The following is a 56,592-nucleotide window of genomic DNA, read 5'->3' as shown; positions in this document are numbered from 1 at the left end:
ACCTGGCACAACGCACTCCTCGGGTCCGGTCCTCGGGCCACGGTCGGTGCCGCGGTCGAGCGTCTACAGATCGCCGGTGCGCAGTTGGTCACCGGGGCGAGCAGTGACCTGGTGGAGCGTGCGCGCTCACTCGGTGCAGACGCTCGGCTCAGCGAGGTCGCGGCGCCGGATCTGACCCCGTGGCAGGGCGACCCGGCGATGGTCAAGGCGGACCTCGCGCAGATGTACGGCCTTCCGGACGATCGGGCGTGGGTGCTCACCGTCAGCCGTATCGCACCGCAGAAGGACCTGCCGGTACTGCTCGACGCCGCCGCCCGGATGAAGGATGACAACGTCTCGTTCGTCATCGTCGGTGATGGTGACACGCAGCTGACCGAGTATCTCTCGCAACGGATTTCGGCGGAGCGTCTGCCGGTACACCTCATCGGCGCAAGCCGCGAGGTGCCGCGCTTCATCGCCGCCTCGTCGGTGCTCGCGTTGCCGAGCCGGTGGGAGGCTCGCTCGCTGGTCGTCCAGGAGGCACTTGCCGGCGGGTTGCCGTGCGTCGTGACCGACACCGGTGGCCTTCCCGACCTGGTCGGTTCCGCCGGCGTCCTGGTGCCTGTGGGTGACGCGGCTGCGCTCGCGGAGGCTCTCGAGCGGGTGCTCGCCGATGATGCTCTCGCAGATTCGCTGCGCGCCAGTGGAATTCGTAGAGCGGCTGAACTTCCCGATGCGGCCGATGTCGCTCGAGCGTGGATGCTGCGTTACCGGCAACTGGCCGGCTGAGCGGTCAGCTGCACTTCCTGTTGCCCTGCGGGATCTGCTTCGCCGCCGCAGCGAAGGCGCCGATCGCGTCCCCGGCGTAGTCGGACGGCACCAGCACCTGGATCGCCGGTTCACGTCCGAACGTGACGAAGCCCGCACCGTCCGACAGTTCGCTGTACACCCAGTCGACGCCGTTCGCGTCGACACAGTGCTCGTCGGCCCCCGGCGAGGTGACGCCACAGCGGGCGATGATCGCGGGGTCACCCCAAGCGGCCTCGGTACCGCCGGAGGTCGAGACGTCGCGTTGTTCCTGACCGGCCACCTTCTGGGGCCAGTGCTGGGCCACCTTGGCGCACAACGGATTCGCAGCCTTCTCGGCTTTGGTGACCGACACTTCGGACGAACCGCAGGCGGTGAGCAGGAACGTCGCCGCGCTCGACGCGGCGAGGAGCCTCAGACCTTGACGACGGTGCACGTGAGGGTGCGGGTGATGCCGGCTACTTCCTGGATGCGGGCGATGACGAGCTTGCCGAGTTCGTCGACGTTCTCGGCCTCGAGCCGGGCGATGACGTCATAGGGACCGGTGACGTCCTCGGCCATCGTGACGCCATTGATCTGCGCGACCGCGGTGGCGACCGCGTGCGCCTTGCCGACCTCGCACTGGATCAAGATGTACGCCTGGACCATGGTTCTCCCGCTCGATCGATGCCCTGCCGGGCAGCCTGGGTCTGTCGCCATGACGCTACCGTGCGACCTGAGCCGACGACGGAGAGGGCCGAAATGATCCCGGCAGGTGGACGCACGCTCGCTGAGACGAATGAGGAGGAACTGCTCGCCACCATCTTTGCGACCCTGCCCACCCGGGACGAGGTGATGATCGGCGTCGGGGATGACGCAGCGTTGCTTCGGGTACCGACCGGGTCGGTACTCGTCACCACCGATTCCATGGTGCTCGGACGTGACTGGCTGGACGCCTGGAGCAGCGGGCACGAGGTGGGTCACAAGGTCGTCGTCCAGAATCTCGCCGACATCGCCGCGATGGGCGGTACCTCCACTGGTGTCGTGGTCTCCCTCATCGCGGGACGTGACACGACGATCGAGTGGTGCCGCGCGCTCAACGAAGGAATCGCGGACGCCTGCCGCGCCGAGAATGTCGCTGTTCTGGGCGGCGATCTGAGCTCGGCTCCCGACGGTGTCCGCATGGTCAGCATCACGGCGCTGGGGGAGTTGCGGGACGTGCCGGCTGTCCGCCGCGACGGGGCACGGGTGGGTGATGTGGTCGCGGTGAGCGACTTGCTCGGCCGGTCCGACGCCGGACTGCGACTGTTGCAGCGTGGCGATGTGGACCATGCCCCCGAACTCGTCGACTTCCACCGTCGCCCGGTCGCTCGCCTGGCCGCAGGTCCCCAGGCTGCGCGAGCCGGGGCGACCTCGATGATGGATGTCAGCGACGGCTTGGTCCGTGACGGCCGACGAATCGCCACGGCGTCCGGCGTCCGGCTCGATCTCGACAGCGCACTGCTGCGTCCGTTGGTCAATCACCTGATCGCGCTCGGCGAGGACGCGTTGTCGTGCGTGCTGACCGGGGGAGAGGAGCACACCCTCCTGGCGACCTTCCCGCGGGGAAAGGTGCCGGACGACTGGTACCCGATCGGCGAGGTGGTCGAAGGTGGCGACGTCACGCTCGACGGGCGCGCCCAGCAGGGCGGCGGTTGGGACCACTTCGCCGGTTAGCCGTCACGACACGTGGTTGAGTTGCCGGGCACGAAAAAGCCGACCCCGAGGGGTCGGCTGATTCAGTGCGAGAAGGCGGAGGTCAGCGGGTGACCTTGCCGGCCTTCAGGCAGGAAGTGCAGACATTGAGACGCTTCGGGGTCACGCCGGCGTCGCCCACGAGCGCGCGAACGCGCTGGATGTTCGGGTTCCAGCGGCGCTTGGTCTTGCGCTGCGAGTGCGAGACGTTGTGACCGAAGCCGGGTCCCTTGCCGCAGACGTCGCAAGTGGCAGCCACGGTGATCTCCTGAAGTTGGTCGATAAGAATCTTCTTGTTCCCGGGATGCGGGCGCACGGCAATGACCGGAACTCGCGTGGGAACTTCACAAGGATAGCGGCGCGACCGGACATGACCAAACCGGCCGTCGGCCGGGGCGGATTCGGGCGAGTCGGGTGGCTTGCGTCACGTGCTGTCGCCGGCGACGGATAACCTTCCTTGCGTTGCACGCTCGGTCGGCCGACGCACGAAGGATGACAGACAGATGGCGCTGGAAACGCTCGACCTCGACGCACTGCGTCGCTGGGTCGTCACCGCGCGCGCCGATCTCGCCACCTACGCCGAGCGGATCAACCGGCTCAACGTCTTCCCGGTACCCGACGGCGACACCGGCACCAACCTGCTGATGACAGTCGACGGTGCGATGGGGTCGCTCGCCTTCACCCAGCCTGCTGACCTGGTGCAGGCGGCGCGCGATCTCGCGCAGGCCACCTTGATGGCCGCACGCGGCAATTCCGGCGTGATCATCAGTCAGGTCGCTCGCGGTGTGGCCGAGGTGCTGACCGAATCTCCTGACCAGCGCGTGACCGGAAGGCAACTCGCCGATGCGCTGCGACGGGCAGCGGACTACGCCTGGCGCAGCGTCAGCATCCCGGTCGAGGGGACGATCCTCACGGTGGCGAGCGCCGCCGCCGACGGTGCCGCGATGCAGGCCTCCGGCTCGCTCGAGGACGTCGTGACCGGCGCTGTTCGCGCCGCGGAGATCGCGCTGGTCAACACCACGCACGAACTCCCCACGCTCAAGGAGGCCGGCGTCGTCGATGCCGGGGGCGCAGGATTCGTCGTACTCCTCGACTCGTTGCGTCGGGTCGTCGAGGCCGACGCAGGTCCGATCAAGGGCCTCGGCGAACCGCCGTCCTGGCTCGCCGGCGAAGGGGCGATTCGCGACTCCGATTGCGAGAGCATCGAGGGGCCCGGCTACGAAGTGATGTTCATGCTCGCCGAGACCGACGAGTCCCGCGTTTCGCGCTTGCGAGGTGTCCTCGACCGGCTCGGCGACTCCCTCGTCGTGGCGGGGGGACCCGACGTGTGGTCGGTCCACGTGCATGTCGACGATGTCGCTGCAGCCCTCAACGCGGGTGCTGACGCCGGGCGTCCGCACCGGTTCGAGGTGACCCGCTTCCAGGACGAGATCACTGCGCGACACCCGGTACCTGTTTCCACCGAGACGAAGACGCTCGTCGTCGCCGTCGCGGATTCACCCGGTCTGGCCGAATTGGCCCGCCAGGACGAGCGCATGGTCGTAACCGGTGACGCCGGGCGCATCGCCCGGGCTTCCGCCGTCCGAGCTGTCCGCGAGACCGGACTGTCCGAGGTGTTGCTCGTGGCTGACGGACGACGTAGCGGTCGCACCGCCGACGCTCTCGAAAAAGCGCTGCGCGACAAGGACATCCGCGTCATGCGTCCCGGCTCGACCGGACCGACCGAGTTTCTGGCGACCCTCACCGTCGCACATCCCGAGCAGGCTGGTGCGGAGGTGATCGCAGCAGTCGACGATGCGCTCGTGAGCCTGTCGACCGGCATCCTGACGATCGCGTCGGAGGAGTTCGAGACCCCGTCCGGCACCTGCCCGAAGGGCGCGGTCGTGGGACGCATCGACGGCGAGGTGATCGAGTACGGCCACGAGGCTCTGCCCGTGGCGGCGAGCGTGGTGCAGACGTTGGTCACCGAACACGACTGCGAGATCGTCACGCTGGTGGTGGGGGAGAAGGTGCCGGACGCGCTTGCCGACACGCTGCGCGCCGGCCTGCGCCGCACCCACCCGCACATCGAGGTGACGATCGTGCAGGGCGGCGGCCCGTATGTTCTGGCCGTCGGGGTGGAGTGAGCGTGCAGGTCACACGGGGTACCGACCTGGCGAAGGTGATCGACAAACGTGTCGCCGGGCGTCTGGCCGAGGCGCGCGACGTCCACACCGTGGGGGACTTCCTCGATTTCCTGCCGCGTCGATATATCGATGCGAACACAGCCGGACGCCTGGCGGAGTTCCAGGTCGGCGAGATGGCGGTGCTCGTCGCGACCGTGGTCAGCGCGAACGCCCGCTCGATGCGTAACCGCAAGGGCCGGATGCTGGAGGCGGTCATCGAGGACGCCGACGGCACGACGGCGCGGCTTGTCTTCTTCCGTGCCTACGGCCACGAACAGAAGCTCGTTCCGGGGGCCACCGCCTTGTTCCGCGGCAAGCTGGAGGCGTACCGCGGGTCGTTCCAGTTGTCCCATCCGGAGTACACCTTCACCACCGACGACTCAGCGAGCGTGTACGCCTCGGGCATCGTCCCCACCTATCTCGCAGTGCCCAAGACGACCGATCTGTCGCTCACGATTGCGATGCAGCAGGTGCTGGGCTCCTGGGAGGGTGAGGACCCGCTGCCTGCCGATCTCCTTGCCAGACATCGACTTCCGTCGATGCACGAGGCATATCGGTTGCTGCACCTGCCCACCTCGCAGGCCGACGTCGGCCGTGGCCGCCGCAGGCTGCGTTACGACGAGGCATTGGTCGTGCAGACGGCGCTGGCCGCACGGCGGGCGCAGTACGACGCCCAGACCGCGACACCGCGCGTGCCCCAGGCGGACGGCCTCCTTGCCCGTTTCGACGAGCGACTGCCGTTCGAACTCACCGCCGGACAGCAGGAAGTGGGTGCTCAGATCGCCGCCGATCTCGCGGCCGAGCGGCCGATGCACCGTCTGCTCCAGGGCGAGGTCGGCTCCGGCAAGACGATCGTCGCGCTCCGAGCGATGTTGGCCATCGTCGACGCCGGCGCGCAGGCCGCGTTGCTCGCTCCCACCGAGGTACTCGCGCAACAACACGAACGTTCCGTCCGCAAGATGCTCGGCGACCTCGCCGAGGGGGGCATGCTCGGCGGCGCCGACGGCGGTACCCGGGTGGCGCTGCTCACCGGCTCGATGAGCAAGTCGGCCAGGGAGCGTGTTCTGCTCGACATCGTCTCCGGCGAGGTCGGCATCGTGATCGGCACGCACGCGCTGATCCAGGACAACGTCAACTTCTTCGATCTGGGGCTGGTGGTCGTCGACGAGCAGCACAGATTCGGGGTGGAGCAACGAGATACCCTGCGCGGCAAGGCAGCTCGTCCACCGCACGTCCTGGTGATGACCGCCACCCCCATCCCGCGGACGGTCGCGATCACGGTGTTCGGCGACATGGAGACGTCCGAGTTGCGCCAACTCCCGTCCGGGCGCGCGCCGATCGTGTCCCACGTCGTCCCGGCCGCCAGACCCGGTTGGCTCCAGCGCAGTTGGCAGCGCGTGGCCGAGGAGGTCGGGCGCGGCCACCAGGCGTACGTCGTGTGCCCGCGGATCGGCGCGGAGGACCCGGACGCGTTCCTGGACGACTACGGCATCGCGAACCCCTGGGCCGATGAGTCCGACCTGCCTGACCCGACGAAACAACAGACTGCATCAGTGCTGGAGACCCTCGACACGCTGCGGGCCGAACCTGCCTTGGCGGGCCTACGGATCGAGTTGCTGCACGGCCGGATGAGCGCGCAGGAGAAGGAGCTCGCGATGAGAGAGTTCTCGGCGGGCCGCATCCACGTGTTGGTGTCGACCACCGTCATCGAGGTCGGCGTCGACGTGCCCAACTCCACGATGATGGTGATCATGGACGCCGAACGCTTCGGCATCAGTCAGTTGCACCAGTTGCGCGGACGCGTCGGTCGAGGCAGTGCCGGTGGGCTGTGCCTGTTGGTCACCGGCTCGGAGAACCCGGTGACACTCGAGCGGCTCGAGGCCGTCGCTGCGACCAACAACGGATTCGAGCTCGCAGACCTCGACCTGAGCCTGCGGCGTGAGGGCGACGTCCTCGGCGGGCGGCAGTCCGGTGGCAAGAGCGGCCTGAAGCACCTACGGATCACCCACCCCAAGGACGTCGAACTCATCGAACTCGCCCGTGCCGACGCAACGCAGCTCATCGCCGACGACCCGACGCTCGCCGACCACCCGGGCCTGGCCGAACTCCTGTGGGAACGCCTGGACGCCGAGCAGGTCGCCTTCCTGGAGAGGGGCTGACATGACCCGCATCATCGCCGGTGTCGCGGGCGGACGCCGTTTGGCAACGCCCCCCGGTGACTCCACGCGTCCGACCAGTGAGCGGGTCCGGGAGGCGTTGTTCGCCCGACTCGAACACCTTGATGCGTTGCAGGACGCACGTGTGCTCGACCTCTACGCAGGATCCGGAGCGCTCGGCCTCGAAGCCGCCAGTCGGGGCGCCTGCGCGGTGGTGCTGGTCGAGAAGGACCGCCGCGCGGCGGCGGTGGTGCAGCGCAATGTGCGTGAACTCGGGCTACCGGACGTGCAGGTGCGTACCGAGTCGGTGGAGAAGGTGGTGGCCGGCGCGACGGGGGAGCCCTTCGATCTGGTCCTCATCGACCCCCCGTACGACATCGACGACGCCAATCTCGCCACCGTCCTGCAGCGTCTGGCAACGGGTTGGCTCAATCAGGACGCGGTGCTGGTGGTGGAGCGCTCGTCGCGCTCACCCGAGCCGGTGTGGCCGGCCGATGTGGAGTTGATCGGGCCGCGCCGTTACGGCGAGACGACCGTGTGGTTCGCTGAGTTCGTGCCTGAAGGAGATGCCGCGTGAATGATGTGAGCGCCGACGTGCGTCGGGCTGTGAGCCCCGGTTCGTTCGACCCGATCACCGTCGGCCACCTCGACGTGATCATCCGCGCCGCCGAGCTGTTCGACGAGGTCGTCGTCGCGGTCGTCTACAACCCCGACAAGAACGGCACCTTCACGCCCGAGGAACGCGTCCGGCTGATCGAGGAGTCCGTCGCACACCTGCCCAACGTGCGCGCGCAGGCGTTCGGCAACCGGTTGGTCGTCGATGTGTGCCGCGAACTCGACGCGGGCGTGATGATCAAGGGCCTGCGCAACGGCACCGACTTCGCGTACGAGATGCCGATGGCTCAGATGAACACCGAGATGACCGGCGTCGAGACGCTGTTCGTCGCGGCTGATCCGAGCGTCTCGCACTACTCCTCCTCGCTGGTGCGGGTGTGTGCGCAGCACGGCGCGGACGTGTCGGCGATGGTGCCGCCCCCGGTACTCGTGCCACTCATGCAGCGATTGCGCGGTGACTGAGCGCGCCGGTGGCTGAGTGCCGACCGCGAGTTTGGGGAATCGGTGATCGCACCGGTAACCTTGTGTGTCGGTCTGCGTCGTCCTTGACGTGGTCCGAACCGAGCAGTACCACCACCCATGACTCACCACGAAGATCGCCGAGCCGACATGCACCTCGACCCGCGTAACCCGCTCGTCCTTGACACCAAGGAACTGGGGCGGCGTCCGGGGCACATGGCTCAGATCGAACGTGATGTGCCGGCGCCCGATCTCTTCGGCAACGAGGTGATCGAGATCGCGCAGGGCGAGCCGATCGAGCTCGACCTGCGCATTGAGTCGGTGATGGAAGGGGTGCTGATCTCCGGTTCGGCCCGTGCCACGGCGACCGGTGCTTGCGTGCGGTGCTTGGAACCGGTCCACGAACCTGTGGATGTCGAATTCCAGGAGCTGTTCGCTTACGCCGACCGCGCGGCCCACCACAACGAGGTGGCCGGCGACGACGAGGACATGCACGTTCTGGACGGCGATCTCGCCGATCTGGAGCCGATGTTGCGGGATGTGGTGGTGCCTTTGCTGCCCTTCCAGCCGGTGTGCCAGGAAGACTGTCCGGGTCTGTGCTCCGAGTGCGGAGCGCGCCTGGCGGACGACCCGGACCATCATCATGAAGTGATCGATCCCCGATGGTCGGCGCTGGCCGCTATGGCCGACGCCGAGAACGACGAGAAGAGGAACTGACGTGGCTGTCCCGAAGCGGAAGATGTCGCGCTCCAACACCCGTTCGCGCCGTGCGAACTGGAAGACGACGCCGGTCGTGACCACGACGTGCCCGAACTGCAGCGCCCTGGCCCAGCCGCACATGGCTTGCCCGGCGTGCGGCACCTACAAGGGTCGTCACTACAGCGCCGCGGAGCAGACCGCTCACCAGGCCTGAGACACCCGGTCGACGTGGCTTCGTCGAAACGGGCTGCCTCTGCGAAGGCTTCGCAGCGGCCCGTCGGTGACCTCTCCGCCCTGCTCGCGCAGATCAGCGGAACGGACATCGACGAGCCGCTGCTTCTGCGTGCCCTGACGCATCGGTCGTACGCGTACGAGAACGGGAACTTGCCGCACAACGAGCGCCAGGAGTTCCTCGGCGACGCCGTGCTGGGGTTGGTGGTCACCGAAGCGCTGTATGTGACCCACCCTGACTTGCCCGAGGGGCAACTGGCGAAGTTCCGCGCCTCGGTCGTCAACGCGCGTGCGCTCGCCGGCGTCGGCCGCGCTCTGGAGTTGGGCGAGTACATCCTGCTCGGACGCGGCGAGGACACCAGCGGCGGACGCGACAAGGACTCGATCCTGGCCGACACCGTCGAGGCAGTCATCGGTGCTGTCTACCTGTGCGGAGGCATCGAGCCGGCACACCGCCTGGTGCACCACATGGTCGACGACCTGATCGAGCAGGCTGCGGATCTCGGCGCCGGTCTGGACTGGAAGACCTCCCTGCAGGAACTCGCCGCCGGCCACGAACTGGGCTCTCCGTCCTACCAGGTCACCGATCAGGGCCCCGACCACGACAAGGTGTTCACCGCATCCGTCCTGGTGGCCGGTGAGGTGCTCGGCACCGGAGTGGGTCGCAACAAGAAGTCCGCGGAGCAGGTCGCTGCCGAGGCAGCGTGGAAGACGCTCAAGGCCCGCACCTCCACGAAACCCGCCACCGAGCTCGAGCGGGGCGTCGAGCTTGCCTGAACTGCCTGAGGTGGAGGTCGTCCGCCGCGGGGTCGCCGATCACGTGGTCGGGCGACGCATCGAAACGGCCGAGGTGCTCGGCTCGCGGGTGGCGCGCCGCCACGAGGCCGGACCGGCTGCGCTCGCTGCTGCGCTCACCGGCGTGCGGGTGGGCTCCGCCCGCCGACGCGGCAAGTACCTGTGGATGGATCTGGACGACGGGCAGGCGCTCGTCGTCCACCTCGGCATGAGCGGCCAGTTGCTCGTAGAGGATCCCGATGCGCCGCGGGAGAAGCACTGTCACGCGCTCTTCGGACTCGACGACGGCAAGCAGTTACGGTTCGTCGACCAGCGCACCTTCGGTGGGCTCCAACTCGTCGAGATGCTGCCGGACGATCACTCGAATGCGTTGATCCCCAGCGTCATTCGGCATATCGCGCCCGACCCACTGGAGTCCGCGTTCGACCTACGGCAGACCGTCACTCGGATGCGGCGCAAGCACACCCAGATCAAACGAGCCCTGCTCGATCAGACTCTGGTGTCCGGCATCGGCAACATCTACGCCGATGAGGCGCTGTGGCGCGCGAGGCTGCACGGTGAGCGGCTGACCGACAAGGTGAGTGCGAAGGCGGCCGGCGAGGTGCTCGCGCACGCGGCGACCGTGATGTCCGAAGCGCTCGGCCAGGGCGGCACCAGTTTCGACGCGCTCTACGTGAACGTGAACGGCGCCAGCGGCTACTTCGACCGTTCTCTCAACGCCTACGGCCGCGCGGGCAAGGAGTGCCGCCGCTGCGGTGCGCTCATGGTGCGCGAGCAGTTCATGAACCGCGGGTCGTTCTCCTGCCCTGTCTGCCAGCCGAGACCGCGGCGGTCACGCTGATCTGTGCCGACCTGATCTGCCGTCCATGGCTTCAGGATTCGTCGGCGAGCTTCAGGAGGGCGCATGGCCAAGACGATCGGGACGAAGGCCGACGGCTCAGCGGGACCGGTGCCGGCCGCGCCGAAGGTGACGTCGGTGCGGGTGAACCGCTTCATGGCGACTCTTGCTCGAACGACGGCTATGAACGGCGCCCCTGGTGGCAAGAACTGCAACGCGGTGCGCTCGGATGTGTTCGCCGTTGCGGTGCCGGTCGGGACCAAATCGACCGTATGGATGTTGGTGCGGGACCAAGGCGGCAAGCAGGTGCCTGGCGATGCCGAGGTCATGAAGATGATCTCGACCCTCACTCCGCGCCCTGAGGTCCGGCAGTCGCTTGCCACCGCGCCGGCGCGGTTAGGCTGGCGGACGTGACTTCGACTCCGCTTGCCCTGCCCACCGACGACGCTCTCGACTGGCTGACCGACCGCTGCGACGGTGCTCTGGATGACGCCAAGACCCTCGTCGAGCGACTGAAGGACGGCTCGGTCAAGGACGTGCTCGCGACCTGGAACGCGGTGCAGATCGAGCTCGGTAACGCTGCGGCCGCATCGTCCTTGTTCTCCGAGGTGCACCCGGATGCGGGCGTACGTGACGCCGCCGACGAGGCGATGCAACGCGTCGACGCATACTCCACGGAGCTCGGTCTCGACAGCGAACTGTTCGCGGTGCTCGACGCGGCTGATCCGGGCGGCGACCCCGACGCCCAGCGCCTGCTCGAACTCACCCGGCGCGACTTCCGCCGCGCAGGCGTCGACAAGTCCGAGGCCGACCGTGAGCGCCTGCGTCAGCTTGCGCAGGAGGAACTGAAGGCCGGGCAGGAGTTCGGCAAGAACATCCGCGACGGCGTCCGCTCCATCACCGTCGCACCGGAGCAGCTCGCCGGTATGCCGCAGGACTGGCTCGATGCCCACCCGGCAGGTCCGGACGGCACGGTCACGGTCACCACCGACTACCCCGACTCCGTCCCGCTGATGACCTTCTGCGCCGACCGCACCGTTCGTCAGGCAATGACGCACGAGCGCAGCAACATCGCGTGGCCGGCCAATGACGCTGTGCTGCAACGGCTTTTCGCCCTTCGCCAGGAGCACGCCGAACTTCTCGGGTACGCCAACTGGGCCGACTTCGATGCCGAGGTGAAGATGATCGGTGAGGGCAAGGAGATCCGTACCTTCATCGACAAGATCACCGACGCCGCGAACGACCGAGCGCTCGCCGACAAGCAGACCCTGCTCGATCGACTGCACCAGGACCACCCGGACGTCGAGGACGTCACTGCCGTCGACACGGCGTACTACTCGGAAATGGTGCGCAAGGAGCAGCACGACGTCGACGCGCAGCTGACCCGCACCTACTTCCGGTTCGATCGCGTCCGGCAGGGTCTGCTCGACGTGACCGGTCGGTTGTTCGGTCTGGAATGGAAAGCCGTCCCGGAGGCCACCGTGTGGCACGCGGACGTCACCGGCTACGACGTCCTCAAGGACGGCGAACGCATCGGCCGCATCTACCTCGACCTGCACCCGCGCGAGGGCAAGTTCAAGCACGCTGCACAGTTCACGCTGGTGAGTGGTGTCGACGGTGTGCAACTGCCCGAGGGAGTGCTGGTCTGCAACTTCAGCCGCGGGCTCATGGAGCACGACGAGGTCGTCACGCTCTTCCACGAGTTCGGTCACCTCGTTCACCATGTGTTGGGCGGTCAGGCGCAGCAGTGGAACCGCTTCTCCGGCGTCGCCACCGAGTGGGACTTCGTCGAAGCACCGAGCCAGATGCTCGAGGAATGGGCTTGGGACGCAAGCGTTCTCGCGACGTTCGCCACCAACGACGAGGGCGAGCCGATCCCGGCCGACCTGGTCGCACGCATGAAGGAAGCCGACGAGTTCGGCAAGGGCTTCATGGCGCGGACGCAGATGTTCTACGCGGCGGTGTCCCTTGGGCTGCACGTCGACCGGCCCGAGGACATGACGTCCTATCTGCAGCAGACGCAGCGCAAGTACTCCGTCTTCCCGCCGTTGCCGGACAACCACTTCCACTGCTCGTTCGGCCACCTCGACGGATATGGCTCGGGTTACTACACCTACATGTGGTCGCTGGTCATCGCCAAGGACATGTTCAGCGCCTTCGATGCCGGCGACCTGTTCGACCAGGACGTCGCGACCCGCTACCGGGAGACGGTGCTCGGCATGGGCGGACGCAAGGACGCTGCTGAACTGGTGCGCGACTTCCTCGGACGCGACTACACCTTCGACGCCTACGCCGACTGGCTCGAAAAGTGATAGAACTCCGCTCCGCCAAGGAGCTCGAACAGATGCGTCCGGCCGGTCGGCTCGTCGCTGAGGTGCTCACCGCGCTGCGGGAGAAGGCGGACGTCGGCGTCAACCTGCTTGAACTGGATGCGTTGGCGCACAAGATGATTCGGGACGCCGGGGGAGAGTCGTGCTATATCGACTACCACCCGAGCTTCGGGGCGAGCCCGTTCGGCAAGGTGCTGTGCACCAGCGTCAACGACGCGGTGCTGCACGGTCTGCCGCACGACTACGTCCTGGCCGACGGTGACCTGCTCAGCGTCGACTTCGCGGTGTCGGTCGACGGGTGGGTGTCGGACTCGGCGCTGTCGCTGGTCGTCGGCACGCCCCGAGCACAGGACCTTCGTCTGATCGAGACCACCGAGAAGGCGCTCGAAGCCGGCATTGCAGCGGCGACTGTGGGTAACAAGCTCGGCGACATCTCTGCGTCCATCGCGGAGGTCTGCAAGGCAGCCGGCTACCGGGTGAACACTCAGTTCGGTGGACACGGTGTCGGCCGCACGATGCACGGCGAACCGCACGTGCCCAACGACGGTCGGCCCGGTCGCGGGCTCAAGCTGCAGCCGGGGCTGGTGATCGCGATCGAACCATGGCTGATGGAGTCGACCGACGAGATCTATACCGATGAGGACGGCTGGACGTTGCGCAGTGCCGATGGTTCGCGGGGCGCGCACAGCGAGCACACCGTTGCGGTCACGCAGGACGGCCCACTGGTGCTGACCGCCCGGGGCTGAGTACCCGCACCGGACTGCGGACGTCAGCTGTCGCGCCGGCTCTCGATGGTGTTGAACGCCTTGCGCAGCAGTGCGTTCAGTTCCCGCAGTTCCTCGACCGACAGGCCGTCGAGCATCCGGACATCTTCACCGGACCAGCGGTTGGCGATGCGCTCCCAGGCCTCGCGACCCTTGGCGGTGATCTCGACGATGACACTGCGGCGATCATCGGTGTCGGGGGTGCGGGTGACCAGACCGGAACGCTCCAGCTTGTCCAGACGCCCGGTCATGCCCGCGCGGCTCACGCCGGCCAGGTCGGCCAGTTGGGCTGGGGTGGAGCGCGGACGCCCCTTGGTCTGGCCGCCGACCAGGACGTGCAGCGTCATGTACTCATCCAGTGAGAGCGGGTCGTTCTGGAGCACCTCGCGCAACCGGCGATCCGACTCGTTCTTCAGGCGCACGACTCGGTTGAGGACCCCTTCCGTCTCTCGATCACGCCCGTCGTCGTCGCTGAACATGGCGGACCAGACGTCCAGGTGGGCGTCGGTCGAGTCGGCGATTCGTTCTTGGTGCACGAGCGCACAGTACCCGGCGCCCCACCCGTACGGACCAGTCACCGAACCGATGTTCGAGGGGTGGACGCCTGGTGACCGCATGGTCACCGCGCCCGGTGATCGAATCCCATGGACGATGAACGCTCGTACCGAACCGTCCTTGAACCGCTGGTTGAGCCAGGTGTCCGACGAAGGCTTGTGCTGAGCTGTCGTTTCACCGCTGGTTGAGCCAGGTGTCCGACGAAGGCTTGTACTGAGGTGTCGCTTCACGGCTGGTTGAGCTGGGTGTCCGACGATGGCTTGTGCTGGGCTGTCGCTTCACCGCTGGTTGAGCCATGCGCCCGACGAAGGAGGGCGCATGCGCCGAAACCCGGTGACCATGATCGGATTCCTGACCGCACGGGCTGAGTTCATGAAGTGTCGTGCACGGAGTCGGGGTAGGTGACGTAGGTGCGTCCGGTGCGGGAGGTCCAGGTGCAGACTCCGTCGTCGCTCATGTCGTAGCCCCAGTGCTTCTTCGTCTTCGCGTCATGATGGTGACGACAGAGCGCGGCGAGGTTGTGCACGGCAGTCGGTCCCTGCGGCCATTCGACGACATGATCGATGTCGCACCTGATGGCGGCGCGGGTGCACATGGGGAACCGGCAGGTGTGGTCGCGTTGCTGGACGAACTCCCTGATCCGCGGCGTAGGTTCATAGGCGGTTGTCGAGGTTTCACACGTGACTCCGGTGTCGGCGTCGACCAGTGCTCGGGTCAGGCGGCAACCGAACTGGTCGATCAACGCGTCGAGGACTTCGGGCCGGATGAACCCGATCCCTGCGATCCGTGCCCACCCCGTTGTGTAGCAGTGGTCCGATTCGGTTGTCGTTGAGCCGGATTCGGTGCCATCAGTATCGGCGGGCGCTCCGGAATGGTCAGGACCTCGCGGGGATGAGGTGGATTGTCCGGGTGGTGGTGACCCGTCGTCCGGGGACGCGTCGGGCTCGTGTTCCGCGTCGTCGGTGGCGCGCTTGGCCGCGGTCGCAGCCTGTTCCTCGCGTTCCTCGCGAACGACAGGGACCTGGATGACGACCTGGTAGCTGACGTCGGCGCCTTGGGTGACGAGGTCGTGCAACGCGCCGAGGCGGAGTTGTCCGAGCGTCGGCTTCGACTCACCGGTCTCGCCGCCCTCACTTGCGGTCGGGTTCTTGGCGCGTTGGTCAGCGAGTTGGTCCACGGCTCCGTAGATGCGGGCGATCTGGTCGGCCGGCCCGACGGCACACAGCTCGGCCATCCCGGCAATGTCGGAGGGGCGTACCCAGACACCGGTCGCGTCCTTGGCTTCCTTCTGGCGGGTCTTCTTCGCGGCTTCTTCTTCCCACTGCGTCACCAAAGCGCGCGCGGCGGTCTTCACCTTCAGGTAACCCCAGCTGTCGAAACCTTTTGTGCCGAGCAGGTGCTGCTCGACCCGGTGAGAGGTTTCGGGTGAGGCGCTCACCAGTTCCGACGCAACGAGGGACACCTTCCAGAACGGGATCTCCCCTTCCACCGCAGCGGCGAGCAACCCGGGAGTTTTGGTGCATGCATCGATGGAGTTGCTCATCTTGCTCGACGCAGTGCGGGGAGCCATCTGACACGCAACCGCCACGTCGGTGTCGGCAAACGACGCCTGATGACCCAGCGCGTGCTCGACCTTCGCCGTGACCCCGGCGTCGGAATCGACCAACTCCTCGTCGATCGCGGCGTACCGAGCCATAGCCATGGCCTGCACGGCTTGCGAGGTGGATGCCAACTGGGTGGAGCCTTTGATGGCTTCCTCCAACAGCCGCATGTCATCGACATCGACAGGCCGAGCGGTGGCGATGGACCCGGTGTTGCGCACGGCGTCTGATTCGAGCCGGTGAAACGCTTCCCGGGAGATCCGGTTTGCGAACGTCAGCATCTCCGCAGGTGACCCCAAAGCGTTCAGAAGCTGGTTCAACAAGCGCTGTTTCTGGTCTGAAAGCGATTGCAGCAGAACGAATTCCACCGGTGAGACCGGTTCGTAGAACTCGTAGCTGATGGCCATGAAGAAACTCTAGGCGGGACCACCGACAACCTCCGTCGGTGAGCCGACGGCATGGTCGTGCAGGTTTGATTTGTGTCTCGACACACCTACTCGGACGGCAGGATCTCCGGTCGCAACAGACGCCGTGCGTTGAGTACCTCAAGGCCCAGGAGGCGTCCCTGAGCGTCAACGTCCAGATTGACGATTCCGTCGATGCTGACGCCACCGACGGGCACCGTCAGGACGGCCTCTCCAGGATTGATCACGTCGGCGAAACAGAAGTAGGCAGCGTCGGCGTCGGCGTCGTACCTGACGCGAATCGGAGTCATCAGAGGAGTCTGTCCGAAGCCGATGGCCTCGGGGAAGATCATGTCGCGATCGTTCCTGTCCGCGGCATCGCCGCTGATCGCCGCGGTGACGAACCCTCGTGCCGGTAGGCTGACCGAACCCGTAGCCCGGCCGGAGGATCCTTAACTCGTGTACGTCAAGAGCCTGACCCTGAAGGGCTTCAAGTCCTTCGCCTCGGCCACCACGATGAAGCTCGAACCGGGCATCACCTGCATCGTCGGCCCCAACGGGTCCGGCAAGTCCAATGTCGTCGACGCACTCGCGTGGGTGATGGGCGAGCAGGGCGCCAAGAGCCTTCGCGGCGGCAAGATGGAAGACGTCATCTTCGCCGGCACCCCCAACCGGCCGGCGCTCGGTCGGGCAGAGGTGTCGCTGACCATCGACAACTCCGACGGTGCGCTGCCGATCGACTACACCGAGGTGACGATCACCCGGACGATGTTCAAGGGCGGCGGCTCCGACTACTCGATCAATGGCACGAGCTGCAGACTGCTCGACATTCAGGAACTGTTGTCCGACAGCGGTATCGGCCGCGAGATGCACGTGATCGTCGGACAGGGCCAGCTCGACACCGTCCTTCGTGCGACCCCCGAGGAGCGCCGTGGGTTCATCGAGGAGGCCGCCGGCGTCCTGAAGCACCGCAAGCGCAAGGAGAAGGCGCTGCGCAAGCTGGAGCAGATGGAGGGCAACCTCACCCGCGTCAGTGACCTCACGACCGAGATCCGCAGGCAACTCGGACCGCTCGGTCGTCAGGCGGAGACGGCGCGCAAGGCGGCGATGATCCAGGCCGATGTGCGTGACTCCCGGCTGCGTCTGCTCGCGGACGACCTCGTCCAGCTGACGACGACCCTGGAGCAGGAGGTCGCCGACGAGACCGCGCTGCTGGAGCAGCAGAAGCGAGTCCAAGAACGTCTCGCTGCCGCTCAGCGGATGCTCGGCGAGTTGGAGGCCGAGGCCGAAGCCGCTGCCCCTTTGCAGTCGAAGATCCAGGACCAGTGGTTCGCGCTGTCCTCGCTGAAGGAGCGGGTCGACGCCACCGCGAGCCTCGCCGCCGAACGAGTGCGACTGCTCGCCGACGACGATGCTCATGAACAGCAGCAGGGCTCGGGTCGGGACCCGGAGAAGCTGAAGGCTCAGGCCGCGGCCGCCCGCGAGGAACTCGCGCGGCTCAACGATCAGATCGAGCAGGGCCGTCGAGCGCTGGACGAGGCCGTGCACCGGCGTGGCGATCTGGAGAATGCCCACACCGCGGAGCAGCAGCGGCTGACCAAGCTTGCCCGCGCAGCCGCCGACCGCCGCGAGGGGTTGGCCAAGCTGGAGGGCCAGGTGTCGGCCCGTCGCAGCCGGATCGAGGCGGGGGAGGCCGAGCTCGGACGAATGGCCTCCAGTGCCCAGGAGATCGCGGATCGCATCGCCGGTATCGAACGCGATCACCGCGAACTCGAGTCCACGGTCGCGCAGGACGAAGAGGGCGAAGAAGGGCTCGACGCCGCGTACGAGGACGCCGAGACGCGTCTGGCTGCGGCCGAGGAGGAACTCGCCGGCGCGAAGCAGCGGCTCGCCGATGCCGAGAAGGAACGCAGCACCTACCAGGCCCGTGTCGATGCGCTCGAGATGAGCCTGACCCGCAAGGACGGCGCCGCACATCTCATTGAGAACGGTGTGGTGCGCGGTTCGCTGACCGAACTGCTGCAGGTCGAGTCCGGCTACGAAGCGGCGATCGCCGCCGCGCTCGGGTGGGCCGCGGACGCGGTCGTCGTCGACGACCTCGAAGCCGCGGCGTCTGCCGTCGATCGGCTGCGGCAGGACGACGCGGGCCGGGCAACGCTGTTGCTCGCGTGCGGATCGAAAACCGTTGACGTGCAGTCGATCTCGTTGTCGGACGGCGCGCGGTGGGCCATCGATGTGGTGTCCGCGGACGACGGCCTGCGTACGTCCGTCGCCCATCTGCTCGCCGGTGTTGCCGTCGTCCCCGACGCTTCCTCGGCCAAAAAACTTGCGGCTCAGGATGTTTCGTTGATCGCGGTGACTCAGGAGGGCGACGTCTTTGCGGCCGGGTACGTGCGTGGCGGGTCGACTGCTGCACCGTCGCTGCTCGAGATCCAGGCCGCCGTCGACGAGAGTCGCGAGAAGGTCGAGACCGCCAAGCGCAACGGTGAGCAGGCCCAGTTCGCCGTCGAGAAGTCGCGCACCGCCGTGCAAGAGATCCAGGCTGAGCTGGACGCCGCGCTCGACCGGTTGAACGCGTCCGATGCCCGTCTGTCCTCCGTGGCCGAGCAACTCAGTCGTCTGGGACAGGCGCTGCGCAACGCCCGTTCGGAACAGGAGCGTCTGGTGAACGGGCGGGCCGGCGTCGAACAGAACCTCGCCACCGCCCGCACCGAGCTCGAAGAACTGCAGCAGCGGCTGACCGCTGCGCAAGAAGCGCCGCAGGAGCAGGAACCCACCACCGACGAGCGCGATCGGCTCGCCGCAGAAGCCGCCGCTGCTCGCAGCCGCGAGACCGACGTCCGGCTCGGTCTGCGCACCAAGGAGGAGCAGGCCCGCTCGGTCTCCGGTCGTGCCGACGGACTGGAAGCCGCTGCGCGATCGGAGCTCGAAGCTCGCGAGAAGGCGCGCGTTCGCCGCGAACGCCGTGCCCGTGAGGCGGCGACCGCACGCACCGTGCAGACTGCCGCCGTCGAACTGGCCGGGCACGTCGCCGCAGCTCTGTCGATCGCCACCGGACGCCGCGCCGAGGCTGACCGGGCCCGCACTCAGCGTGACCAGGCGCTCGCCACGCAGCGCAAGGACGTCACCGCGATCAACGACGAACTGCGCGTACTGACCGACACGGTCCACCGTGACGAGGTCGCTCGCGCGCAGCAGCGCCTGCGCATCGAAGCCCTGCAGACCAAGGCCGTGGAGGAACACGGGATCGATCCGGAGGTGCTGGTCGAGGAGTTCGGGCCGCACCAGTTGATCCCGCACGTGCCCGGTCCGGACGACGATCCGAACGATCTGCCGGAACCGAAGCCCTTCGTCCGCGAGGCGCAGGAGAAGCGGCTGCGCTCCGCCGAACGCAAACTCGGACAGCTCGGACGGGTGAACCCGCTCGCGCTCGAGGAGTTCGCGGCGCTGGAGGAGCGGCACAAGTTCCTGGTCGAGCAACTCGAGGACCTGCGAACCTCCAAGCGCGACCTGCTCGACATCGTCGACGAGGTCGATCGCCGGGTCGAGGAGGCGTTCGCGAGTGCCTTCCACGACACCGCCGCGCAGTTCGAGGGAGTGTTCTCCCGACTCTTCCCCGGCGGCGAAGGCCGACTCATCCTGACCGACCCGGACAACATGCTGACCACCGGACTCGAGGTGGAGGCGCGCCCGCCGGGCAAGAAGATCAAGCGGTTGTCACTGCTGTCGGGCGGCGAGCGGTCGCTGGTCGCCGTCGCGCTGCTGGTGTCGATCTTCAAGGCGCGCCCCAGCCCGTTCTACATCATGGACGAGGTCGAGGCCGCCCTCGACGACGCCAACCTCGGACGCCTGATCACGCTGTTCGAGGAACTGCGTGACTCCAGCCAGCTGATCGTCATCACCCACCAGAAACGCACCATGGAAGTGGCCGATGCGCTGTACGGCGTGTCCATGCGTGGGGACGGTGTGACCAATGTGGTGAGTCAGCGGATGAGTGACGTGCGGCCGGCCGACGAGGCCGCCGCGGTGTGAGATCCGGCACAAAACACGTCGTTCACCGGAATTTCGCCGAGAAACGGTGTTTCGGATTCGGGTTTGTGCGGGTCGTTCGGTCACCATGGAGACATGCTCTGGTTGATCCTCGCGCTGGTCGTCTGCGTAGCCCTCGCCTCCGCCGTTCTCGGCATGGTTGCCGTGCCTGCCCGTCGTGAGGGTCGGCCTGTCCTGACCCAGCGTGGCGAACACCTGGTGACCACCGTCTCGCAGACCACTGACAAGGTCGGCACCAAGGCCAAGGGAGCCACCGACGGCGTCGTCAAGACCGTCAAACGGGAGCGCTCGCAAGCCTGACCTGCACATCTTGCGAGTTCGTCTCGCACGATGACCCGGGGGCGACACGCTGTCGGCCCCGTTTGTCATGATGGGCGCGTGGATCAGCTCTGGGAAATCCTTGTCGTTCTGACCGTCGTCCTCCTCGGAGCCGTCGGTCTCGCCGTCGCCTTCCTTCGCGGCAAGGGAGGCAAGACCAAGGAACTGCCGCCGCAGGAGCCGCCGCCCGCAGCGAAGGATGCTCCGCAACGCAAAGCGAACACCTACACGCCGAGCAGCACCGCCAAGATCGACACCAGCAAGGGGTCGACCGCCACCGCGCCGCCGCCGGCGGACACCGACGAGCGCGACGAAGCGCCGGTCCGCTCGGCCGAACCGAAGGAGAAGGTAGCCAACCGCGGCGGCACGGCCGTCGAGGAAGCGCCCGCTCCGGTCGAGCCCGCGCCTGCGCCTCCCACCGAACCGTCGATCGAGGAGCCGGAATCCGCCCGTGGTCGCATGACCCGGTTGAGCTCCCGGATGGCCGCGTCCAACAGCGCCATGGGCAAGGGACTGCTCGGCGCCTTCTCCGGCGGCGGCAAGCTCGACGAGAGCGTGTGGGAAGAGGTCGAGGACATCCTGCTGGGCGCCGACCTCGGAGTCGAAGCCACCACCGAACTCGTCGACAACCTCAAGAAGCGGGTCAAGACCGAAGGGTCCGCAAGCCCAGAGCAGTTGGAGATGTGGCTGCACGAGGAACTGTTGAAGCTCGTCGACCCGACGATGGACCGTCGCATCGCGGCCAGCCGGGTCGGTGACCGTCCCGCCGTCGTGATGGTGGTCGGCGTCAACGGCACCGGCAAGACCACCACGGTCGGCAAGCTCGCGCGCGTCCTGGTTGCCGAGGACAAGGAGGTGCTGCTCGGCGCCGCCGACACCTTCCGCGCCGCAGCGGCCGACCAGCTCGAGACCTGGGGTGCCCGCGTGGGCGTGGCCACCGTCCGCTCCGAGAAGGAGGGCGCCGACCCGGCTGCAGTCGCCTTCGACGCGGTCAAGGCAGGTAAGGACGAGGAGGTCGACGTCGTCATCATCGACACCGCCGGTCGCCTGCACAACAAGGTCGGCCTGATGGACGAGCTGTCGAAGGTGAAGCGAGTCATCGAGAAGCAGAGCCCGATCGATGAGTGCCTGCTGGTGCTCGACGCGACGACGGGTCAGAACGGCATGCGTCAGGCGCAGGTGTTCGCGCAGGCGGTCAACATCACCGGCGTCGTGCTCACCAAGCTCGACGGCACCGCGAAGGGCGGCATCGTGGTGCTCGTACAGCGCGAACTCGGGGTGCCCGTCAAGCTCGTCGGCCTGGGCGAAGGTGCCGACGATCTCGCCCCGTTCGACCCGAAGGCGTTCGTCGACGCCGTCCTCGACTGAGCAGGCGCACGCTGGGTAAGGATGGGCGGGTCTGCCGCAGACCCCGGTCTCGTCGCGACCGGTAAGCCGGTCGAGCAGGTAGACCGACCGCAGGTTCAGTCGTCGTTCCAACTCGTCGCGGGAGTCAGGAGGGCGTGATGATGCGTCCGGGCGCGGAAGGCGCCGCTGCAGTTCGTACGCGGTGTGCGTCTTCCAGGCGCTGAATGCACCGGACGATCCAGACGATCACGGCGCCGGCTGCCTCAACTGCTCGAAGGTGCGCCGGTCACCGGCGACGAGCGGATCGCTCGGCATTCATTCCACAGCGCGGACCCCGAGGGAGCCCGACTGCAACGCCGCCACGCGCCGCGCCGGAGCCCACCGCACCTCGAAAAGGTCCCGGGCGTAGTCGGGCAGCGAAGCGTCGCCCCGCGGTACGGCGCGCAGTAGCCCAGTCTCCCGGACGGGTCGAGGCCGGTCGGACGCGCCAGATAGGCGAACACGTCCCGCGCGTGCGGGCCAGCCTTGAGCACCGGACGGTAGGACGCCCGCACCTCGGCGAGTTCGTCGACGGCGTGTGCGGGGAGACGGGACACCCATGCCAAGTGCGGCCCACGTCGTCTGTGCGACAGAGGTATCGGCCTCGTCGCTCGCCAGCGGCGACCCGCGCTATGATCGCGGCGCAGGACCCATCGGTAACATCAGGTGGGGAACCAATGCCGCCCGTGACACCTCCACAGAGAGACTGCCAATGAGCAACCCGCCTTCGACCATCACCCGGCGCACAATCACCCGCGGCGTCGCTTGGACCGTCCCTGCTGTGACCATCGCAGCGACTGCCCCCAGCCTCGCCGCATCCCCCCGACCCGACTGCTACGTCTTCGACATGTGGTCGTCCAACGGCCGCCAGCCGATCAGCAACAACCTCGACCAGATCAGCGGCTCGGTTCGGTACTCGCCGGAGGGATACCAAGACTGCATCGTCCCCAAGAACAAGCCCTACCCCCCCTACGACATCGTCATCACGGTGACCCTCGACACGTCGGTGTACACGGGGGCGTTCACGTACAGCGGCACGGGCAAAGCGGAGGGGAGCGGCAACGTCGTGACCATCACCCTCCCCTTCGCGGGGAAGAGCCCGGGCTTCAGCCGCCAGTGGACCCTCTCCGCCACGACCCGGCCCGGTGTCACCGCGGAGCAGGCGCAGTTCAAGGCGACGATCCAGGCGGTCACCTACCCCGAGGCGAGGTGGGTCATCATCGAGAAGGTCGACGCCGGGTGGATGACGAACCGCACGCCCAGCTCTTACGTCTACTGAGCATCCCACCGGAGAGTGCCCGACCCTCCCCGGTCGGGCGCTCTTCGGTCTGTTGTGCCCACCCAAGAAGAGGTCGTCCGGGGAACCGGCGCGGGCCGGGCGCGCCTCAATCGTGCGTGCCTGACCGGTCGCATCAGCGCTGCGCGACAGGGGGGGTTCGCGTCAGTCCCGAGGTGCCGCACACCAATGCGTTCCGGGTCTTTCTGGAAGGTTCACCGGCGACCTGCGTGAACGGGTTGTCGGGGCGTTGCAGGAGGACCACTTCGCGCTCGCGTTCGGCTGGCAGGCCACAAATGTCCCCGGCTGGTGTTTCGCCGAGGTGACCGTGGCCCCGCAGATCCTGGACGAGGAACCGGCCTCCCTGGCCGAAGCCCTGGCGGAGCTCGGTCGTGGTTGACCGCTCGCACATCCGGGTCAAGGCGATGCTCATTGCACCCAACGGCGACTTCACTGCACATGCGGTGTCGCTGATGCCGCCCACGACGGAGAACCCCAACGGATACCACCGGCTGATCGGGGGCGGCATCGAGCTCGGCGAGACCCACCACGAAGCAGTGGTCCGAGAGGTGCGGGAGGAACTCGGTGCCGAGGTGCGCGACCTGGTCCTGCTCGGCAGCGTCGAGAGCATCTTCCACATCGATGGCGACCTCGGCCACGAGATCGACTTCGTGTATTCCGGTCGTCTCGACCCGCAGCCGTTATCGGACGGTGCGACGCTGAAGGAGGCGAACGGCGTCGAGTACCCGATCGTGTGGCAGTCGTTCGACGAAGCCGCTGAACAGTTGCCGCTGTACCCGGTGGAAGCAGTCTCACTCGCGCACCGGCTGAAGGCCGTTCGTCGCCCGTGACGAGGGAAGGAAGATCACGATCGGCTCGTCCGACGCGTACGCCGCTGCGTACGCCGCCGGCGTGCGGGCCATGCCTGAAGCGATCGGGCAGGAGGCTGAGCAGTTCGTTACGCGGGTCGGTGGGAGAGCGCACGTCCTGTAGATCGGGTCGGGTGCTGGCCGGGACGCCGATCCGCTCGAAAGTTGGGGCGTTCTCGTCGGGCGAACGGACATCACGCCGGTATTCGTTCACGCCATGTGGGAGGGCGGCCACACCGCGCGTGTGGTCGACCCACTCACGGTGAATGTGGTTGTGCCCCAGCTCGTCTTACCGTGGTTTCGGCGCGCACGCCTTCGTTCCTCAGGCGTTCGGCTCAACCAGCGGTGAGTGCGGCTCTGTCGTGGCGCTCGGCTGGTGGTCACAACCTGATGTGCCTGGCGGCCACCGCGATTCGTCGTGTCTGGTGGCGAAGCGGACTCAGCCGCGGCCGTTGCAGGGTCACCCCGAGATCGGCGGCGATCCATTCGACGACCTCGTCGAGCGACCGCGAGGTGTTGTCGACATGTACACCGAACTCATCACGAGTCAGCGCGGTCAGGCAGCGGTCGAGCTGCTGCAGTCCCCAGGTCTCATCACGGCCGAGGATTCGTCCAAGCACGTACCCGGAGCGCAGCTTCAATCGGCGTTCCAGTTCGGCTCGTGACGTGAGCAGCGCATAGTGCCGCACGCCGACTCCCGCCGACCGAAGACCGTCGACGATCTCCTCGAAGTAGTCGTTTCGTACCAGCGTCATCGGCACGAAGACCGGACCGGCCGTGCGACGAGATCCCTCGATCAGGCTGTCGCGCACCATGATTCGCCACAAAGGAAGGTCCTGGAAGTCGCCGTCCGAGGCGGGCAGTGTCTTGCGCAGCGCGAACCCCAGCAACTCCGGGTCGGCGACGTGCGACCCGGGGAGCCGGCGCTGAAGCTCGTGCGCGGTGTGGGTCTTACCGGCGCCGAAGGCACCGTTGATCCAGACGATCATCGCGCCGTGCCTGCTGGGGAAAGTTGCTCGTGCGTCAGCCGGTCGTCTGCGACGAGGGGATCGTTCAACATCCAGCGGACGGCAGTGACACCCGCGTCTCCGACACGCAGCGCGGTCGCTGATCTGGCTGAGCCCCAATCGATTCCGAACAGGGCGCGGGCATAAGGCGGGAGCGACGCGAGTGCGCCGTTGAACAGCGCCGCATATCCGAGGAGTCCGGTGCGATCCAGGCCGGCGGGTCGGCGTAGGTAGGTCAGTACGTCCAGAGCGTCAGGGCCCGCCTCCAGCAGCGGACGGTAGGAGGCGAGGACGTCGGTGAGTTCGGCTTCCGAGCGCGGGGCAGCAGGCACACCGATGCCCTCGGCGGCGCGGGCGGTCTGCGCGACGTAACGGTCGGCGTCCAGCGGATCCGCGTGGCCGAAGCGGCGGTAGGCGTCCAAGAAGCTGTCGATCTCGGCGCAGTGCACCCACAGCAGCAGATCGGGATCGCTCGCGGTGTAGTGCCGACCGTTCGGTGCGACCCCGGTGATCATCGAGTGCACCTTCGTCACCCGTGCCATCAGCCGCTCGGCATCCGGCACCGGTCCGTAGGTGGTCATCGAGATGAAGGTGCTGATCTGCTGCAACCGACCCCATGGATCCTCGCGGTAGGTGGAGTTCTGGGCGACTCCCGCCATCGCGACCGGGTGCAGGGCCTGGAGCAGCAGGGCACGCAGGCCGCCGAGGAACATCGAAGCGTTCGCATGAACCTGCCAGATCGGGTCGTCCGGGGTGAACCAGCGCGGCCCAGGCGCTCCCCAGATCGTGCGAGCCCGGGCGGTCGCGTCCGCGCCGCCGGTACGCGAGCGCAGGTCGAGTGCCGCCTTGTGGCGCACCTCGTCGTGCACCCTGATGACGGCCTGCCACGGGGGACCCATGGGTCCCAGTATCGGTACTGAGCCGTGAAACGAGGTGTTTACGGGGCCGCGGAACATGTCACATGGACGAAACATGACGACGCATCGGGCGAAACCGCAGCCGCACAAGGTAGTTCGTCATGAACACCTACACCGCCCTGACGCAGGTCGCGGCGACGACACCACTCGACACGGGCAACACGGCCTGGATGTTGATGGCGGCGTCACTCGTCCTGTTCATGACCATCCCAGGCTTGGCGCTCTTCTACGGCGGTCTCGGCCGTTCCAAGGGCGTCCTCAACATGATGATGATGTCGTTCGGTTCCTTCGGGCTCATCGGCATCCTGTACGTGCTGTACGGCTACTCGATGTCGTTCGGCACCAAGGACATCGGCGGCCTGTTCGCCGGGCCCTTCGAGTTCTTCGGCCTCAAAGGCTTGATCCCCGGTGAGCCGGGCGCCGAGACGATCACCAGCGCCGGCATCCCGGCCCTCGTCTTCGTCGGCTTCCAGTTCACCTTCGCCGCCATCACCGTCGCCCTGATCAGTGGTGCGATCGCCGACCGCGTGAAGTTCAGCACCTGGATGGTGTTCAGCGCCCTCTGGGTCACGCTTGCCTACTTCCCGCTCGCCCACATGGTGTGGGGTGGGGGATTGCTGTCTGGTTCGGAGAGCGGCATTGCGGCCAAGCTGTTCGGCACCACCGACGGTGCGGCCACGGTCGTGCCGATCGACTTCGCCGGCGGCACCGTCGTCCACATCAACGCCGGTATGGCCGGCCTGGTGCTCGCCGTACTCGTCGGCAAGCGCATCGGGTTCGGACGCCAGCCGATGCGTCCGCACAACGTTCCGTTGGTCATGCTCGGTGCCGGAATCCTGTGGTTCGGCTGGTTCGGTTTCAACGCAGGCTCCGCGCTCGGCGCGAACGAGTCCGCCGGTCTCGCATGGATCAACACGACCGTCGCCACCTGCGCTGCGGTGCTCGGCTGGCTCCTGATCGAGAAGGTCCGTGAGGGCCACATGACCTCCGTCGGTGGTGCGTCCGGTGTCGTGGCCGGTCTGGTCGCCATCACCCCGGCCTGCGGCAACGTGACCCCGCTCGGCGCCATCGGCATCGGCCTGATCGCCGGAGCACTCGCGGCACTCGCGGTCGGCCTGAAGTACAAGTTCGGGTACGACGACTCGCTCGACGTCGTCGGCGTCCACCTGGTCGCCGGTCTGTGGGGCACGGTCGCCCTGGGCATCTTCGCCCGCGGCACTGGCCTTGCCTACGGGGAGTGGAAGCAGCTCGTCGTCCAGATCGTCATCGCGCTGGTCGCCCTCGTCTACACCGCCGTCATCACCTTCGTCATCGGCTTCGCACTGAAGAAGACGATGGGTTGGAGGATCGACGAGGACGACGAGATCGCCGGAATCGACACTGCCGAACACGCTGAATCTGCTTACGATCTGGTCGGATTCGGCAGCGGCAACCGCATCGGGCAGAGCCGTCCGGACAAGGACGCTCGCCACCACAACGAAACGCAGAAGGCAGGAGCGCAGGCATGAAGCTCGTCACCGCCATCATCAAACCCTTCAAGCTCGATGAGGTGAAGGAAGCCCTCGAGGCGTACGGCGTCGCCGGGATGACGATCAGTGAGTCCAGCGGTTACGGCCGCCAGCGCGGGCACAGTGAGGTCTACCGTGGCGCGGAGTACACCGTCGACTTCGTCTCCAAGCTGCGCATCGAGGTGCTCGTGGAGGACATGGATGCCCACAGCGTTGTCGAGGTGATCGTGAAGTCCGCCCAAACCGGACGGATCGGTGACGGCAAGGTGTGGATCATGCCGGTCGAGGACATCGTCCGCGTGCGCACCGGCGAACGCGGCGAAGCAGCCTTGTGAGACCTCCGGGTGGCCCGCGTCCCCCAGCGCGGGCCACCCGGTGAACACTTGCTTCAGGGAGGGAAGGCACATGAGCAACGACCACGCGGCCAAGCGCCTCGATCTGGCCGACACCCGGTCGTTCCATCAGGCCGGCTCCGGACCGGTCCGAAGGCAGCGGCTCGGCGCCTACACCCAGACCGTGCTCGCGGACCTGTGGGACGCCGCCACCCAGCCCTACGGCAACCGCACCGCGGACGGCATCGCGCTCGCCGCAGTCGGCAGCCTCGGCCGCGGCGACGCCGGACCACTGAGCGACTACGACTTGATCCTGGTCCACGACGGGCGGACGGTCGGCGCGGGTGACGTGGCAGCGATCGCCGAATCCATCTGGTATCCGTTGTGGGACAACGGGATCCGTCTCGATCACAGCGTCCGGACCTTGAGGGAGTGCCGGACGGTCGCCTCCGGTGACCTCAGCGCTGCGATCGGCATGCTCGACATCGAATGGATCGCAGGGGACCCGGTGCTGGTGGCCGGTGTCCGGCACGGCATCGCTCACGACTGGCGCTCCAACGCCCGCACCAGACTGCCCGAGGTCATCGAATCGCTGCGTGCACGACACGACCGTCAAGGCAACCTCGCCAGTTCGCTCGAGCCGGACATCAAGGAAGGTCGCGGTGGTCTACGCGACATGACCGTGCTCCGTGCGCTCGCCGGAGCCTGGCTCGCCGACCGTCCCCACGGCGACGTCGACGAGGCGTACGCGCGACTGCTCGACGTGCGGGACGCGTTGCATGTCGCGACCGGGCGCGGGCGCGAGAAGCTGCACCTCGAGGACCAGGACGCCGTCGCAGCCCTGCTCGGACGCCCCGACAGCGACTCGCTCCTGGTGACCGTCGCCGATTCCGGCCGCCGGATCAGCCACTCACTGGAGGAGACGCTGCGCCGCGCCGGTCAGAGCCAACGGGCGCGCGTGCTGCGTGTCGGCCCGCGGCGCCCGATCCTCAACCCACTCGGATACGGACTCTACGAGCACGACGGTGAGGTCGTGCTCGGCCCGAATCACCGCTCGACCCAACCGGATCACCTGCTGCTGATGCGCGCCGCACGAGCAGCGGCACGATCTCGAATCCCGTTGTCGCCCACGACGATCGACAACCTGTCGCGTGACCTCGCGCCCTTGCCGACTCCGTGGCCGACGGAGGTCCGGGACGCCTTCCTCGACCTGCTCGCGACGGGCCCCGGTCTGGTGCAGGTGTGGGAGACGCTCGACCTCGCCGGCATCATCGACCAGTGGATCCCCGAGTGGAAAGCCGTGCGCAGCAGACCGCAGCGCAACTCCGTCCATCGCTTCACCGTCGACCGGCACCTCATCGAGACGGTCGTGCAGGCCTACGAACGTCGCGCCGATGTCGCCCGTCCAGATGTCCTGCTGCTGTCGGCTCTGCTGCACGACATCGGCAAGATCGCCGGAGTGCTCGACCACGCTGCGGAAGGTGCACCGGTCGCAGCGACGATCGCCCGCCGCATCGGTCTGGGAGATCGTGAGGTGGCCGACCTCGAACTGCTGGTGCGTGAGCACCTCACGCTCATCGATCTCGCCACCCGCCGTGACCCGCGTGACCCCGCGACCGTCGCCGCTCTCACGAAGGCGGTGGACGACCGGCTCGATCTGTTCGAGCAACTGCGCGCGCTCACCGAGGCGGACGCCCTCGCGGCCGGACCCAAGGCATGGACGGGTTGGCGTTCGGGGCTGGTGATCGAACTGTCCGACCAGGTGCGTGGCGCCCTCACCGCGCGTCCGACCCTGGAGCCGGAGGAGGACCCGGCGACCGAGATCGTCACCGATGCGATGCCGTCGCTGCAGATGGGGGAGCCGTATGTCCGTGTCGAATCGACGCCGGGCGGTGCGCAGATCCTGATCGCCGACCGCGACCGGCTCGGCCTGTTCGCGGACTCGGCCGGCCTCCTGGCGGCGACCGGGGTTGTGGTGCGCGCTGCCCGCGTCCGCACGATCGACGACGTGGCGGTGAACACCTGGCAGATCGAGTCCCCCTTCGGTGATCTCCCGGCCGAACATGACCTGGTCCGTGGTTTGAGTCAGCTCGCATCCGGCGACTCGTCACCGCTGCGGGCTCTCGAGCGACGGCGGCGGGCGCCGTTCCCGCTGGGTTCGCCACCGCCGCGCGCAACGGTCATTCCGGGCGCGTCCGACACGGCGACCGTGGTGGAGGTCCGGTGCCCCGACCGTCCAGGCCTGCTGCGCGACATCGGTCTGGCCTTCACGAAGGCCGGAATGGCGGTGCGTTCGGCCCATGTGGCGACCTACGCCGGCCAGACCCTCGACACGTTCTATGTGACGGCTGCCGACGGACGACCGCTCGAACCACCAGCTGCGGCAGCACTGATCGGATCCGTCATCGACGCGATGCAGGCCTGACCAGGGCTCGGCCGCCGAAGCCACCTATGCGGACGGTGATGCGCGGATTCGACCAAGGCGCTCGACCGATTACCCTTGTGCGGTGTTCAACAGCCTGAGTGACCGCCTCACAGCCACCTTCAAGAACATCCGTGGCAAGGGTCGACTGACCGAGTCCGACATCAACGCCACCATCCGTGACATCCGGATGGCGTTGATCGACGCCGACGTCGCGACCGCCGTGGTGCGCGAGTTCACCGGACGCGTCCGCGAGCGTGCGCTCGGAGCCGAGGTCAGCGCGGCGCTGAACCCGGGTCAGCAGGTCGTGAAGATCGTCAATGAGGAACTCATCGCGATCCTCGGCGGCGAGACCCGCAATCTCAACATGGCCAAGACCGGCCCGACCGTCATCATGCTGGCCGGTCTGCAGGGTTCGGGTAAGACGACCTTCGCCGGCAAACTCGCCCGTCACCTGCGCGACAAGGGCCACTTCCCGCTGCTGGTCGCCGCCGACCTGCAGCGTCCGAACGCCGTCCGTCAGCTCGAGGTCGTTGCCGAACGCGCCGGAGTGCCGTGCTTCGCTCCCGAGCGCGGCAACGAGGGCGGCCACGACGCGACCACCGAATCCGGTGAAGGCACGCGCAGCTTCGGCGACCCGGTCTGGGTGGCACGCGCCGGCATCGGCCAGGCGAAGGTGCGCCAGTACGACGTCGTGATCGTCGACACCGCCGGACGCCTTGCCGTCGACGAGAGTCTGATGCAGCAGGCCCGTGACATCCGTGACGCGATCGAGCCGGACGAGGTGCTGTTCGTCATCGACGCGATGATCGGTCAGGCCGCGATCGAGACGGCGCTCGCGTTCAGCAAGGGTGTCGACTTCACCGGTGTCGTGCTGTCGAAGCTGGACGGTGACGCCCGCGGTGGTGCGGCGCTGTCGGTCGCGACCGTCACCGGTAAGCCGATCCTGTACTCCTCCATCGGCGAGGGTGTGAAGGACATTGAGGTCTTCCACCCCGACCGCATGGCCTCGCGCATCCTCGACATGGGGGACGTGCTCACCCTCATCGAGCAGGCCGAGCGGGCGTTCGACCGTGGTCAGGCCGCGGCGATGGCCAAGAAGTTCATGGACGAGGAGGACTTCACCTTCGACGACTTCCTGCAGCAGATGCAGGCGGTCAAGAAGATGGGCAACCTCAAGTCGATCCTGGGCATGATGCCGGGCATGGCGCAGATGCGCGACCAACTGAACTCGCTCGACGAGCGTGAGTTCGACCGGGTCGAGGCGATGGTGCGCTCGATGACCCCCTTCGAGCGCACTCACCCCAAGCAGATCAACGGTTCGCGGCGCGCGCGTATCGCCAAGGGTTCGGGCGTCACGGTGTCCGAGGTCAACCAGCTGCTGGAACGCTTCGGTCAGGCGCAGAAGATGATGCGCCAGATGCGCAAGGGCGGTGGGATGCCAGGGATGCCGGGCATGCCAGGGATGCCCGGCATGGCCGGTGGTGGCGGCAAGCGGGCCAAGCAGCAACCGAAGAAGAAGGGTAAGTCGGGCAACCCGGCCAAGCGTGCCCAGGAAGAAGCAGCACTCGCGCAACGGCAATCGGAGGCTCGCGAGAAGGCCTTCGGCGGCGCGTTCGGGCAGCAGGACGAACCGGACATGAGCAACCTCAAGCTCCCCAAGGGCTTCGAAAAGTTCCTCGGCCCGGGTGCCGACAAGGACTGAGCGCGTCCTAGGTCGGGCCACCGGCCCGGCGCCTGTTGCGCGGCAAAGGCGCGAGCGCAGGGACGGACGGCAACGGCGGGTGGGTCGGCACGGTCCAACGGCGTGATCTGCCGTCCGAACCGATCCAGTCGATGCGTTCGATCACACTGATCACTGCGCCGTCCTTGGAGTAGTCCAGCGGATCGACGGCAGAGTCCGCGGTCAGCACCGTGTAGCCGCTCTCCTGAAGCACGTTGATCTCGATCACGGCATCGCGGAACAGGTGGGTCGGGGCGGCTTTCACCGTGTGCGCCCCGCGTGGCAGCATCGCGATGAATCCCCACCCGCGATGGCCGAACTGGACGTCCATGGTCTCGGGTTGGTCGCCACCCACGATCGACATACTCATCATGTGGTCCTCGTCCAGGAATCCCCACATTCCCGCGCGAGTGAACACGTACACCGTTTGATTTTGTTGCGTGACAACGAAGCTCGCGTTCTCTCCGTCGGACAGAGTGATCCTTTGACTGGCGGTGCGCCACATGAGGCCCTGCACCCCTTCGAGCGGACCGAGGTGCCGCCCGGCAGCGAAGGTCGCGTGGTCACGAAGTTCCAGCCCTACCATTTCGGATTCGCCGCTGACGCTTCCGGACGCAACGACCCAGGCCAGGTCGGTGTCTGCCGGTACCTTGCCGACGACGAGAGTCTGAGGCTGTGTCGGTTGGTCGTCGCCTAACCGATAGGGCGGAAGTGCTGAGGCGTAGCACCCCCACGGGGTGCGAACGAAGGGCGCGCGACGCCCGTCCAACTGCGCGACAGGTCGGTCGTCGGACATCGCCAGCCGGAGCTCGACGTCCTTGGTCCCCTGCATCCAGCCCGACGCGAGAAACGGCGCCACGCCGTCCGGTGGGTTCTTCATGGTGCGAAGCCAGACGAAAAGCAGTCCACTGCTGCGCGGCTTGAACGGCACGGCCGACTCGTCAAGGCGGGCAAGGCCCTCGTACGGTCGGCCCATCCACCACGCACCGACTCCGACGGCGACTGCCGCGCTCGCACCCAGCAGTGAGATGAGCACGCGTCGTCTGCTCGTGCTGGTCTCCCGGTTTGCCAGCCCGGCAATCCGCTCGTGATCAGCGGCTTGTGCGGGACAGGGAACGTCGTCGAACGGCAGACCGGCGAGATCTGTCGTCCGGCTCCGCAACGCGGTCAGCCCTCTGTCGCTGTGCTGCTCGGCGGAGTCGGGGGTGCCGCCCACGATGCCGGCGACCTGCCAGGTCGAGAGGTTCGCATATCGGTGCAGGACGAGGCGGATCCGATCCTTCATGGGGACGCTCTCGAACGCGACCTCGGCTTCCCTGCGCCGCAACTGGATTCGGTCCATGCCTGGCTCGTCGGCCGCCTGCGTAGCGGGCTTGCTCTCGGCGGCTGTGTCGGATTCCTTGATGGCGCGGACGAGCTCGTGGAAAACATGCTGGACCGGCTGTTCCTCACCGCCGCGCGTCCAGTGTCTGCTCGTGCGGGCCAGCGCGATTTCGGTGACCTCGGTGGCTCGGTGCCGATCGGTGGTGATGAGCCACGCTGCTCGCAGCAGATCGGCCTCGACTACGGAAGCAAACTCGTCGAAGGTGCGGGTGGTGCGGGGCCGTCCGTCCGACGACGCTGTCATTGCGTCATTATGCGCCGGTGTGCCGCTCAGTGACAGAGGTCGGGCGAAACACGCAGCGTTAGGCTGTCGCCGTTCGAACCACGTCGATCAGGAGAACCGTGTCGCCCCGTCTGCACACCACGTCCGTCGGCTCGCAGGGTCCGCGAATCGCCTTCCTGCACGGGCTGTTCGGTCAGGGCAAGAACTGGAACCAGATCGCCAAAGCTCTCGGTGACCAGTACCGGTCGACCTTGATCGACCTGCCGAACCATGGACGGTCGACCTGGACCCAGGACTTCTCGTACCAAGCGATGGCCGACGCCGTTGCCGAGGAACTCGACCGATCGGCACCGGGGGAGCAGTGGATCGTTCTCGGCCACTCGATGGGTGGAAAGACCGCGATGCTGCTGGCGTTGCAGCACCCGGAACTCGTGAAGCGACTGATCGTCGTCGACATCTCGCCGGTCTCCTACGGTGGGCTCACCACCTTCGACGATTACGTCGAGGGCATGCAGGCGATGGACCTCGGCCGCATCGAGAACCGGTCGGACGCCGACCGCACTGCCCAGGAATGGGTCGACGATGCGGGTGTACGCGCTTTTCTCCTGCAGAACCTGCGCCGCGAGGACGACGGTTGGCGCTGGCAGATGAACCTCGACCTGATCGCCCGCTCACTGGCGGATCTGGGGGGATGGCCGCAGGACGTCGCGTCCGCTGCCCAGCCGTACGAAGGGCCCACCCTATGGGTGGCAGGCAGTGACTCGGGTTACGTGCAGCCGCGCAACACCGACGCGATGAGGGCGTTGTTTCCACGCGTCCGGTTGGTGACCATCAAGGACGTGGGCCACTGGCCGCACTCTCAGAAGCCGGACGTCTTCTTGAGCACGATCCGCCCTTTCCTCGCAGCCGACCGGGACTGAGAACAATGTGCTCGATCGCCGATCCCTTTCCCGCACTTGGGATTTCGCCGACGCCAAGCAGACAGCGCGAACGTTCGCTGGACTGAGGGGTTGCCCCGCCCGATAGTGTCAGGACATGAGCGCCGTCCTGCACGTGAAGGGCCAGATCCTGGTCTCCGAGACCGGGGTTCGTGACGAACTCTGGGTGGTCGACGGACGGGTGACCTTCAACCGGCCGCTGTCCGGCGACGTCGACACCGTGTCGGGCTATGTCCTTCCGGGGCTGGTCGACGCGCACTGTCACGTCGGTCTCGAGGCGACCGGTGGGGTGACGCAGGAGCGGGCCGAGGAACACGCGATCACCGATCGGACGGCGGGCGCTCTGCTGCTGCGGGACGCCGGCTCACCGGTCGACACGCACTGGATGGACGAGCGCGACGACCTGCCGCGCATCATCCGGGCCGGCCGCCACATCGCTCGCACGAAGCGCTACATCCGCAACTTCGCGCACGAGATCGAACCCGAAGACCTCGTCGCCTACGTCCGCCAGGAAGCTCGGCGCGGCGACGGGTGGGTCAAGCTCGTCGGTGACTGGATCGACCGCGACCGCGGTGACCTCGCGCCGTGCTGGCCACGTGAAGCGCTGAAGGCGGCGATCGACGCAGCGCACGAGGAAGGCGCACGGGTCACCGCGCACTGCTTCGGCGAGGAGTCGCTGCTCGACTTCGCCGCAGCCGGCACCGACTGCATCGAACATGCCACCGGTCTCACCACCGAGAGCATCGATCAGTTTGCGGCTCAAGGGATTTCGATCGTCCCGACGCTGGTGAACATCGAGAACTTCCCGAAGTTCGCCGAGGCCGGTGAGGCTAAGTTCCCCAAGTACGCCGCACACATGCGCGACCTGTACGACCGCCGGTTCGAGACGGTCGCCGCCGCCCACGAGGCCGGCGTCAAGATCTACGTCGGCACGGACGCGGGCGGGCAATTGCCGCACGGACTCGTCGGCGACGAAGTGGCCGAGTTCGTGAAGGCGGGCATGACCAACCTCGAAGCGTTGAGCGCCGCGACCTGGGGGGCGAGAGCCTGGCTGGAGCGTCCGGGCATCGAGGAAGGCCAGAGCGCCGACTTCGTGGTCTACGCGTCCGACCCACGCGAGGACGTCGGCGTGCTCAAGGACCCGCAGCAGGTCGTGTTGCGCGGTCAGGTCGTCTGACTCCCCATGTCTGGTCCCTTGCCGCCTCTGCGAGCGGACGGAGAGCGGGTGTGGGTCGCGACCGTGCACGAGGCTGACGTCGTCCCGTACATGCGGGCCGTTGCCCGCTCGGCCGAGCGAATCCGTGAGTGGAACCCGGTCGACCCGGGCGACCTCGCCGGGCAACTCGAGCGCCAGAGTTCGGTTCACCGTACATTCGTCATCCACGCCCGCAAACCCGTCGGCGATCACGCGATCGTCGGAATCGTCAATGTCTCCAACCTAATTCGCGGACGATTCCAATCGGCGACGATGGGCTACAACTCCTACGACCCGTACGCCGGCACGGGCCTGTTCGCCGAGGGTATGCGCGTCCTGCTCGGTCTTGTCTTCACCGCCGAGCCCTACGGAATGGGTCTGCATCGCCTCGAAGCGAACGTGCAACCGGCCAACGTCCGGTCGGCAGGTCTGTTGCGGTCCATCGGTTTTCGGCGTGAACGGCACATGAAGCGGATGCTCTGGCTCGAGGGCGCGGGCAGACCGGCGAGTTGGCGCGACCACGACTCGTACGCGATCACCGCTGAGGAACATCCCGTCGCGTACCGGCCCAACGACCATCCAAGGGTCACCGTGGTCGTGGAGTCCGCAGGTGGGCCGTCTCCGACGGCCCGGGACCTGGCGTGCGAACTCGGCGTCCCCGTCCTGTCCGACGCAGTGCTCAGTCCGGAGCAGACGGCGGCGGTACTGGCCGACGCGGCTGGGGGAGCGGTGCTTGAGATCGGCTCGGGCACAACGGGATCCGCCGTCGTCGACGAAATCCTACGAAGGGCAGACGTTCAGTCCGAGCGAGTGTTGTTCGTCCATGCAGGCGCCACCGGTCCCGCCGCCATCGCACGAATTGCGCTTGAGGCCCGCGCCCTCGCTCTCGGTTGAACAACGCGAAAGTCCGCGGATCCGGCGAGTTGACCTCGCAGATCCGCGGACTTTCGCGGTCGTGTGTCAGGCGGCCGAACCGGCCTTCGCCGAGCTGTCGACCATCTCCGACTGGCGGATGTCTTCCTTGTCGATCGGTCCGCTGATCCGCAGCGGACGGTCGATCAGGTATCGCACGTACGCGTAGGTGGTGAAGAAGCCCGGCAGGTAGTCGCCGAACGCGGTCTCCTCCAGCACACCGCGGGCCTGCTGGTAGCGCTCGGTGTGTCGGTCGTCCAAGCCGCGGGTCAGTTTGGTCATCTCCTCGTCGACCACCCGGTCGAGCAGGTCACGCGTCACGAACGGACCCTCGGCCAACTGCGACTCGTGGAACAGCCACTGCCACAACTGGGCTCGGCTGATCTCGACCGTTGCCGCGTCCTCCATCAGAGTGTCGATCGCGACCGCGCCACGTCCACCGATCCACGAGGCGAGGTAGCGAAGCGCGACCGAGACGTTGGTGCGCACACCCTGCAGGCTGATCGTCTGCTGCACGCCGTCGAGCGAGATGAGATCGTCCGCAGTCACCTGCACGTCGCGCTGGACATCACGCTGGTCGTGCTTGGTGCCGAGGACGGCCGCGTACGCGGTCCGGCAGGTCTCGACCAGCGCCGGGTGAGCGACCCATGAACCGTCGAAGCCCTCAGCAGCCTCGCGCTCCTTCTCCGCCCGGACGACGTTGAGCGCGCGCAGGCGGCGCTCCTCGTCCTGCAGCGTCGGATTGACCGCGGCCGGGCCACCGATGGCGTGCGCGCCGCGCTTGTGACAGGTCGAGACCAGCAACGAGGTGTACGCCCGCATGAACGGGGTGGTCATCGTGATCTTGTCGCGGTCGGGGAGCACGAACTCCTCGCCGCGGTGAGCGAAGGTGCGCACGTAGCTGAAGATGTAGTCCCAGCGTCCGGCATTGAGGCCCGAGCAGTGCTCGCGCAGTTCGTAGAGGATCTCCTCCATCTCGAACGCCGCGGTGATCGTCTCGATGAGCACGGTCGCGCGGATAGTGCCCTGCGGGATGCCGAGTTCGTTCTGCGCGAAGACGAAGACGTCGTTCCACAGGCGGGCCTCGTGGTGGTTCTCGATCTTCGGCAGGTAGAAGTACGGACCGGCACCGAGGTCGATCAGCTTCTGGGCGTTGTGGAAGAAGTACAAACCGAAGTCGACCAATGAAGCCGACATCGGACGCGAGTCCACGGCGAGGTGCTTCTCGCACAGGTGCCACCCACGCGGACGCATGATCAGGGTCGGACGGTGTTCACCGACGGACAGGCGCTCGCCGTTGGACTCGTCGTAGCTCAGCTGGCCCCGCACCGCGTCGAACAGGTTGAGCTGACCCTGGACGAGGTTCTTCCAGGACGGCGCGGTGGCATCCTCGAGGTCGGCGAGCCAGATGTCGGCGCCGGAGTTGAGGGCGTGGACGGCCATCTTGCGGTTGGCCGGGGAAACCAACTCGCACCGGCGGTCCTCCAGGCCCGGTGCCGGATCGGCGACCCGCCACGAGGTGTCCTCGCGGATGGACGCGGTCTCGGGCAGGAAGTCGAGGTTTGCGCCCTGGCTGATCCGGCGTGAGTGCTGACGACGTGCCTGGAGCAACTCGGCCCGGCGGCCGGCGAACTCGGCGTCGAGCTTGGCTACGAACGCAAGGGCCTCGGGGGTGACGATCTCGTCGAAGCGGGGGTGCATGGTTCCACGCACCGTCGGGGTGCCGTTGGGTCGATTCATGACGTGCCTCCTTCAGGGGCCCCGGCTCTGTGCCGGCTGGTTCTGACTCGCGGGTTGCGTTGTGCTGATTGAGAACTCGGGCTCCTGCGACCGGAGCCAGTTGACCGCAGGAGCCCGAGTGGTACTAGGTGGTGCTCACTTGTGGAACTGAGCGGTCTCCGTGGAGTCCTTGAGCGCGGTGGTGGAGCTGTCCGGGTTCAAGGCGGTGGAGATCATGTCGAAGTAGCCGGTGCCGACCTCGCGCTGGTGACGCGTGGCGGTGTAGCCGCGCTCCTCCGATGCGAACTCGCGCTCCTGCAGCTCGACGTAGGCCGACATCTGGTTGCGGGCGTAGCCGTGGGCCAGGTCGAACATCGAGTAGTTGAGCGCGTGGAAGCCGGCCAGGGTGATGAACTGGAACTTGAAGCCCATCGCACCCAGTTCACGCTGGAACTTCGCGATCGTCGCGTCGTCCAGGTGCTTCTTCCAGTTGAAGCTCGGCGAGCAGTTGTACGCCAGCATCTGGTCGGGGAAGTCGGCCTTGACCGCTTCGGCGAACTTGCGAGCAAGCTCCAGGTCAGGCGTGCCGGTCTCCATCCAGATGAGGTCGGAGTAGGGCGCGTACGCCTTGGCGCGGGCGATGCACGGCTCGATGCCGTTGCGCACCTTGTAGAAGCCTTCTCCGGTGCGTTCGCCGGTCAGGAATTCCTTGTCACGGTCGTCGACGTCGGTCGTGATGAGCGTCGCGGCCTCGGCGTCTGTGCGGGCGATGACCACGCTCGGCACGCCCGCGACGTCCGCGGCGAGGCGAGCGGCGTTGAGGGTGCGCACGTGCTGCTGGGTCGGGATGAGCACCTTGCCACCGAGGTGACCGCACTTCTTCTCGGAGGCCAGCTGGTCCTCCCAGTGCACACCGGACGCGCCGGCGGCGATCATGGCCTTCATCAGCTCGTACGCGTTCAGCGGTCCACCGAAGCCGGCCTCGGCGTCGGCGACGATCGGCACGACCCACTCGTCGACGGTCTTGATGCCCTCGGAGTGCTCGATCTGGTCGGCGCGCAGCAGCGCGTTGTTGATGCGCTGGACGACGGACGGCACCGAGTTGGCCGGGTAGAGCGACTGGTCGGGGTAGGTGTGGCCGGAGAGGTTGGCGTCACCGGCGACCTGCCAACCCGACAGGTAGATGGCCTTGAGGCCGGCCTTCACCTGCTGGACGGCCTGGTTTCCGGTCAGGGCGCCGAGGGCGTTGACGAAGTCCTCGGTGTGCAGCTTCTCCCAGAGCTGCTCGGAGCCACGCCGCGCGAGCGTGTACTCGATGGGGAAGGAGCCACGCAGCTTGACGACGTCTTCCGCGGTGTAATCGCGGTCGATGCCCTTCCAGCGCTCGTTGGTCTCCCAGTCCTTGGCCAGCTCTTCGGCGGACAGTTGCTTGTGGTCGGTCATGGCTCCTCATTCGTTCGGTGGAATACTTGCTGCATCTCGATTCTTGACCCGCCTGACGCGAAAGTAACCGGGTTGCCGATGTAAATATCCACGAATTTTTATGTAGCATGCAGCCATGACGTCTGTTTCGAGTGACCTACGTCGCACCGCCTCCAAGGGTCGCGCCAGGGTGGGGCGTATGAACTCCGTTGCCGCAATCGGCCGCCTCACCGAGCCCGAGGCGCCGGGAGAACAGGTCGATCTCGACAGCGCTGCCCCCGACCCGCTGACCATCGGACGCCGGGTGCGGCACGTGCGCCAGGAGGCGGGCCGCACGCTCGGTGACGTCGCCGACGCGATCGGCATCTCGGCGTCCGCGTTGTCGCTGATCGAGACAGGCAAGCGTGAGCCGCGGTTGTCGGTCCTGGCGGCTCTGGCCAAGGTGCTGGACGCGTCCGTGCAGGACTTCCTGACAGCAACTCCGCCGAGCCGGCGCGCGGCCCTGGAGATTCGGCTGGAGAAGGCGCAGCGTGCCGAGAGTTACGAGTCGCTCGGTCTGCCGAAGGTGAAGATCGGTCCGCGGCTGCCGATGGAGGCGCTCGAAGCCCTCGTCGGAATGCATGAGGCGATGGCATCGGCGCAGGCCGATCAGGCGGCCACACCCGAACATGCACGCCGGGCCAACGGTGAGCTGCGCGAGCGGATGCGCTCGGCCGACAACTACTTCGGTGAACTCGAGAACGAAGCCGCCCAGTTGCTGAAGTCGATCAACCACCCGGGTGGTCCGATCAGTCGCGCCGCGATCGACCGGATCGCGGGGCACCTCGGCTACAAACTCGTGCACACGTCCGACCTGCCGACGTCCACCCGGTCCGTCAGCGACCTGCGCAACAAGCGCATCTACCTGCCGCAACCCGAAGCGGGGCAACACGATTCACGCTCGCTGGCGATGCAAGCGGTCGGCCACCTCGTCCTCGGGCACCGTCCCCCGGCCGACTACTCGGAGTTCTTGTCGCAACGCGTCGAGATCAACTACTTCGCCGCCGCGCTGCTCATGCCGCAGAAGGACACCGTCTCCCTCCTGCGATCGGCCAAGACCGCGAAGGACATCGCGATCGAGGACCTGCGTGACGCGTTCGCGGTGTCGTACGAGACCGCAGCTCACCGCTTCACCAACCTGGCGACCAAGCACCTCGACATTCCGGTGCATTTCATGCGTATCTCCCAGGACGGTGTCATCTACAAGGCGTACGAGAACGATGGCATCGTCTTCCCGTCCGACACGACGGGTGCGATCGAGGGGCAGCGGGTGTGCCGCCAGTGGACCGCGCGCCGCGTCTTCGAGCAGCCTGATCTCACGAAGGCCTACCAGGCGTACACCGACACCCGTTCGGGCACGTACTGGTGCACCGCCGTCGTCGACCGCACGCCGGCCGGATCGTTCTCGGTCAACGTCGGTGTGCCGTATCAGCACGTGAAGTGGATGCGCGGCCGCGACACCCAGGAGCGGTCGAAGTCGCGCTGCCCCGATCCTTCGTGCTGCCTGCAGCCGCCCACCGACCTCGCCGGACGCTGGGACGGACGTGCGTGGCCATCCGCGCGGGTGCACTCGCACCTCTTGGCGGCCATGCCGCCGGGAGTCTTTCCCGGCGTCGACGACACCGAGATCTACGCGTTCCTGGAGAAGCACGCCCCGGCGGAGTGAGACTTCGGATTGGGAGGGTCACGGGCTGCTCTGGCATGATGGATCGCGTACCCACTCGCACACGGCTCGTTCGCGCGCCCGGCGGCGAGGGACTACGGCCCCGAGCGACGGCTCCCCGGTGTGGACTTCACCCGGTCTTGCCGCCGCTCATAACTATGAACAGGAGACACCACAACTGTGGCAGTCAAGATTCGTTTGAAGCGCCTCGGCGCCATCCGCAACGCCCAGTACCGCGTCGTCGTCATGGACTCGCGCACCAAGCGTGACGGTCGCGCGATCGAGGAGATCGGCCTCTACCACCCCAAGGAAGAGCCGAGCCTGATCCAGATCGACTCCGAGCGCGCGCAGTACTGGCTCGGCGTCGGCGCGCAGCCGACCGAGCAGGTCGCGGCGCTGCTGAAGGTCACCGGTGACTGGCAGAAGTTCAAGGGCGAGCCCGGCGCCGAAGGCACCCTGAAGGTCAAGGAAGCCAAGCCGGAGAAGAAGGCTCTGTACGAGGCGGCCCTCAAGGCCGCTCAGGACGGTGCCGACAAGGCTGACAAGGGCTCGGCGACCACCGCCAAGAAGAAGGCGGAGTCCCCGAAGAAGGACGAGGCCAAGACGGTCGAGCAGGTCGAAGCCGACGAGGCCGTGACCGTCGACGAGACCCCGGACTCGGCGAAGGCCGAGGCCGAGGCCGAGACCACCGAGAGCTGATCCGGTGCTCGAGGAAGCGCTCGAACACCTGGTCAAGGGCATCGTCGAGCACGACGACGAGGTGGTGGTGCGCCACAAGGAGATTCGCCGCGGCGAACTCCTGGAGGTGCGCGTCCACCCCGACGACCTCGGCCGCGTGATCGGCCGATCCGGTCGCACCGCTTCGGCGCTGCGCACGGTCGTCCAGGCTCTGGCATCCGGCCGCAACATCAGGGTCGACATCGTCGACACCGATCGCAGCCGCTGATCGCCGACACCTGCACGAGACTCCCTGGAGGGAAACCTCCGGGGAGTCTCGCGTTTCTCCGATCCACTACTGCCACAAGAGGATTCACCAAGTGCGTTCTGCACTGAGCAGCCGCGACGCCGTCGTGGCCACGGTCGCGACCTTCGTGGTCAACGGTGTCGGAGTCGGCACCGTCGGCGCTCTGATGCCGACGCTGGCCGACCGCTGGAACACCGACGCCCGTGGGCTCGGCGTTCTGCTGATGGCTTTCGGTCTGGCGGCGATCGCCGGTATCAACATCGGGGGACGCATGGCCGACCACGGTGGGGCGCTGCGTCCGCTGCGTCTCGGCACCGTGGTGATGGCGGCCGGGATGCTCCTCATCGCGGCCTCCCCGAACCTGGCCGTGGCCGTCGCAGTGGCGGCGGTGTACGGCTTCGGCAACGGCCTGGTGGACACGACGATGAACGTCATGGCCGTGCAGGTCGAACAGGCGCGACCACGTCCGCTGATGAGCCGTTTTCACGCCTGCTGGTCGATCGGATCATTGCTGGGGGCGCTGATCGTGCTCGTGTGTGGATCGTTGTTCAGTGGGGCGGTCATGATCTCGGTGGCTGCGTTCGTGATCGCGGCGGTGCTGATCGCCACCGATCTGCCCGTGCTGCACCGGTTCGCGGCCGACACCGCGCCGATGGATCACACCGATGAATCGGGAGGGCGGACGAAGGTCCCCCGCGTCGCCTGGATCCTGGCCGCCATGGCCGTCGGTTTCGGTCTGGCCGAGGGCACTGCCTTCGACTGGTCCTCGGTGCACGTGCGCGACGTCGCCGAGGTCTCCTCGACGACCGCGGCCTGGGGTCTGGCAGCGTTCTCGGTGTGCATGGTCGGGGTTCGCATGTCCGGCGACTCCTTGGTGCACACGTTCGGCCGCCGACTCGTCGTGCGCATCGGAGCCGGTGTCGCAGCAACCGGGTATCTCATCGCGATGTTGGGCCACACGATGCCGGTGCTCCTGCTCGGTTGGGCACTCGTCGGTGCGGGAATGGCACTCGTTGCGCCGCAGATCTACGGGCTGGCCGGCATGCTCGGTGGCGGACGCGCGATGTCGCGGGTCGTCACGTGTGGGTACGCGACGACGCTCGTCGGCCCGGGAATCATGGGTCTGCTCGTTCACGAGTTCGGCATTCAGCACGCGATGTTGCTACCGCTCGCCGGTGCCGTGATGGTGTCGGCACTGTCGCTGGTGATGCCCACCGAGGAATCACGGGGGACTTGGTCGAGGACTTTGGAAGGATGACGCCCATGGATGAGGTTCTCGTCGCTCGCATCGGCAAACCCCACGGTCTGAAGGGTGAAGTGACCGTGCAGGTACACACGGACTCCCCGCAGGAGCGTTTTGTCGAGGGGGCGAGCTTCTCGACCGAGCCCGATCGCGGATTGCTGACGATCCGCGCCGAGCGCGTGCACAACGGCATCCAGTTGCTCTCCTTCGAGGAGGCGAGCGACCGCAGTGCCGCCGAGGCGCTCCGTGGCACCCGTCTGTTCGCCGCTCCCGACGAGGAGGACGACGAGGGGTTCTACGAGGACGACCTCGTCGGTCTCGACGTCGTCGACACCGCCGGCACGACCCTCGGGAAGGTCGTTGCGTTGCATCCGCGTCCGGTACAGGACCTGCTGGAGATCGAGCTGCCGGACGGCCGCACCGCCTATCTGCCGTTCGTCGAGCAGATCGTGCCCGAGGTCGACCTCGACGCCGGCAAGGTCATCGCCGATCCGCCGCCCGGTCTGCTCGAACTGGGGGAGTGAGCGTGCGCCTCGACGTCATCTCCATCTTTCCCGAGTACCTGTCGCCCCTCGACCTGTCGCTGATCGGCAAGGCTCGCCGTGACGGTCTCCTCGACCTGCGCGTGCACGACCTGCGGACGTGGACGCACGATCGGCACCGCACTGTCGATGACACTCCCTACGGCGGCGGCGCCGGCATGGTGATGAAGCCGCAGCCGTGGAGTGAGGCCCTCGATTCGCTTGCTGCAGACGATGATTCGCGTCCGACGCTGATCGTCCCCGGTCCTGGCGGCGAACGCTTCACCCAGCAGATCGCCCGCGAGTTGGCGGGCAAGGAGCGACTGGTCTTCGCCTGCGGTCGCTACGAGGGCATCGACGAACGCGTCTACGAGTACGCAGCTCGCGACTACGACGTCCGAGTGTTGTCGCTCGGCGACTACGTTCTGAACGGCGGCGAAGTGGCGGTGCTCGCGATGGTCGAGGCGATCGCGCGACTGCTGCCCGGCGTCATCGGCAATGCCGAGTCGCTCGTGGAGGAATCGCACGAGGACGGCCTGCTGGAGTATCCCGTCTACACCAAGCCGGCCGACTGGAACGGCCTGGTTGTCCCGGAGATCCTGCTGTCGGGAGATCACGGACGGATCGCCGCTTGGCGCCACCAGCAGCGACTCGAGCGCACCTCGGCTCGGCGCCCGGACATGTACGCCGCCTACCGGCTGTCTCACCCGGACGCGTAACTGGCGACCCGGCCCGCGTCCGGACTTCCGGATCGCAACTGGTGCCGCCGGCGGTGCCAGAAGCAACCTGGATCACCAGACGTGAGCTGCATGTCAAGGAGCGGCACGATTTCACCGGTGGGCCGAGTCTCTGGCAAACTTGATCCTTGTGTCCTGGCCCCCGCCGCAGGGGGAGTGGCCCATCGGCAGGTTCCGGTGGTCATGAGGCCGAAAGGGACACGTTCCGAACCACGAAATCGTGGCGACCTGTGGCGCCACAAGGAAGCAGCAGTCATGCAGAAGTTCGACGAGCTCGACGCCAAGAGCCTGAAGTCCGACATCCCCGCGTTCCGCGCCGGTGACACCGTCAAGGTGCACGTCAAGGTCGTCGAGGGTAACCGCTCCCGCGTCCAGGTCTTCCAGGGTGTCGTCATCCGCCGCCACGGCGCCGGTGTGGGCGAGACCTTCACCGTCCGCAAGATGAGCTTCGGCGTCGGCGTCGAGCGCACCTTCCCGCTGCACACCCCGGTCATCGACAAGATCGAGGTCGTGACCCGCGGTGACGTGCGTCGCGCGAAGCTGTACTACCTGCGCGAACTGCGCGGCAAGGCAGCCAAGATCAAGGAGCGTCGCGAGACCCCGGCCAGCAAGGCCTGAGTCCAGTCGTGACCCTCGAGGGCGGCGATGTGTCTTCGGACGCGTCGCCGCCTTCTGCTTCCCCTCGGCGTTCCGGGCGTCGGCGAGCGTGGATCGCAGTGTTGGCCGCACTTGCGGTGTTGGTGTTGCTTCGTCCGTTGGTGTTCGAGACGTACACCGTGCCGTCGCGGTCGATGTCACCCACGTTGTCACCCGGAGACCGCATCGTCGTCACCAAGAACGGCGAACTCGAGCGCGGCGATCTGGTGGTGTTCGTCGCCGACGAGGCCTTCTACGATCAGCACCCCGATCGAGGAACGCTGCAGCGGATCGGCGACTTCCTCGGAATCCGGCCGAACGAGCGCGTGTACGTGAAGAGGGTCATCGGTCTGCCGGGTGAACGACTGACCGTCGACGAGGCGGGAACGCTTCGCATCGATGACGTCGTTGTCCAGGAGCCGTACCTCGCACCCGGGGTGCTGGCGAGCACGACACCCTTGCGCATCCGGGTCCCCCCGGGGCGGTACTTCGTGATGGGTGACAATCGACCGGCGTCGGACGACTCGCGTAATCACCTGGGAGACCCAGGTGGAGGGAGCGTGCGGGCCGCCGACGTCATCGGAGAGGTCGTGTGGAGATACTGGCCGAAGAGCGGATGGGGGAGTGTGGACGATGAATGACCGTCAGTTCCGCCTGCCGCGCAAGGAGTCGAAACCCGAGACGAACGACGCCGTCACCGGTGCTCTTTCTCGTGCCGACCTGAAGCGCCTCAAGGCGAACACCCAGGACTCATCGGTCCAACAGACCGATGCCATCTCGGCCGACGAGCTCGACGGACTGCGCCGACACGGGCAACGCGAGCAGGTCGGGCGGCTCCCGCGTCCCCAGGACCGGGACGTATCGGCGACCGAGTCCATCTCCCGCGAACAACTGGCGGAGCTCACCAAGCGAGGTGAACCGAACCAGGTCGGACGGCTTCCGGGCCCCGCGGCACCCCGCAAGAGCCGCTTCGGGCGCGAGAAGAAGTCGAGTCGTCCACGGTCCCTCCTGCGTGAACTCGGCATCGTCGTCGCCATTGCCCTCGTCCTGTCGGTGCTCGTGAAAACCTTGCTGGTGCAGCCGTTCTGGATCCCGTCGGGTTCGATGGAGAACGCCCTTGTCCGCGGCGATCGGGTGGTCGTCAGCAAATTGACCCCCGGACCGTTCGATCTCAAGCGCGGCGACGTCGTTGTCTTCTCCGACGACGAGAACTGGCTCGAGTCGCCGAACGTCGAGCGCAGTGCCATCGCCAACGCGATCGTGAAGCCGCTGCAGTTCGTCGGGCTCTACCCGGAGGGCGACGACCACCTGATCAAGCGGCTGATCGGACTTCCCGGTGATTCGGTGAGTTGCGTGCCGGGTGAACGCATGAAGATCAACGGGCAGCCGGTCTCCGAGCCCTATCTCTACTCGGGAGACGAAGCCTGCGACGAGCCGTTCGACATCGTCGTCCCACAGGGTCGAGCCTGGGTGATGGGCGACCATCGCAGCGGTTCCAGCGACAGCCGTGCGCACGATGAGGAATCCGGCGGCCTGCAGGGTTCGATCCCGATCGACTCGATCACGGGGCGGGCAGTTGCAATCGTCTGGCCACTGGACAGAATGGGTGGTCTCAGCAATTTCTCCTCGACCTTCGACAAGGTGCCGAATTCATGACGAACGACTCCGCGGACTCCGCGAAGGCGAACGACCCGTACGACACCTCGCGTAGCACCCCGGACGACGCCAAGGTCGATGATTCCTACGCGCCCGGCGAAGTTCCCGAACAGCAGGATGCCCAGCACAAGCGCGGTAAGGCCAGCGTCCTGAAGGAAGCGATTGTGGTCGCGGTCATCGCGCTGACTCTGTCGTTCCTGGTGAAGACTTTCGTGGCGCAGCCGTTCTACATCCCGTCGCAGTCGATGGAGAACACCCTCGACATCGGTGACCGCATCGTGGTCTCGAAGTTCACCCCGCAACACTCCGACCTGCATCGCGGCGACGTCGTCGTGTTCTCCCAGCCGGCCACCTGGGGACCCCCGCCGCCCGAGAGCAGCAACGCCGTGAAGCGGGTCGTCAAGGACGGCCTGACCTTCGTCGGCATCCTTCCGGGTGGCGCTCAGCACCTCGTCAAGCGGCTCATCGGCCTGCCCGGCGACGAGGTGGCGTGTTCCGGCCAGAAGATGAAGGTCAACGGCGTCACGCTGAACGAGCCGTATCTCAAGCCTGGAGTCAAGCCCTGCCAGACCGACTTCTCGGTCACCGTCCCGAAGGACCGGATCTGGGTCATGGGCGACAACCGGGACTCCTCCTACGACTCCCGCGGTCATGATGACGGCACCGGGAGCAAGGGGTCGGTGCCCGAGTCCGACATCACCGGACAGGTCGTGGCCGTCGCCTGGCCGCTGACGCGGATGCAGAGTGTCGATGCCCACCCCGCGACGTTCGAGAAGGTGCCGAACAAGTGACGGTCGGCCGCAAGCCGAGCCTGCGAGCGGAGCGGGCGCTGCAACGCGAGGGCTACCGGGTGCTCGCCGGAATGGACGAGGTCGGACGCGGTGCGCTGGCCGGACCGGTGTCGGTGGGAGTCGTCGTCATCGACGAGCGCACTCGCACCGCACCCGCCGGCGTGAAGGACAGCAAGCTGCTCAGCCCGCGCGCCCGTGAGGCGATGGTTCCGCGAGTGCGGCGTTGGGCACTCGAACACGCCGTTGGCCACGCCAGTGCGGCCGAGATCGACCAGATCGGCATCATCGCCGGACTACGGTTGGCCGGACGCCGCGCGCTCGCGCAACTGACGATCGTGCCCGACCTGGTGATTCTGGACGGCAACCACGACTGGTTGACCGACCCACGCCAGGAAGGACTGCTGGCTCTGGTCAGTGATCAGCCGCCCGCGCCCCCGGTACGGACGATGATCAAGGCCGACATGAAGTGTTCGTCCGTTGCAGCTGCAAGCGTGCTGGCCAAGGTGGAACGCGACTCGATCCTCGTCGCCCTGCACGACCAGCACCCGCATTACAACTGGGCCGGTAACAAGGGTTACTCCGCGCCCGACCACCTGGCCGCACTCGATGAGCACGGGCCGTGCGAGTTGCACCGCCGCTCCTGGCGCCGATTCACTCAAGCCGATCAGGTGCTCGACGGATGCGACGCCGGCAGCGACAGCACGCCTACAGTGGAGCGCACCAGCGTGAAGGAGGGCGCGTGAGCGCTGAGGATCTTGAGAAGTACGAAACCGAGCAGGAACTCCAGCTCTATCGGGAGTACCGCGACGTCGTCGGTCTGTTCACGCACGTCGTGGAGACCGAGCGTCGGTTCTACCTGTGCAACGAGGTCGACGTGCTGGTGCGCGGCGAAGGCGCCGAGGTCTTCTTCGACGTCCGGATGAACGACGCGTGGGTGTGGGACGTGTACCGACAGGCGCGTTTCGTGAAGAACGTGCGGGTGCTGACGTTCAAGGACGTCAACGTCGAGGAACTCCCGCCGCGCGACCTGCAGATGCCGGAGTGATCCACAGCCTCGATCTGAGTACCGGGTTGTCCACAGCCCGCCACTGAGCGGTCGCCCGTTCTCGGGCGTCGTCGCAGGCTCACCGTCGGAGGTGAGCTGATGAGCGAAGAAATGACCCGGCACCGTCGGTCGCTGGGGGAAGAAGGCGAGGAGATCGCCGCCGACTACGTGCGATCACTCGACTGGATCGTGGTCGAACGCAATTGGCGGTGCCCTGCCGGTGAGCTCGATCTGATCGCGTACGACCAGGCCGAGGCATGCATGGTCGCCGTCGAGGTGAAGACCCGGACGACCGCCTACTTCGGACGGCCCGTCGAAGCCGTCAAGCAGGCGAAGATCGATCGGCTGCACCGCCTCGTGCGGATGTACCTGTCACAGCAAGGTCTGTTCGCCCGTCAGGTGCGAGTCGATCTGATCGGCATCGTGTTGGTCGACGGCAGCGTCGTCGACCTCGAGCACCTGCGGGACATCGCATGACTCTGGGACGGACGCTGTGTGTTGCCGTCAACGGTATCGACGGCACGGTCGTGGAGGTCGAGGCCTTCACCAGCCCCGGGCAGCCGGCGTTCGGGATCATCGGTCTGCCCGACAGCGCATGCCGGCAGGCTCCCGACCGGATCAAAGCTGCTGCGGCCAACAGCACGCTCCTGCTCCCGCGCGACAAGATCACCGTGAATCTCTCGCCGGCGGCGCTGACCAAACAAGGATCCGGCTACGACCTCGCGATCGCGTTGGCCGTGTTGGCGACACGAAAAGCACTGGATCCCAGCGTGATTCGTGACATTGTGCACCTCGGTGAGCTCGGACTCGACGGGATGCTTCGTCCGGTCGCGGGCGTGCTGCCGGCGGTGCTCGCAGCACGTGATCACGGCGTCTCGACCGTGGTGGTGCCGGTGGGCAATGCGCGCGAGGCCAGTCTGGTGAGCGGGATCCAGGTCGTACCGGCGTCATCCCTGGCCCAGATCGTCGAGCGCTACCAGTGTGTGTACAAGAGGCGGCCGCTCCCGCCGTTGCCGGACGTGCCGGCCCCTCGTAAGCGGGGTGATCGCGTAGCGCACGACATGGCCGACGTCATCGGTCAGCCAGAGGCCAGGTTCGCGATCGAGGTCGCCGCCGCCGGCGGACACAACCTTGCGATGGTCGGGCCTCCCGGAGCCGGCAAGACGATGCTCGCCGAGCGGCTGGTCGGCATCCTGCCGCCACTGCCGGAGGAGACCGCGCTGCAGGTGACGGCGATCCATTCGGTGCTCGGCGCGTTGAAGGACGGCGAGTTGGTGCGCCGCGCCCCGTTCGTGGCGCCCCACCACGGCGCGAGCATGGCGGCGATGGTCGGCGGAGGCACGCAGAAAGTGCGGCCCGGCGCGATCAGTCGCGCGCACGGTGGAGTGCTGTTCCTGGACGAGTGCCCGGAGTTCTCCAGGGAGGTGCTCGACGCGCTGCGCCAACCGCTGGAGTCGGGCATGGTCGAGGTGGCGCGTTCGGCGGGCTACTTCAAGTACCCGGCGCGCTTCCAACTGATCCTCGCTTCCAATCCGTGCCCGTGCGGCCTTGGCCTCACCCGTGGATGTCGTTGCACCGCAACGATTCTTCGTACCTACCGCAACAAGCTGTCCGGCCCGTTGATGGATCGCGTCGACGTGCAGTTGCAGGTCCAGGCAGTGACGAAGGTGCAGAACGCGCCGCCCCAGGAACCCTCCGCGGTGATCGCCGAACGGGTGGAGGTCGCGCGACGGCGACAGCGCGAACGCTGGGCGAGCGAAGGTCAGACGACGAACTCTTCGGTCAGCGGGGCCGTCCTGCGGTCCGGGCGCTGGCGACTGCCCGCGGAGGTCACGCGGCCGCTCGACCATCAGCTCGACCGCGGGATCCTCACGCTGCGCGGTTACGACCGCTGCCTGCGCCTGGCCTGGACACTCGCCGACCTCGCCGGCGCTGATCGCCCGCAGGCGCCACATCTCATGCAGGCATTGGGTCTGCGGTCGGCACAGGAGGCGGCATGAGTACCGAGTCCGGTCACCGGCAGTCGCTCGACGCCGAAATGCGGCACCTGACTGCCGAACGCGAGGCAAGGCTGCGGCTCAACATCGCCGTCGAACCGCTCGATCGCGTCGTCACCCCGAAGCTGGTGGGCCTGTCTGCCCAGGACGCGTGGACGACGGTGCAGAACGGTCTCGGCGGACCGTTCGAACGGTGCCGTGCACGCATCGAACAACTCGAACTCGATCGGTTGTTGGACGCCGCAAGGTGCCTGCGAATGCGACCGATCTTCCCCGGCGACGACGAATGGCCGACCGGCCTGGACGATCTGGCCGTGCCTCCCTGGTGTCTGTGGGCGCGCGGGCACGGACGGCTCGATCAGTTGGTCGCCCGTTCGGTCGCGATCGTGGGGTCCCGGGCGGCCACGCCGTACGGAAGCACGCTCGCGCGGACCCTGGCCGCCGAACTGAGCAGCAACGGCGTCACAGTGGTCTCGGGTGCGGCATTCGGGATCGACGCCGCAGCGCACGAGGGAGCACTCGGCTCGGGATCGGCGACAGTCGCCGCGCTCGCCTGTGGGCTTGACCGTGCTTACCCAGCGGCGCACCGCGACCTACTGGACCGCATCCGGGACGACGGCGTCCTCGTATCGGAGTATCCGCCGGGACAGACACCGATGAAGTACCGGTTTCTTGCTCGCAACCGGTTGATCGCGGCACTCACCGGCGGCACGGTGGTGGTCGAAGCGGGTCTGCGGTCCGGATCGCTCAACACCGCGAGCTACGCGAATGATCTCGGGCGCCCGGTGGGTGCGATGCCCGGACCGGTGACCTCCGCGACCAGCGCCGGCTCCCACGAACTGATCCGCCAGGGAGCGCACCTGGTGTGTGATGCGAGCGAGGTGATCGAACTGCTCGGTCCGTTCGAGGCCTGCGCTGCACCCGATCGGCGCGAACCCGACACTCTGCTCGATCTCGTCTCGGAAGTGGCGGCTCGTACCAGGGACGCTTTCCCGGCAACCAGAACGGTGAATGTCGACCAACTCGTGGCGCGGGCAGGTCTGGCGGTGGCTGAGGTGCTGGCCGGACTGGGTGAACTGAACGCACTCGGTCTGGCCGAACAACGGAACGGAGGTTGGCGACTCGTACGAGGTGAGCCAGGCGGGTAGACGGGACTCGGCGTTTCAGGGCGCCGGCGCACGATCGGGCGACTAGCGTTTGCGCATGGCCTGCCCGCTCGACGACGTCCTTGTCGCAGACTTCCTGCGGCATCTCGAAGTCGAACGCAATCGGTCGGAGCACACCGTCCGGGCCTATGCCGGGGACCTGAGTGCGTTGGCACAGTTCTTCGGCGAGCGAGGTATTCAGCGTTGGGACGATGTGCGGTTGGCGGACCTGCGGTCCTGGCTGGCGCAGATGTCGCAGGACGGCGCGGCGAAGTCGACGATCGCCCGCAGAGCGACCAGCGTCCGCGCTTTCTTCCGCTGGGCCGTACGGCGCGGTGAGTTGGAACAGGATCCTGCGCTGCGGCTGGCCTCGCCGAAGAAGTCGAAGACTCTCCCGGGCGTTCTGCGGCAGTCGGAGGCGGGCGACTTGATGCGGATCGCCGAGATGGCAGCCGACGACTCCGACCCCGTGCACCTGCGCGACCGCGCGGCCCTCGAACTGCTCTACTCCAGTGGCCTGCGCATCGGTGAGCTGGTCGGGCTCGACATCGACGATCTGGATCGTGACCGCCAGGTCGTCCGGGTCCTCGGCAAGGGGAAGAAGGAGCGGACGGTTCCGTACGGCCGCCCGGCCGGCATCGCGATCGAACACTGGCTGGGTGAAGGTCGGCCGAAGTTGGCCGTCCCCGGATCGGGCCCTGCGCTCTTCCTCGGTCGTCGGGGCTCCCGCATCGACCCACGCACGATCCGGCGCTCGTTGGAGGCGGCGCTGCGGCACGTCCCCGACGCCCCCGACCTGAGTCCGCACGGCCTTCGGCACAGCGCCGCCACCCACATGCTCGAAGGGGGAGCGGATCTACGCATGGTGCAGGAGATGCTCGGGCACTCCAGCCTCGCGACCACCCAGGTCTACACCCACGTTTCGGTCGAGCGGCTGCGTCGCTCCTTCACCCAGGCTCACCCCCGTGCCTGACCATCCTCCCGCACCCCCGAGCCGTCCGCGTGACCCGCGACCGCGTCCGACGCCGGAACAGATCGCTCGTCGGCGGGCTGCGGAGCAGCAACGGCAGCGCACTTTCCGGCTGCGGCGCACCGTCGCCGGAGCGCTCATCGCGCTCCTTGTCGTGAGCATCACGCTCGGCATCCTCCGTCTCTTCGGCGACTCGAGCGTCGCAGTCGCCGAACGCGAGACCTCGACCGATCCGATTGCGAGTCAGAGCCGTTCGCCGGGTTCGTCACCGACGCCGAGCCCCGCCACGAGCCCCGCCACGAGCACTGCGTCCGGCACGAAGCCGCGTCCGTCGGTTCCCGTGCCGGTGGGCACCGGGAAGTTCACGGCGTTCGCGGTGCCCGGTGCCGACTCGACGGGAGCCGCGAAGGCGATGACCTACACGGTCGAGGTCGAGAACGGCCTCGGCGCCGACGGGGCGGCTCTCGCGCGGACCGCACAGCAGGTGCTCCAAGACCCCAAGGGCTGGCAAGGAGCGCACTCGGTGCGGTTCGTGCACCTGACTGCTCAGCAGATCAAGGCCGGCATGAAGCCGCACGTCGTCGTCACCTTCGCCGCACCGAAGACCGTCGACAAACTCTGCGCGCCCCTCCCGACGAACGGGAAGACCAGCTGTGCGAACCGTCCGCGCGCGATCCTCAACTACTGGCGCTGGGTGAACGGCGTCGAATACTTCGGGACGAATCTGACTGCGTACCGGCAGTACCTGATCAACCACGAGGTCGGACACCTGCTCGGCTTCCTGCACGTCACCTGCGGCGGCAAGGGTAAGCCCGCACCGTTGATGAGCCAGCAGACCCTCGGCCTCGGCGGATGCACCCCGAACGCCTGGCCCGAGAAACCCGCCGCGAAGTAGTCAGGGCACCGGCAGCAGCCTGACGCGCGACGGACGCAACAGCGTCAGCGGATCGCGGTACTCGCGCTTGCCGACGAGCAATCCCCAGTGCAGGCAGGCGCGCGGTGCGCAGTGACTCCCGTCCGATGACAGTGTTCCGACCAGGTCACCCGCAGAAACCCGCGTCCCGGCAGCGATCCGGGCTTCCAGGGGTTCGTATGTGGTTCGCCGTCCGTCGGGGTGGGTGATGCTCACCGTTCCGCGGCCCGCGATCACTGCGGAGTGACTGATCAAACCGTCTCCGGCGGCGAGCACACCGACCGATGGGGCGGCGAGCAGGTCGACTCCGCGATGTCCGGCTGCCCAACGCTGCGGCGGCGCTTCGAACCGGCGGACCACGGACGGTTCGGGGGACAGTGGCCATCGGTAATCACCGACCGGCGTCGCCGGAACCACGACCTGCGGGGACGAGGCGGGGGCGGTCAGTCCGAACGTCGAGGTCAGCCAGACCATCGCCAGGAGAGTCTTCATCCCTGCACCGTCGGGCCCGCACCACGTCGTCGTCAACCGCTGCGACAATGCGTGTGGACGAACGGGAGGGCAACCGTCAGGCTGTGGAGAACGTACGACGCAGTCGGTCGATGCCCTCGGTGATGACGGCGGGCTGCTTGCAGAACGCGAACCGCACCAAGGTGGCGCCTGCCGCAGGATCATCGTGGAAAGCGGACACCGGAACAGCGGCGACGCCGGCCTTGGCCGGGAGTTCCCGGCACACAGTCAGGCCGTCCGGCCCCCATGCCGAGCAGTCGGCCACGACGAAGTAGCCGCCGGACGGAACAGCGACGGGCAGGCCGATCTCGCGCAACCCGTCGACCAGCAGATCGCGTCGGGCGCGCATGACATCGCGCAACTCGGCGAAGAAGGTGTCGGACAGTCGCAGGCCGGTGGCGATCGCGGGCTGGAATGGTGCGCCGCCGGAGAAAGTCACGAATTGCTTGACGGTCCGCACCGCCGTGATCAGTTCGGCAGGACCGGTGATCCAACCGATCTTCCACCCGGTCGTCGCGAACGTCTTGCCGGCCGAGGAAATCGTCAGCGTGCGGTCGGCCATCCCCGGTAGCGACGCCATCGCGATGTGCTCTGCGTCGTAGACCAGGTGCTCGTACACCTCGTCGGTCACGACCACTGCGTCGTGTTCACGGGCGAGTTCGGCGATGAGGTCCATCTCGGTCCGGCTGAACACCTTGCCGGTCGGATTGTGCGGGGTGTTGAGCAGCACCAGCCGGGTGCGTTCGCTGAACGCGGCGCGCAGCGAGGCCTCGTCGACCGTGAAGTCGGGGAACCGCAGGACGCTGGTGCGCCGAACCGCCCCGGCGAGTGCGATCGACGCCGCGTAGGAGTCGTAGTACGGCTCGAAGGTGACGACCTCGTCTCCCTGCTCGCACAGGGCCAGGATGGTGGTCGCGATCGCCTCAGTGGCGCCGGCCGTCGCCATCACCTGGGTCGCCGGGTCGACCTCGACCCCGCGGAAGCGCCGTTGATGTTCGCTGACTGCCTCACGCAGGTCGGGAAATCCGATCGAGGGTGGGTACTGATTGTGGCCCGCACGGATGGCGTCGACGGCGGCTTCGAGCACGGCGCTCGGCCCGTCGGCGTCCGGAAACCCCTGCCCGAGGTTCACGGCGTCGGCCGCCAGGGCCCGTTGGGTCATCTCGGCGAAGATGGTCTCGCCGAAGTCCTGCATGCGGTGCACGAGTGGGTTGCTCACCTTCGGCACCTTACGGGGGCCGCGCGATTCGGCGGTTCGTGGGCGGTGCCCCTACACTGGAAGTACGGCCCGAACTGTCGGGTCGAATTCGCGTGCTCGATCCGGCTCCGGCCGGGCGCATCCGTTCGGTCCCGTCGCTTCGGCGGCGGGTGGGAGGCGTCCGAGCACCAGGTTCACCGCAGGCACCCGTCCGTGGTGAAGAACAACTGGAAACCTCGACGAAAGGACTTCGGCATGGCCGTCGTCACCATGCGCCAGCTCCTCGAGAGCGGCGTCCACTTCGGACACCAGACCCGCCGCTGGAACCCGAAGATGAAGCGCTTCATCATGACCGAGCGCAATGGCATCTACATCATCGACCTGCAGCAGTCGCTCACCTACCTGAACGACGCGTTCGAGTTCATCAAGCAGACCGTCGCCCACGGTGGCACGATCCTGTTCGTCGGCACCAAGAAGCAGGCGCAGGAGTCGATCGCCGAGCAGGCGACCCGCGTCGGCATGCCGTACGTGAACTACCGCTGGCTCGGTGGAATGCTCACCAACTTCAACACCGTGCACAAGCGCCTTGCTCGCCTCAAGGAGCTCGAGGAGATCGACTTCGACGACGTCGCCGGTTCGGGACGCACCAAGAAGGAACTCCTGGTCCTCAAGCGCGAGAAGGACAAGCTGGAGCGCACCCTCGGCGGTATCCGCGACATGAACAAGGTGCCCTCGGCCGTCTGGGTCGTCGACACCAAGAAGGAGCACCTAGCGGTCACCGAGGCGCGCAAGCTGAACATCCCGGTCATCGCGATCCTCGACACCAACTGCGACCCGGACGAGGTCGACTACA

At 67.1% G+C, this 56,592-nt stretch carries 57 protein-coding genes (2 of these 57 running past the window's edge); 44 read left to right on the top strand and 13 right to left on the bottom strand.

The window, feature by feature from the left end; genetic code table 11:
• Positions 1–768 carry the 3' portion of a glycosyltransferase family 4 protein gene (locus tag ACYU8W_RS00815; protein WP_499465841.1) on the top strand. The gene continues 330 nt to the left of window position 1, outside the view, so 768 of the gene's 1,098 nt are visible here — the last part of the coding sequence; its start codon lies off the left edge, out of view; its stop codon occupies positions 766–768.
• A gap of 4 nt (positions 769–772) precedes the next feature.
• On the opposite strand, the gene ACYU8W_RS00810 is transcribed toward ACYU8W_RS00815, so the two are convergent.
• Both ACYU8W_RS00810 and ACYU8W_RS00805 read right to left on the bottom strand, forming a co-directional pair.
• Positions 773–1,222, bottom strand: coding sequence for a DUF3515 family protein (locus ACYU8W_RS00810; protein WP_239701421.1), 450 nt, complete (start codon positions 1,220–1,222; stop codon positions 773–775).
• On the bottom strand, positions 1,201–1,434 hold the full coding sequence (locus ACYU8W_RS00805) for an Lrp/AsnC family transcriptional regulator (RefSeq protein WP_499465839.1): 234 nt from the start codon (positions 1,432–1,434) through the stop codon (positions 1,201–1,203). The genes ACYU8W_RS00810 and ACYU8W_RS00805 overlap by 22 nt, the downstream gene beginning before the upstream one ends.
• A gap of 93 nt (positions 1,435–1,527) precedes the next feature.
• On the opposite strand from ACYU8W_RS00805, the gene thiL reads away from it, so the two are divergent.
• Entirely contained in the window at positions 1,528–2,481 is a 954-nt protein-coding gene (gene thiL, locus ACYU8W_RS00800; protein ID WP_499465837.1) for a thiamine-phosphate kinase, read from the top strand.
• 82 nt (positions 2,482–2,563) lie between these two features.
• Here the strand turns inward: thiL and rpmB are convergent, their stop codons facing one another.
• Positions 2,564–2,758, bottom strand: coding sequence for a 50S ribosomal protein L28 (gene rpmB, locus ACYU8W_RS00795; protein ID WP_129625701.1), 195 nt, complete (start codon positions 2,756–2,758; stop codon positions 2,564–2,566).
• Positions 2,759–3,002: 244 nt separating this feature from the next.
• Between rpmB and ACYU8W_RS00790 the strand changes: the two genes are divergently transcribed.
• The 11 genes from ACYU8W_RS00790 (at position 3,003) to map (ending at position 13,533) form a co-directional block, all read left to right on the top strand.
• Positions 3,003–4,625 (top strand): DAK2 domain-containing protein, encoded by a 1,623-nt coding sequence (locus ACYU8W_RS00790; RefSeq protein WP_499465835.1) that lies wholly within the window; start codon positions 3,003–3,005, stop codon positions 4,623–4,625.
• A gap of 2 nt (positions 4,626–4,627) precedes the next feature.
• Positions 4,628–6,823, top strand: coding sequence for an ATP-dependent DNA helicase RecG (locus tag ACYU8W_RS00785; RefSeq protein ID WP_499465833.1), 2,196 nt, complete (start codon positions 4,628–4,630; stop codon positions 6,821–6,823).
• Position 6,824: 1 nt separating this feature from the next.
• Positions 6,825–7,397 (top strand): 16S rRNA (guanine(966)-N(2))-methyltransferase RsmD, encoded by a 573-nt coding sequence (gene rsmD, locus ACYU8W_RS00780; protein WP_141928963.1) that lies wholly within the window; start codon positions 6,825–6,827, stop codon positions 7,395–7,397.
• Positions 7,394–7,897 (top strand): pantetheine-phosphate adenylyltransferase, encoded by a 504-nt coding sequence (gene coaD / locus ACYU8W_RS00775; protein WP_499465831.1) that lies wholly within the window; start codon positions 7,394–7,396, stop codon positions 7,895–7,897. Before rsmD ends, coaD begins: the two co-directional genes overlap by 4 nt.
• 117 nt (positions 7,898–8,014) lie before the next feature.
• On the top strand, positions 8,015–8,611 hold the full coding sequence (locus tag ACYU8W_RS00770; protein ID WP_499465829.1) for a YceD family protein: 597 nt from the start codon (positions 8,015–8,017) through the stop codon (positions 8,609–8,611).
• A gap of 1 nt (position 8,612) precedes the next feature.
• Positions 8,613–8,807, top strand: coding sequence for a 50S ribosomal protein L32 (rpmF, locus tag ACYU8W_RS00765; RefSeq protein WP_129627494.1), 195 nt, complete (start codon positions 8,613–8,615; stop codon positions 8,805–8,807).
• 14 nt (positions 8,808–8,821) lie between these two features.
• The gene (gene rnc / locus ACYU8W_RS00760) at positions 8,822–9,601 is read left to right on the top strand and encodes a ribonuclease III (protein ID WP_499465827.1); all 780 of its coding nucleotides are present in this window, start codon (positions 8,822–8,824) and stop codon (positions 9,599–9,601) included.
• Positions 9,594–10,460, top strand: a complete 867-nt coding sequence (gene mutM / locus ACYU8W_RS00755; RefSeq protein WP_499465825.1) for a bifunctional DNA-formamidopyrimidine glycosylase/DNA-(apurinic or apyrimidinic site) lyase — start codon at positions 9,594–9,596, stop codon at positions 10,458–10,460. Before rnc ends, mutM begins: the two co-directional genes overlap by 8 nt.
• 63 nt (positions 10,461–10,523) lie before the next feature.
• Entirely contained in the window at positions 10,524–10,871 is a 348-nt protein-coding gene (locus ACYU8W_RS00750) for a DUF8017 domain-containing protein (protein ID WP_499465823.1), read from the top strand.
• Positions 10,868–12,769, top strand: coding sequence for a M3 family metallopeptidase (locus ACYU8W_RS00745; RefSeq protein ID WP_499465821.1), 1,902 nt, complete (start codon positions 10,868–10,870; stop codon positions 12,767–12,769). The genes ACYU8W_RS00750 and ACYU8W_RS00745 overlap by 4 nt, the downstream gene beginning before the upstream one ends.
• Positions 12,766–13,533, top strand: a complete 768-nt coding sequence (map, locus tag ACYU8W_RS00740) for a type I methionyl aminopeptidase (protein WP_499465819.1) — start codon at positions 12,766–12,768, stop codon at positions 13,531–13,533. Before ACYU8W_RS00745 ends, map begins: the two co-directional genes overlap by 4 nt.
• 23 nt (positions 13,534–13,556) lie before the next feature.
• Here map and ACYU8W_RS00735 read toward each other — a convergent pair whose 3' ends face one another.
• From ACYU8W_RS00735 to ACYU8W_RS00725, 3 genes are all read right to left on the bottom strand, one after another.
• Positions 13,557–14,129: a MarR family winged helix-turn-helix transcriptional regulator gene (locus ACYU8W_RS00735; RefSeq protein WP_499465817.1), complete on the bottom strand. Its 573-nt coding sequence runs from the start codon at positions 14,127–14,129 to the stop codon at positions 13,557–13,559.
• Positions 14,130–14,476: 347 nt separating this feature from the next.
• Positions 14,477–16,114: an HNH endonuclease signature motif containing protein gene (locus tag ACYU8W_RS00730; RefSeq protein ID WP_499465816.1), complete on the bottom strand. Its 1,638-nt coding sequence runs from the start codon at positions 16,112–16,114 to the stop codon at positions 14,477–14,479.
• Between the two features lie 86 nt (positions 16,115–16,200).
• Complete coding sequence (locus ACYU8W_RS00725; RefSeq protein WP_499465814.1) at positions 16,201–16,422, bottom strand: DUF2283 domain-containing protein; 222 nt, start codon at positions 16,420–16,422, stop codon at positions 16,201–16,203.
• 148 nt (positions 16,423–16,570) lie between these two features.
• On the opposite strand from ACYU8W_RS00725, the gene smc reads away from it, so the two are divergent.
• The 6 genes from smc (at position 16,571) to ACYU8W_RS00695 (ending at position 23,992) form a co-directional block, all read left to right on the top strand.
• Entirely contained in the window at positions 16,571–20,143 is a 3,573-nt protein-coding gene (gene smc / locus ACYU8W_RS00720; protein ID WP_499465812.1) for a chromosome segregation protein SMC, read from the top strand.
• Positions 20,144–20,236: 93 nt separating this feature from the next.
• Positions 20,237–20,461, top strand: coding sequence for a hypothetical protein (locus ACYU8W_RS00715; protein WP_499465810.1), 225 nt, complete (start codon positions 20,237–20,239; stop codon positions 20,459–20,461).
• 78 nt (positions 20,462–20,539) lie between these two features.
• On the top strand, positions 20,540–21,847 hold the full coding sequence (gene ftsY / locus ACYU8W_RS00710; protein ID WP_499465809.1) for a signal recognition particle-docking protein FtsY: 1,308 nt from the start codon (positions 20,540–20,542) through the stop codon (positions 21,845–21,847).
• Positions 21,848–22,577: 730 nt separating this feature from the next.
• On the top strand, positions 22,578–23,144 hold the full coding sequence (locus ACYU8W_RS00705; protein WP_499465807.1) for a hypothetical protein: 567 nt from the start codon (positions 22,578–22,580) through the stop codon (positions 23,142–23,144).
• A 247-nt stretch (positions 23,145–23,391) separates the two neighbouring features.
• Positions 23,392–23,541 carry a hypothetical protein gene (locus tag ACYU8W_RS00700; protein WP_499465805.1) on the top strand — a complete coding sequence of 50 codons (150 nt, stop codon included), beginning with the start codon at positions 23,392–23,394 and terminating at the stop codon, positions 23,539–23,541.
• A complete protein-coding gene (locus ACYU8W_RS00695; RefSeq protein WP_499465803.1) occupies positions 23,534–23,992 on the top strand; it encodes an NUDIX domain-containing protein in 459 nt (152 codons plus the stop codon). The genes ACYU8W_RS00700 and ACYU8W_RS00695 overlap by 8 nt, the downstream gene beginning before the upstream one ends.
• Before the next feature lie 398 nt (positions 23,993–24,390).
• Here the strand turns inward: ACYU8W_RS00695 and ACYU8W_RS00690 are convergent, their stop codons facing one another.
• Both ACYU8W_RS00690 and ACYU8W_RS00685 read right to left on the bottom strand, forming a co-directional pair.
• Entirely contained in the window at positions 24,391–24,999 is a 609-nt protein-coding gene (locus ACYU8W_RS00690) for an AAA family ATPase (protein ID WP_499465801.1), read from the bottom strand.
• Positions 24,996–25,916 carry an oxygenase MpaB family protein gene (locus tag ACYU8W_RS00685; RefSeq protein WP_499465799.1) on the bottom strand — a complete coding sequence of 307 codons (921 nt, stop codon included), beginning with the start codon at positions 25,914–25,916 and terminating at the stop codon, positions 24,996–24,998. Before ACYU8W_RS00685 ends, ACYU8W_RS00690 begins: the two co-directional genes overlap by 4 nt.
• Before the next feature lie 119 nt (positions 25,917–26,035).
• Here ACYU8W_RS00685 and ACYU8W_RS00680 point away from each other — a divergent pair, with 119 nt between their 5' ends.
• The 4 genes from ACYU8W_RS00680 (at position 26,036) to ffh (ending at position 31,901) form a co-directional block, all read left to right on the top strand.
• The gene (locus ACYU8W_RS00680) at positions 26,036–27,442 is read left to right on the top strand and encodes an ammonium transporter (protein WP_499465797.1); all 1,407 of its coding nucleotides are present in this window, start codon (positions 26,036–26,038) and stop codon (positions 27,440–27,442) included.
• Positions 27,439–27,777, top strand: a complete 339-nt coding sequence (locus tag ACYU8W_RS00675) for a P-II family nitrogen regulator (protein WP_499465796.1) — start codon at positions 27,439–27,441, stop codon at positions 27,775–27,777. Before ACYU8W_RS00680 ends, ACYU8W_RS00675 begins: the two co-directional genes overlap by 4 nt.
• A gap of 70 nt (positions 27,778–27,847) precedes the next feature.
• Positions 27,848–30,199 carry a [protein-PII] uridylyltransferase gene (locus ACYU8W_RS00670; RefSeq protein ID WP_499465794.1) on the top strand — a complete coding sequence of 784 codons (2,352 nt, stop codon included), beginning with the start codon at positions 27,848–27,850 and terminating at the stop codon, positions 30,197–30,199.
• Between the two features lie 82 nt (positions 30,200–30,281).
• Positions 30,282–31,901 carry a signal recognition particle protein gene (ffh, locus tag ACYU8W_RS00665; RefSeq protein WP_499465792.1) on the top strand — a complete coding sequence of 540 codons (1,620 nt, stop codon included), beginning with the start codon at positions 30,282–30,284 and terminating at the stop codon, positions 31,899–31,901.
• Between the two features lie 7 nt (positions 31,902–31,908).
• On the opposite strand, the gene ACYU8W_RS00660 is transcribed toward ffh, so the two are convergent.
• Positions 31,909–33,546, bottom strand: a complete 1,638-nt coding sequence (locus tag ACYU8W_RS00660; RefSeq protein WP_499465790.1) for a SigE family RNA polymerase sigma factor — start codon at positions 33,544–33,546, stop codon at positions 31,909–31,911.
• Between the two features lie 98 nt (positions 33,547–33,644).
• On the opposite strand from ACYU8W_RS00660, the gene ACYU8W_RS00655 reads away from it, so the two are divergent.
• The 3 genes from ACYU8W_RS00655 (at position 33,645) to ACYU8W_RS00645 (ending at position 36,552) form a co-directional block, all read left to right on the top strand.
• The gene (locus ACYU8W_RS00655; RefSeq protein WP_129627446.1) at positions 33,645–34,445 is read left to right on the top strand and encodes an alpha/beta fold hydrolase; all 801 of its coding nucleotides are present in this window, start codon (positions 33,645–33,647) and stop codon (positions 34,443–34,445) included.
• Positions 34,446–34,560: 115 nt separating this feature from the next.
• Positions 34,561–35,640, top strand: a complete 1,080-nt coding sequence (locus ACYU8W_RS00650) for a metal-dependent hydrolase family protein (protein ID WP_141928946.1) — start codon at positions 34,561–34,563, stop codon at positions 35,638–35,640.
• 48 nt (positions 35,641–35,688) lie between these two features.
• The gene (locus ACYU8W_RS00645) at positions 35,689–36,552 is read left to right on the top strand and encodes a GNAT family N-acetyltransferase (protein WP_499465788.1); all 864 of its coding nucleotides are present in this window, start codon (positions 35,689–35,691) and stop codon (positions 36,550–36,552) included.
• A 66-nt stretch (positions 36,553–36,618) separates the two neighbouring features.
• On the opposite strand, the gene aceB is transcribed toward ACYU8W_RS00645, so the two are convergent.
• Both aceB and aceA read right to left on the bottom strand, forming a co-directional pair.
• Positions 36,619–38,310 (bottom strand): malate synthase A, encoded by a 1,692-nt coding sequence (aceB, locus tag ACYU8W_RS00640; RefSeq protein WP_499465786.1) that lies wholly within the window; start codon positions 38,308–38,310, stop codon positions 36,619–36,621.
• A gap of 135 nt (positions 38,311–38,445) precedes the next feature.
• Complete coding sequence (aceA, locus tag ACYU8W_RS00635; protein WP_129627433.1) at positions 38,446–39,732, bottom strand: isocitrate lyase; 1,287 nt, start codon at positions 39,730–39,732, stop codon at positions 38,446–38,448.
• Between the two features lie 178 nt (positions 39,733–39,910).
• Between aceA and ACYU8W_RS00630 the strand changes: the two genes are divergently transcribed.
• From ACYU8W_RS00630 to ACYU8W_RS00550, 17 genes are all read left to right on the top strand, one after another.
• Positions 39,911–41,416 carry a helix-turn-helix domain-containing protein gene (locus ACYU8W_RS00630; protein WP_499465784.1) on the top strand — a complete coding sequence of 502 codons (1,506 nt, stop codon included), beginning with the start codon at positions 39,911–39,913 and terminating at the stop codon, positions 41,414–41,416.
• Between the two features lie 177 nt (positions 41,417–41,593).
• Positions 41,594–42,112: a 30S ribosomal protein S16 gene (gene rpsP, locus ACYU8W_RS00625; protein WP_129627427.1), complete on the top strand. Its 519-nt coding sequence runs from the start codon at positions 41,594–41,596 to the stop codon at positions 42,110–42,112.
• Between the two features lie 4 nt (positions 42,113–42,116).
• On the top strand, positions 42,117–42,359 hold the full coding sequence (locus ACYU8W_RS00620) for an RNA-binding protein (RefSeq protein WP_115922617.1): 243 nt from the start codon (positions 42,117–42,119) through the stop codon (positions 42,357–42,359).
• Between the two features lie 91 nt (positions 42,360–42,450).
• A complete protein-coding gene (locus ACYU8W_RS00615) occupies positions 42,451–43,635 on the top strand; it encodes an MFS transporter (RefSeq protein WP_499465782.1) in 1,185 nt (394 codons plus the stop codon).
• A 5-nt stretch (positions 43,636–43,640) separates the two neighbouring features.
• Complete coding sequence (rimM, locus tag ACYU8W_RS00610) at positions 43,641–44,144, top strand: ribosome maturation factor RimM (RefSeq protein WP_499465780.1); 504 nt, start codon at positions 43,641–43,643, stop codon at positions 44,142–44,144.
• A 2-nt stretch (positions 44,145–44,146) separates the two neighbouring features.
• Entirely contained in the window at positions 44,147–44,860 is a 714-nt protein-coding gene (trmD, locus tag ACYU8W_RS00605; protein ID WP_129627418.1) for a tRNA (guanosine(37)-N1)-methyltransferase TrmD, read from the top strand.
• Positions 44,861–45,133: 273 nt separating this feature from the next.
• Positions 45,134–45,496, top strand: coding sequence for a 50S ribosomal protein L19 (gene rplS, locus ACYU8W_RS00600; RefSeq protein WP_129627415.1), 363 nt, complete (start codon positions 45,134–45,136; stop codon positions 45,494–45,496).
• 98 nt (positions 45,497–45,594) lie between these two features.
• Positions 45,595–46,155 (top strand): signal peptidase I, encoded by a 561-nt coding sequence (lepB, locus tag ACYU8W_RS00595; protein WP_168990306.1) that lies wholly within the window; start codon positions 45,595–45,597, stop codon positions 46,153–46,155.
• Complete coding sequence (lepB, locus tag ACYU8W_RS00590) at positions 46,148–47,170, top strand: signal peptidase I (protein WP_499465777.1); 1,023 nt, start codon at positions 46,148–46,150, stop codon at positions 47,168–47,170. The genes lepB (ACYU8W_RS00595) and lepB (ACYU8W_RS00590) overlap by 8 nt, the downstream gene beginning before the upstream one ends.
• Complete coding sequence (gene lepB, locus ACYU8W_RS00585) at positions 47,167–47,961, top strand: signal peptidase I (RefSeq protein ID WP_499465775.1); 795 nt, start codon at positions 47,167–47,169, stop codon at positions 47,959–47,961. Before lepB (ACYU8W_RS00590) ends, lepB (ACYU8W_RS00585) begins: the two co-directional genes overlap by 4 nt.
• Positions 47,958–48,704, top strand: a complete 747-nt coding sequence (gene rnhB / locus ACYU8W_RS00580; protein ID WP_499465774.1) for a ribonuclease HII — start codon at positions 47,958–47,960, stop codon at positions 48,702–48,704. The genes lepB (ACYU8W_RS00585) and rnhB overlap by 4 nt, the downstream gene beginning before the upstream one ends.
• Positions 48,701–49,006: a DUF2469 domain-containing protein gene (locus tag ACYU8W_RS00575; protein WP_115922624.1), complete on the top strand. Its 306-nt coding sequence runs from the start codon at positions 48,701–48,703 to the stop codon at positions 49,004–49,006. Before rnhB ends, ACYU8W_RS00575 begins: the two co-directional genes overlap by 4 nt.
• Positions 49,007–49,105: 99 nt before the next feature.
• Positions 49,106–49,483 (top strand): YraN family protein, encoded by a 378-nt coding sequence (locus tag ACYU8W_RS00570; RefSeq protein WP_499465772.1) that lies wholly within the window; start codon positions 49,106–49,108, stop codon positions 49,481–49,483.
• The gene (locus ACYU8W_RS00565) at positions 49,480–51,006 is read left to right on the top strand and encodes a YifB family Mg chelatase-like AAA ATPase (protein WP_499465770.1); all 1,527 of its coding nucleotides are present in this window, start codon (positions 49,480–49,482) and stop codon (positions 51,004–51,006) included. The genes ACYU8W_RS00570 and ACYU8W_RS00565 overlap by 4 nt, the downstream gene beginning before the upstream one ends.
• Complete coding sequence (dprA, locus tag ACYU8W_RS00560; protein ID WP_141928924.1) at positions 51,003–52,151, top strand: DNA-processing protein DprA; 1,149 nt, start codon at positions 51,003–51,005, stop codon at positions 52,149–52,151. The genes ACYU8W_RS00565 and dprA overlap by 4 nt, the downstream gene beginning before the upstream one ends.
• A gap of 55 nt (positions 52,152–52,206) precedes the next feature.
• The gene (locus ACYU8W_RS00555) at positions 52,207–53,121 is read left to right on the top strand and encodes a tyrosine recombinase XerC (protein WP_499465768.1); all 915 of its coding nucleotides are present in this window, start codon (positions 52,207–52,209) and stop codon (positions 53,119–53,121) included.
• A complete protein-coding gene (locus tag ACYU8W_RS00550) occupies positions 53,114–54,013 on the top strand; it encodes a DUF3152 domain-containing protein (protein ID WP_499465766.1) in 900 nt (299 codons plus the stop codon). The genes ACYU8W_RS00555 and ACYU8W_RS00550 overlap by 8 nt, the downstream gene beginning before the upstream one ends.
• On the opposite strand, the gene ACYU8W_RS00545 is transcribed toward ACYU8W_RS00550, so the two are convergent.
• Both ACYU8W_RS00545 and ACYU8W_RS00540 read right to left on the bottom strand, forming a co-directional pair.
• Positions 54,014–54,523 (bottom strand): M23 family metallopeptidase, encoded by a 510-nt coding sequence (locus tag ACYU8W_RS00545; protein ID WP_240795983.1) that lies wholly within the window; start codon positions 54,521–54,523, stop codon positions 54,014–54,016.
• Positions 54,524–54,599: 76 nt separating this feature from the next.
• Positions 54,600–55,760 carry a pyridoxal phosphate-dependent aminotransferase gene (locus ACYU8W_RS00540; RefSeq protein WP_499465764.1) on the bottom strand — a complete coding sequence of 387 codons (1,161 nt, stop codon included), beginning with the start codon at positions 55,758–55,760 and terminating at the stop codon, positions 54,600–54,602.
• Between the two features lie 234 nt (positions 55,761–55,994).
• Between ACYU8W_RS00540 and rpsB the strand changes: the two genes are divergently transcribed.
• Positions 55,995–56,592, top strand: partial view of a 30S ribosomal protein S2 gene (gene rpsB / locus ACYU8W_RS00535; protein WP_499465762.1) — the 5' portion only. Its footprint extends 365 nt past the window's final position; the window shows 598 of its 963 coding nt (coding positions 1–598); it begins with the start codon at positions 55,995–55,997; its stop codon lies off the right edge, out of view.

Source organism: Yimella radicis, from assembly GCF_054778255.1.
The sequence above is the reverse complement of the archived record's forward strand: the minus strand, read 5'-3'. Positions and strand labels throughout refer to the sequence as shown.

What these genes read in the sequence shown, in the direction of transcription:
- ACYU8W_RS00805 (WP_499465839.1), bottom strand. Translation starts at nt 1,434, where the DNA reads ATGGTCCAGGCGTACATCTTGATCCAGTGCGAGGTCGGCAAGGCGCAC.
- thiL (WP_499465837.1), top strand. Translation starts at nt 1,528, where the DNA reads ATGATCCCGGCAGGTGGACGCACGCTCGCTGAGACGAATGAGGAGGAA.
- ACYU8W_RS00790 (WP_499465835.1), top strand. Translation starts at nt 3,003, where the DNA reads ATGGCGCTGGAAACGCTCGACCTCGACGCACTGCGTCGCTGGGTCGTC.
- rsmD (WP_141928963.1), top strand. Translation starts at nt 6,825, where the DNA reads ATGACCCGCATCATCGCCGGTGTCGCGGGCGGACGCCGTTTGGCAACG.
- ACYU8W_RS00770 (WP_499465829.1), top strand. Translation starts at nt 8,015, where the DNA reads ATGACTCACCACGAAGATCGCCGAGCCGACATGCACCTCGACCCGCGT.
- ACYU8W_RS00750 (WP_499465823.1), top strand. Translation starts at nt 10,524, where the DNA reads ATGGCCAAGACGATCGGGACGAAGGCCGACGGCTCAGCGGGACCGGTG.
- ACYU8W_RS00730 (WP_499465816.1), bottom strand. Translation starts at nt 16,114, where the DNA reads ATGGCCATCAGCTACGAGTTCTACGAACCGGTCTCACCGGTGGAATTC.
- ACYU8W_RS00725 (WP_499465814.1), bottom strand. Translation starts at nt 16,422, where the DNA reads ATGACTCCGATTCGCGTCAGGTACGACGCCGACGCCGACGCTGCCTAC.
- ACYU8W_RS00715 (WP_499465810.1), top strand. Translation starts at nt 20,237, where the DNA reads ATGCTCTGGTTGATCCTCGCGCTGGTCGTCTGCGTAGCCCTCGCCTCC.
- ACYU8W_RS00705 (WP_499465807.1), top strand. Translation starts at nt 22,578, where the DNA reads ATGAGCAACCCGCCTTCGACCATCACCCGGCGCACAATCACCCGCGGC.
- ACYU8W_RS00690 (WP_499465801.1), bottom strand. Translation starts at nt 24,999, where the DNA reads ATGATCGTCTGGATCAACGGTGCCTTCGGCGCCGGTAAGACCCACACC.
- ACYU8W_RS00685 (WP_499465799.1), bottom strand. Translation starts at nt 25,916, where the DNA reads ATGGGTCCCCCGTGGCAGGCCGTCATCAGGGTGCACGACGAGGTGCGC.
- ACYU8W_RS00680 (WP_499465797.1), top strand. Translation starts at nt 26,036, where the DNA reads ATGAACACCTACACCGCCCTGACGCAGGTCGCGGCGACGACACCACTC.
- ACYU8W_RS00675 (WP_499465796.1), top strand. Translation starts at nt 27,439, where the DNA reads ATGAAGCTCGTCACCGCCATCATCAAACCCTTCAAGCTCGATGAGGTG.
- ACYU8W_RS00670 (WP_499465794.1), top strand. Translation starts at nt 27,848, where the DNA reads ATGAGCAACGACCACGCGGCCAAGCGCCTCGATCTGGCCGACACCCGG.
- ACYU8W_RS00660 (WP_499465790.1), bottom strand. Translation starts at nt 33,546, where the DNA reads ATGACAGCGTCGTCGGACGGACGGCCCCGCACCACCCGCACCTTCGAC.
- ACYU8W_RS00650 (WP_141928946.1), top strand. Translation starts at nt 34,561, where the DNA reads ATGAGCGCCGTCCTGCACGTGAAGGGCCAGATCCTGGTCTCCGAGACC.
- aceB (WP_499465786.1), bottom strand. Translation starts at nt 38,310, where the DNA reads ATGAATCGACCCAACGGCACCCCGACGGTGCGTGGAACCATGCACCCC.
- aceA (WP_129627433.1), bottom strand. Translation starts at nt 39,732, where the DNA reads ATGACCGACCACAAGCAACTGTCCGCCGAAGAGCTGGCCAAGGACTGG.
- ACYU8W_RS00630 (WP_499465784.1), top strand. Translation starts at nt 39,911, where the DNA reads ATGAACTCCGTTGCCGCAATCGGCCGCCTCACCGAGCCCGAGGCGCCG.
- rimM (WP_499465780.1), top strand. Translation starts at nt 43,641, where the DNA reads ATGGATGAGGTTCTCGTCGCTCGCATCGGCAAACCCCACGGTCTGAAG.
- rplS (WP_129627415.1), top strand. Translation starts at nt 45,134, where the DNA reads ATGCAGAAGTTCGACGAGCTCGACGCCAAGAGCCTGAAGTCCGACATC.
- lepB (WP_499465777.1), top strand. Translation starts at nt 46,148, where the DNA reads ATGAATGACCGTCAGTTCCGCCTGCCGCGCAAGGAGTCGAAACCCGAG.
- lepB (WP_499465775.1), top strand. Translation starts at nt 47,167, where the DNA reads ATGACGAACGACTCCGCGGACTCCGCGAAGGCGAACGACCCGTACGAC.
- ACYU8W_RS00570 (WP_499465772.1), top strand. Translation starts at nt 49,106, where the DNA reads ATGAGCGAAGAAATGACCCGGCACCGTCGGTCGCTGGGGGAAGAAGGC.
- ACYU8W_RS00565 (WP_499465770.1), top strand. Translation starts at nt 49,480, where the DNA reads ATGACTCTGGGACGGACGCTGTGTGTTGCCGTCAACGGTATCGACGGC.
- dprA (WP_141928924.1), top strand. Translation starts at nt 51,003, where the DNA reads ATGAGTACCGAGTCCGGTCACCGGCAGTCGCTCGACGCCGAAATGCGG.
- ACYU8W_RS00555 (WP_499465768.1), top strand. Translation starts at nt 52,207, where the DNA reads ATGGCCTGCCCGCTCGACGACGTCCTTGTCGCAGACTTCCTGCGGCAT.
- ACYU8W_RS00545 (WP_240795983.1), bottom strand. Translation starts at nt 54,523, where the DNA reads ATGAAGACTCTCCTGGCGATGGTCTGGCTGACCTCGACGTTCGGACTG.